43 protein-coding genes (1 of these 43 running past the window's edge) are annotated in these 57,671 nt (G+C 69.0%); 26 read left to right on the top strand and 17 right to left on the bottom strand.

Annotated features, from left to right (window positions below; genetic code table 11):
• The 3 genes in view from AC1DNF_RS03085 to AC1DNF_RS03075 are tightly spaced (each overlapping or abutting the next) and all read left to right on the top strand, a layout consistent with a single transcriptional unit that may run on beyond the window.
• A protein-coding gene (locus tag AC1DNF_RS03085; protein WP_478147075.1) for a hypothetical protein crosses the window boundary here: on the top strand, positions 1–116 show its 3' portion. 1,231 nt of this gene lie to the left of the window's left edge; the window shows 116 of its 1,347 coding nt (coding positions 1,232–1,347); its start codon lies off the left edge, out of view; the stop codon is at positions 114–116.
• The gene (locus AC1DNF_RS03080; RefSeq protein ID WP_478147074.1) at positions 113–1,330 is read left to right on the top strand and encodes a glycosyltransferase; all 1,218 of its coding nucleotides are present in this window, start codon (positions 113–115) and stop codon (positions 1,328–1,330) included. The genes AC1DNF_RS03085 and AC1DNF_RS03080 overlap by 4 nt, the downstream gene beginning before the upstream one ends.
• Complete coding sequence (locus tag AC1DNF_RS03075; protein WP_478147073.1) at positions 1,327–2,562, top strand: WcaI family glycosyltransferase; 1,236 nt, start codon at positions 1,327–1,329, stop codon at positions 2,560–2,562. The genes AC1DNF_RS03080 and AC1DNF_RS03075 overlap by 4 nt, the downstream gene beginning before the upstream one ends.
• A gap of 76 nt (positions 2,563–2,638) precedes the next feature.
• Here AC1DNF_RS03075 and AC1DNF_RS03070 read toward each other — a convergent pair whose 3' ends face one another.
• The 7 genes from AC1DNF_RS03070 to hemC form a co-directional block, all read right to left on the bottom strand.
• Positions 2,639–4,891, bottom strand: a complete 2,253-nt coding sequence (locus AC1DNF_RS03070; RefSeq protein ID WP_478147072.1) for a polysaccharide biosynthesis tyrosine autokinase — start codon at positions 4,889–4,891, stop codon at positions 2,639–2,641.
• Positions 4,891–5,328, bottom strand: coding sequence for a low molecular weight protein-tyrosine-phosphatase (locus AC1DNF_RS03065; RefSeq protein WP_478147241.1), 438 nt, complete (start codon positions 5,326–5,328; stop codon positions 4,891–4,893). The genes AC1DNF_RS03070 and AC1DNF_RS03065 overlap by 1 nt, the downstream gene beginning before the upstream one ends.
• 17 nt (positions 5,329–5,345) lie before the next feature.
• On the bottom strand, positions 5,346–6,512 hold the full coding sequence (locus AC1DNF_RS03060) for a polysaccharide biosynthesis/export family protein (protein WP_478147071.1): 1,167 nt from the start codon (positions 6,510–6,512) through the stop codon (positions 5,346–5,348).
• Positions 6,513–6,733: 221 nt separating this feature from the next.
• Positions 6,734–8,017, bottom strand: a complete 1,284-nt coding sequence (locus AC1DNF_RS03055) for a heme biosynthesis HemY N-terminal domain-containing protein (RefSeq protein ID WP_478147070.1) — start codon at positions 8,015–8,017, stop codon at positions 6,734–6,736.
• Positions 8,018–8,023: 6 nt separating this feature from the next.
• A complete protein-coding gene (locus AC1DNF_RS03050; protein ID WP_478147069.1) occupies positions 8,024–9,109 on the bottom strand; it encodes a uroporphyrinogen-III C-methyltransferase in 1,086 nt (361 codons plus the stop codon).
• Positions 9,106–9,876: a uroporphyrinogen-III synthase gene (locus AC1DNF_RS03045; RefSeq protein WP_478147068.1), complete on the bottom strand. Its 771-nt coding sequence runs from the start codon at positions 9,874–9,876 to the stop codon at positions 9,106–9,108. The genes AC1DNF_RS03050 and AC1DNF_RS03045 overlap by 4 nt, the downstream gene beginning before the upstream one ends.
• A gap of 1 nt (position 9,877) precedes the next feature.
• Positions 9,878–10,825, bottom strand: coding sequence for a hydroxymethylbilane synthase (gene hemC, locus AC1DNF_RS03040; protein WP_478147067.1), 948 nt, complete (start codon positions 10,823–10,825; stop codon positions 9,878–9,880).
• Between the two features lie 53 nt (positions 10,826–10,878).
• Here hemC and ppc point away from each other — a divergent pair, with 53 nt between their 5' ends.
• The 3 genes from ppc (at position 10,879) to AC1DNF_RS03025 (ending at position 22,319) form a co-directional block, all read left to right on the top strand.
• Positions 10,879–13,746: a phosphoenolpyruvate carboxylase gene (gene ppc / locus AC1DNF_RS03035; RefSeq protein ID WP_478147066.1), complete on the top strand. Its 2,868-nt coding sequence runs from the start codon at positions 10,879–10,881 to the stop codon at positions 13,744–13,746.
• Between the two features lie 177 nt (positions 13,747–13,923).
• Complete coding sequence (locus tag AC1DNF_RS03030) at positions 13,924–14,151, top strand: hypothetical protein (protein WP_478147065.1); 228 nt, start codon at positions 13,924–13,926, stop codon at positions 14,149–14,151.
• The gene (locus tag AC1DNF_RS03025; protein ID WP_478147064.1) at positions 14,148–22,319 is read left to right on the top strand and encodes a glycoside hydrolase family 94 protein; all 8,172 of its coding nucleotides are present in this window, start codon (positions 14,148–14,150) and stop codon (positions 22,317–22,319) included. The genes AC1DNF_RS03030 and AC1DNF_RS03025 overlap by 4 nt, the downstream gene beginning before the upstream one ends.
• Before the next feature lie 12 nt (positions 22,320–22,331).
• Here AC1DNF_RS03025 and AC1DNF_RS03020 read toward each other — a convergent pair whose 3' ends face one another.
• Genes AC1DNF_RS03020 through AC1DNF_RS03010 form a run of 3 tightly spaced genes read right to left on the bottom strand, consistent with a single transcriptional unit; the run spans position 22,332 to position 25,359 of the window.
• Positions 22,332–23,495 carry an AI-2E family transporter gene (locus tag AC1DNF_RS03020; RefSeq protein ID WP_478147063.1) on the bottom strand — a complete coding sequence of 388 codons (1,164 nt, stop codon included), beginning with the start codon at positions 23,493–23,495 and terminating at the stop codon, positions 22,332–22,334.
• Positions 23,492–24,274: a LytR/AlgR family response regulator transcription factor gene (locus AC1DNF_RS03015; RefSeq protein WP_478147062.1), complete on the bottom strand. Its 783-nt coding sequence runs from the start codon at positions 24,272–24,274 to the stop codon at positions 23,492–23,494. The genes AC1DNF_RS03020 and AC1DNF_RS03015 overlap by 4 nt, the downstream gene beginning before the upstream one ends.
• On the bottom strand, positions 24,271–25,359 hold the full coding sequence (locus AC1DNF_RS03010; RefSeq protein WP_478147061.1) for a sensor histidine kinase: 1,089 nt from the start codon (positions 25,357–25,359) through the stop codon (positions 24,271–24,273). Before AC1DNF_RS03010 ends, AC1DNF_RS03015 begins: the two co-directional genes overlap by 4 nt.
• Before the next feature lie 79 nt (positions 25,360–25,438).
• Here AC1DNF_RS03010 and argH point away from each other — a divergent pair, with 79 nt between their 5' ends.
• The 5 genes from argH to AC1DNF_RS02985 all read left to right on the top strand — a co-directional run bounded on the left by argH (position 25,439) and on the right by AC1DNF_RS02985 (position 31,678).
• The gene (argH, locus tag AC1DNF_RS03005; RefSeq protein WP_478147060.1) at positions 25,439–26,836 is read left to right on the top strand and encodes an argininosuccinate lyase; all 1,398 of its coding nucleotides are present in this window, start codon (positions 25,439–25,441) and stop codon (positions 26,834–26,836) included.
• Between the two features lie 125 nt (positions 26,837–26,961).
• Entirely contained in the window at positions 26,962–27,804 is an 843-nt protein-coding gene (locus AC1DNF_RS03000) for a glycosyltransferase family 2 protein (protein WP_478147059.1), read from the top strand.
• A 24-nt stretch (positions 27,805–27,828) separates the two neighbouring features.
• Positions 27,829–28,800 (top strand): UDP-glucuronic acid decarboxylase family protein, encoded by a 972-nt coding sequence (locus AC1DNF_RS02995; RefSeq protein ID WP_478147058.1) that lies wholly within the window; start codon positions 27,829–27,831, stop codon positions 28,798–28,800.
• Positions 28,801–28,806: 6 nt separating this feature from the next.
• Complete coding sequence (locus AC1DNF_RS02990; protein WP_478147057.1) at positions 28,807–30,180, top strand: UDP-glucose dehydrogenase family protein; 1,374 nt, start codon at positions 28,807–28,809, stop codon at positions 30,178–30,180.
• A 31-nt stretch (positions 30,181–30,211) separates the two neighbouring features.
• Positions 30,212–31,678, top strand: coding sequence for a rhomboid family intramembrane serine protease (locus AC1DNF_RS02985; protein WP_478147056.1), 1,467 nt, complete (start codon positions 30,212–30,214; stop codon positions 31,676–31,678).
• Between the two features lie 34 nt (positions 31,679–31,712).
• Here the strand turns inward: AC1DNF_RS02985 and AC1DNF_RS02980 are convergent, their stop codons facing one another.
• From AC1DNF_RS02980 to AC1DNF_RS02970, 3 genes are all read right to left on the bottom strand, one after another.
• Positions 31,713–31,838, bottom strand: a complete 126-nt coding sequence (locus AC1DNF_RS02980) for a hypothetical protein (protein ID WP_478147055.1) — start codon at positions 31,836–31,838, stop codon at positions 31,713–31,715.
• 138 nt (positions 31,839–31,976) lie between these two features.
• The gene (locus tag AC1DNF_RS02975) at positions 31,977–32,225 is read right to left on the bottom strand and encodes a hypothetical protein (RefSeq protein ID WP_478147054.1); all 249 of its coding nucleotides are present in this window, start codon (positions 32,223–32,225) and stop codon (positions 31,977–31,979) included.
• Between the two features lie 231 nt (positions 32,226–32,456).
• On the bottom strand, positions 32,457–33,755 hold the full coding sequence (locus AC1DNF_RS02970; protein ID WP_478147053.1) for a hypothetical protein: 1,299 nt from the start codon (positions 33,753–33,755) through the stop codon (positions 32,457–32,459).
• Positions 33,756–33,955: 200 nt separating this feature from the next.
• Here AC1DNF_RS02970 and AC1DNF_RS02965 point away from each other — a divergent pair, with 200 nt between their 5' ends.
• The 3 genes from AC1DNF_RS02965 (at position 33,956) to AC1DNF_RS02955 (ending at position 36,148) form a co-directional block, all read left to right on the top strand.
• Complete coding sequence (locus AC1DNF_RS02965; RefSeq protein ID WP_478147052.1) at positions 33,956–34,531, top strand: RNA polymerase sigma factor; 576 nt, start codon at positions 33,956–33,958, stop codon at positions 34,529–34,531.
• Positions 34,532–34,552: 21 nt separating this feature from the next.
• Positions 34,553–35,305: an anti-sigma factor gene (locus AC1DNF_RS02960; RefSeq protein WP_478147051.1), complete on the top strand. Its 753-nt coding sequence runs from the start codon at positions 34,553–34,555 to the stop codon at positions 35,303–35,305.
• Between the two features lie 96 nt (positions 35,306–35,401).
• Positions 35,402–36,148, top strand: a complete 747-nt coding sequence (locus AC1DNF_RS02955; protein ID WP_478147050.1) for an SGNH/GDSL hydrolase family protein — start codon at positions 35,402–35,404, stop codon at positions 36,146–36,148.
• A 16-nt stretch (positions 36,149–36,164) separates the two neighbouring features.
• On the opposite strand, the gene opgC is transcribed toward AC1DNF_RS02955, so the two are convergent.
• Positions 36,165–37,277: an OpgC domain-containing protein gene (opgC, locus tag AC1DNF_RS02950; RefSeq protein WP_478147049.1), complete on the bottom strand. Its 1,113-nt coding sequence runs from the start codon at positions 37,275–37,277 to the stop codon at positions 36,165–36,167.
• Between the two features lie 124 nt (positions 37,278–37,401).
• Here opgC and AC1DNF_RS02945 point away from each other — a divergent pair, with 124 nt between their 5' ends.
• From AC1DNF_RS02945 to AC1DNF_RS02930, 4 genes are all read left to right on the top strand, one after another.
• On the top strand, positions 37,402–43,416 hold the full coding sequence (locus tag AC1DNF_RS02945; RefSeq protein WP_478147048.1) for an alpha-2-macroglobulin family protein: 6,015 nt from the start codon (positions 37,402–37,404) through the stop codon (positions 43,414–43,416).
• 4 nt (positions 43,417–43,420) lie between these two features.
• A complete protein-coding gene (locus AC1DNF_RS02940; protein ID WP_478147047.1) occupies positions 43,421–44,260 on the top strand; it encodes a hypothetical protein in 840 nt (279 codons plus the stop codon).
• 22 nt (positions 44,261–44,282) lie between these two features.
• Positions 44,283–44,801, top strand: coding sequence for a DUF3592 domain-containing protein (locus tag AC1DNF_RS02935; protein WP_478147046.1), 519 nt, complete (start codon positions 44,283–44,285; stop codon positions 44,799–44,801).
• Positions 44,802–44,884: 83 nt separating this feature from the next.
• Complete coding sequence (locus tag AC1DNF_RS02930) at positions 44,885–45,289, top strand: PaaI family thioesterase (RefSeq protein WP_478147045.1); 405 nt, start codon at positions 44,885–44,887, stop codon at positions 45,287–45,289.
• A gap of 14 nt (positions 45,290–45,303) precedes the next feature.
• On the opposite strand, the gene AC1DNF_RS02925 is transcribed toward AC1DNF_RS02930, so the two are convergent.
• The 3 genes from AC1DNF_RS02925 to AC1DNF_RS02915 form a co-directional block, all read right to left on the bottom strand.
• A complete protein-coding gene (locus AC1DNF_RS02925) occupies positions 45,304–45,531 on the bottom strand; it encodes a hypothetical protein (RefSeq protein WP_478147044.1) in 228 nt (75 codons plus the stop codon).
• A 99-nt stretch (positions 45,532–45,630) separates the two neighbouring features.
• Positions 45,631–46,545 carry a polysaccharide deacetylase family protein gene (locus tag AC1DNF_RS02920; protein WP_478147043.1) on the bottom strand — a complete coding sequence of 305 codons (915 nt, stop codon included), beginning with the start codon at positions 46,543–46,545 and terminating at the stop codon, positions 45,631–45,633.
• Between the two features lie 36 nt (positions 46,546–46,581).
• Positions 46,582–47,178: a nucleoside 2-deoxyribosyltransferase gene (locus AC1DNF_RS02915; RefSeq protein ID WP_478147042.1), complete on the bottom strand. Its 597-nt coding sequence runs from the start codon at positions 47,176–47,178 to the stop codon at positions 46,582–46,584.
• 87 nt (positions 47,179–47,265) lie between these two features.
• Between AC1DNF_RS02915 and AC1DNF_RS02910 the strand changes: the two genes are divergently transcribed.
• The 8 genes from AC1DNF_RS02910 (at position 47,266) to AC1DNF_RS02875 (ending at position 57,432) form a co-directional block, all read left to right on the top strand.
• Positions 47,266–48,000: a GNAT family N-acetyltransferase gene (locus tag AC1DNF_RS02910; protein WP_478147041.1), complete on the top strand. Its 735-nt coding sequence runs from the start codon at positions 47,266–47,268 to the stop codon at positions 47,998–48,000.
• 150 nt (positions 48,001–48,150) lie between these two features.
• Positions 48,151–48,390 (top strand): hypothetical protein, encoded by a 240-nt coding sequence (locus tag AC1DNF_RS02905; RefSeq protein WP_478147040.1) that lies wholly within the window; start codon positions 48,151–48,153, stop codon positions 48,388–48,390.
• Between the two features lie 137 nt (positions 48,391–48,527).
• Positions 48,528–50,039, top strand: coding sequence for an efflux transporter outer membrane subunit (locus AC1DNF_RS02900; RefSeq protein ID WP_478147039.1), 1,512 nt, complete (start codon positions 48,528–48,530; stop codon positions 50,037–50,039).
• A gap of 16 nt (positions 50,040–50,055) precedes the next feature.
• The gene (locus tag AC1DNF_RS02895; protein WP_478147038.1) at positions 50,056–51,237 is read left to right on the top strand and encodes an efflux RND transporter periplasmic adaptor subunit; all 1,182 of its coding nucleotides are present in this window, start codon (positions 50,056–50,058) and stop codon (positions 51,235–51,237) included.
• On the top strand, positions 51,234–54,398 hold the full coding sequence (locus AC1DNF_RS02890; RefSeq protein ID WP_478147037.1) for an efflux RND transporter permease subunit: 3,165 nt from the start codon (positions 51,234–51,236) through the stop codon (positions 54,396–54,398). Before AC1DNF_RS02895 ends, AC1DNF_RS02890 begins: the two co-directional genes overlap by 4 nt.
• Entirely contained in the window at positions 54,395–55,081 is a 687-nt protein-coding gene (locus AC1DNF_RS02885) for a heavy metal response regulator transcription factor (protein WP_478147036.1), read from the top strand. The genes AC1DNF_RS02890 and AC1DNF_RS02885 overlap by 4 nt, the downstream gene beginning before the upstream one ends.
• On the top strand, positions 55,078–56,442 hold the full coding sequence (locus tag AC1DNF_RS02880) for a heavy metal sensor histidine kinase (RefSeq protein WP_478147035.1): 1,365 nt from the start codon (positions 55,078–55,080) through the stop codon (positions 56,440–56,442). Before AC1DNF_RS02885 ends, AC1DNF_RS02880 begins: the two co-directional genes overlap by 4 nt.
• An 84-nt stretch (positions 56,443–56,526) precedes the next feature.
• Positions 56,527–57,432 (top strand): ketopantoate reductase family protein, encoded by a 906-nt coding sequence (locus AC1DNF_RS02875; protein WP_478147034.1) that lies wholly within the window; start codon positions 56,527–56,529, stop codon positions 57,430–57,432.
• The last annotated feature ends 239 nt before the right edge of the window (positions 57,433–57,671 follow it).

The following is a 57,671-nucleotide window of genomic DNA, read 5'->3' as shown; positions in this document are numbered from 1 at the left end:
CCGCGGTCGGCCAACTCACCGCCCACGGCATGCTAGGTCTCATGCTGGCGTTCGGGTTGCTCGTCTTCAAGCATCCGAGGATCGACTTCTTCCCTTCGCGCAGTCCATCGGCGTGAAGATTCTTCACCTGATCTCCTCGGTCGATCCTCGAGACGGCGGCCCGATCGAGGGTGTGCTGCGGATCCACGAAGCGCTGGTCGCCCTCGGGCACCAGAGCGAACTGCTGTGCCTGGACGATCCTGCGTTGCAGTTCGTGAAGGACTGCCCCGCACCCGTGCACGCGGTGGGGCCCTGGGCCACCGGCTACCGCTACAGCGGCCGGCTCGTGGCGTGGCTGCGCGACCACGCCGGCGGCTACGACGCTGTCATCGTCAACGGCCTCTGGCAGCACCCCGGCTTCGCGGCGTGGCGCGCGCTCAGCCGGTCCGCGACGCCCTACTTCGTCTACACCCACGGCATGCTCGACCCGTGGTTCAAGCGGCGCTATCCCCTCAAGCACCTGAAGAAGTGGCTCTACTGGCACCTGGCCGAATACCGCGTGCTGCGCGATGCCGCCGGCGTCATCTTCACCTGCGAAGAAGAGCGCCTGCTGGCCCGCCAGACCTTCCGGAAGTACCGAGCGCGCGAGGTCGTCGGGTCCTACGGCACCTCCGCACCGCCGACGGATGCGGCGGGCTTGTCGGCATCGTTCCTCACGGCCTTTCCCGCGCTGAAGGACAAGCGCCTGCTGCTCTTCCTCGGCCGGTTGCACGAGAAGAAGGGCCCCGACCTCCTGATCGACGCCTTCGCCCGGGTACTGGGCGATGCGCCGGATCTGCACTTGGTCATGGCCGGTCCCGGTGACGAGAGCCTCGTCGCCCAGTTGAAGGCCCGCGCGACGCAGTCGGGCGTCTCCGAACGCATCACCTGGACAGGCATGCTGGCGGGCGACTTGAAGTGGGGCGCGTTCTACGCCGCCGACGCATTCTGCCTGCCTTCGCACCAGGAGAACTTCGGCATCGCCGTCGTCGAAGCGCTGGCGTGCGGCACGCCCGTACTGATCAGCGACAAGGTCAACATCTGGCGCGAGATCGAACACGATGGCGCCGGCCTGGTCGCGACCGACACGCTGGAAGGCACGGTCCAGACCTTGAGGCGCTGGCTGAGACTGCCGAGGCCGCAGGCCGATGCCATGCGGGCCGCCGCGCGGCGATGTTTCCAGCAGCGATTTCAGGTCGGCCAGGTCGCCGAAACCCTGGTCCAGATCATCAACGGCCACCCGCCGGAAAGCTCAGCCTCCAACCCGACCGGGGCCCCAGGCCCCTACCGGAAAGCCGTCCAGGATCAATGAAGCTGCTCGTCTACGGGATCAATTTCGCGCCGGAACTCACCGGCATCGGCAAGTACACGGGAGAGATGGTCGCCTGGCTCGCTGCCCAGGGACATGAGGTCCGCGTCGTGACGGCACCCCCCTATTACCCCGACTGGGCCGTCTGGCCCGGCTACAGCGCCACGCGCTACCGCCGCGAGACCTGGCAGGGCGCGACCGTGTACCGTGCGCCCCTGTGGGTGCCCCGCAAGGTGAACGGACTGCGGCGCCTCCTCCACCTCGGAAGCTTCGCGCTCACCAGCCTGCCCGCGCTGCTCGCGCAATGGAACTGGAAACCCGACATCGTGTGGGTGACGGAGCCGCCGCTGTTTTGCGCGCCGGCGGCACTGGCCTTCGCGCGGCTGCGATCGGCCAAGGCGTGGCTGCACATCCAGGACTACGAAGTGGATGCGGCCTTCGAGCTCGGCCTTCTCAAGGGCGCCAGGCTGCGCGCGCTCGTCGCCGCGGGCGAGCGTGCCTTGATGCGCCGCTTCGACCGCATCTCCACGATTTCGCTGCGCATGATGGAGCGCGCGACCCGCAAGGGAACCAAAGATGCGCGGCTGGTCTCGCTCCCCAACTGGGCCGACGTCTCGGCCATCCGGCCCTTGAAGGGGGACAGCCCTTTCCGCGCCGAGCTGGGGATCCGGTCCGACGCCGTCGTCGCGCTCTACTCCGGCAACATGGGCGCCAAGCAGGGCCTGGAACTGCTGTCGGAAGTCGCCGTCATGCTGCGGGACTACCCCGGTCTCGAATTCGTGTTCTGCGGGGGCGGGGCCGGCCGTGTCGAACTCATGAAGCGCTGCGAGAACCTGCCCAACGTTCGTTTCATGGATCTCCAGCCGGTCGATCGCCTGGGCGATCTGCTCGGTCTTGCGGACATCCATCTGCTGCCGCAACGCGCCGACGCCGCGGATCTGGTGATGCCATCGAAGCTCACCGGCATGCTAAGCAGCGGGAGGCCCGTCGTCGCCGGCGCGCGTCCTGAAACCGAACTCGGTCAGGTCGCGGCCCAGTGCGGGATCGCCGTGCCGCCAGACAATGCCAAGGACTTCGCCGAAGCCATCGTCTCGCTGGCCTCGCAACCCGAGCTCCGGCGCGAACTGGGCCGACGCGCCCGCGTGTTCGCCGAGCAGCGATTCGACCGCGATGCGGTGCTGGGCCAGTTCGAGCGCGACCTGCTGACCTGCGTCACCGACAGGCCGCCCCGCTGAGGCGGCCGCGCCATCCCCTCGGGGATGGCGAGTCGCGCGCGGCGAAAATGCAGTGAAGGGCCCGCAGGCCCTTCGATCACTGCTCTTCCGGCAGGATGCTTTCGTAGTTGTAGTTCGTATACCGATAGCGGCCGTACTTGTAGGCGGCGTACGCCCTGCGTCCGACGTCCATCGCATTCAGCAGCACGCCCGTGGCGGCCTTGCCGCCCATGGCAAGGCGACGCGTGCTTTCCTTGATCTCGCCCATGGTCGACTCGTCGGCGCGCGCCACCAGCAGCACCGTGCCCGCGTGGCCAGCCACCGTGCTCGTATCGGCAGCCACCAGCACCGGCGGCGTATCGATCACGACCAGGTCGTACTGCTCGGACAGGCGTTCGAGCGTGCTCTTGAAAGACTCCGACACCAGCAGTTCCGCAGGGTTCGGAGGAAGCTGCCCCGTGGCCAGGAAGTCCAGGTTCGGAACCACCTGGCGGTGGACCGTCTGCTGGATCGTCAAGCTCCCGGCGATCAGCTCGGACAGCCCGCCGTGGCGCTGCAGGCCGAAGTACTGGTGCGTATGGCCCCGACGCAGGTCGGCGTCGATCAGCAAGGTGCGCCGGCCGGCCGCCGCCATGAGCGCGGCGAAATTGGCAGTCACGAAGCTCTTGCCCACGCCGGGCGTGGGTCCTGTGATCATCACCCGGTTGTTCGCCGATTCCAGCATCGCGAACTGCATTGCGGTGCGCAGGCTGCGCAGGCTTTCCACGGCCGGGTCGTCCGGATTCTCGACGGCCAGCAAGCGGACACCCGTGGCGCCGCTCAACCTCCGCTTGGAAATCGAATCCTGCGCCGAGCTCAGAGGGATGGTCGAGAACACCGGCAGACCGACTTCCGCTTCGACCTCGTGCGGATCGCGGATGCGCTGCTCGACGAAGGAATTCCGGATGAACGCAACGACGATGCCGAGGAACAGTCCCAGTGCCAGCGAGGCGGCGAGGATCACGTTGCGGTTGGGCTTCACGGGGAACTGTGGCACCACCGCTTCGTCGAGCACGCGCACGTTGCCGACCTTGCCCTCCTTCACCAGGCGGACCTGCATCGCATTGTTCAGCAGCCCCTGGTACAGGTCGGTGTTCACCTTCACGTCGCGCTCCATGCGCACAGCCTCCTGCTGCAGCGCGGGCAGCGCCTTGATGCGCGCCTGGATGTCGCCTATCTCGTTCTTCAGGGCGGCGATCTGCGCATCGAGCGTCTGCACGGCGGGATGGGCGGCCGTGAAGCGGGCCTCCAGCTCTCGCCTACGCTGCTGCGCATCCAGCAGCTTGCTCTGCCGATCGACCGCCTGGCCCAGGATCAGCGTCGCTTCCTCGGTGAAGACCACGGTCCCCTTCTGGTTGCGATAACGGTTGTAGGCCTCCTCGGAAGCCTCCAGCTGCTTCTTGAACAGCGGCAGCTGGACATCGAGGAAAGCGAGCGTCTTCTGCGCTTCAGCCGCCTTGCGCTCGACGTTCTGCTTGACGTACTGATCGCCCACGGCATTCAGCACGCGCGTCAGACGGTACGGGTCCGTATCCTGCAGCGTCACGCTGATGATGCCGGACAGCTTGCCGCGCTCGGCCAGGTTGAGGCCAGCCTGCAGACCCAGGGTCGTGGACAGCTTCGAGAGCCGGCGCAGATTGAACTGGGCGCCGGGCTTGCCCGCGAGATCGCTCACCATCAGTTCGACCGGCCCGTTGGCGCTCTGCGTCTTCAGCAGCGTGCCCACGGATCCGGTGACCGGCTCCTTCAGGCCGGGGCCCTCGACGGTGTACTGGTTGCCGGCCATGGCCGTCACCGTGAAAAGCGCGCCTTCCATCGGCGTCGGCACATCGAAGCTCGACACCGCGATGCGTTCCAGGCCCGACACATACCCCTTGAAGCCCAGGAAACCGGGATCAGACAAGCCGGTCGCGTGCCGCGCCATCCAGCCGCCCACATAAGGCACATAGCGCGGCGTGGAGACGATGTAGAGCTTGGTCGCCTCCACCGCCTGGCCGGCGATCCTGCGCGAGCGAAGAATCTCGATTTCAGCGGCGGCCGGTGTCTTCACGTCGAACAGGCCACCCGCCTCGCTCAGGATGCCCTTCGAACTCGTGTCCGGGTCCTCGACCTGGACCACGAGATTGGATTCGTAGGTGGGTCGCTCCAGGAACGCATAGGTCGCGCCGATGACGAATACCACGGCGGCGATGAAGATGATCAGCCATTTGTTCGACAGCAGGACATCGATGTAATGCCCGAAGTCGAGATCCTCCTCCTCCGCGGCAGTCGTCGGAGTGGGATTGGTTTTTGGAGTGAGAGAGGAGTTCATCAACTGGATACTCTTGAAATACGTTTGACCCACTGCTGCGAACCGTCGTCGATCAGCGCAAGCGATTGCTGGAACACGCTGCGACCCGCGCGGTAAGGATCAGGCACGTCCTGATCGCTGAACTCGCAAAGGCGAAACACCTTGCCGGCCGCGAAGAGGTAGCGTTCGACGACCTCGCGGCGCTGTTCCCGGTCCATCACCAGGATCAGGTCGGCCTGCTGGCACATCTCGCGGCCGATCTGCCGCGCGCGATGGGCCGCCAGGCTGATGCCGCGCGCTTCCATCAACTCGCAGGCGATCGGATCTGCACCCTGGCCGACCAGCGCGTTGAGCCCGGCGGAGCTGACCTGCACGCCCGGCAGTGCCGCCGCCACCAGGCTTTCGGCCATGGGGCTGCGGCAGATATTGCCGATGCACACGATGAGGACGTTGCGGATAGCCACGGTGTGCTGGGCTAGGGCGTCGCGTTGGAAGAACCGAGGGCGCGATATGCCGTCCCCGTCGTGGCCGTGGGCAGGATCAGGTTCAGGACACGGTTCCACTGCACCAACGGCACGCCGTCGACATAGACCACGTCCTTGGCCCGCAGCGCGAAGCCGTCCGCCATCGCCAGCGCGGTGGGCGTGCGGGCATCCAGGTGGAAGATCGACTGGCCGCCCTTGTCCTCGTTGCGAATCACGTAGATCTGGCGCGGATTGGCGAAGTTCAGGTTGACGCCGCCGACCTCTGTCAGCGCGTCGTTCAGGCTGAGCCTGCCGTTGCGCATCATGACCCCCATCTGCTGCGTCACCTCGCCCAATACCGAGACCTTGCGCTCGTCGCGTCCGCGAACCAGGATCATGTCGCCCGACTTCAGGGGGATGCGCGAGGGGTCGATGCCCGCATCGGCCATCGCCACCAGATCGAGCTGGGTCGTCTTGCCATCGCGTGTGAGGCTGATGGCGGAGCGGTCGCCCGTCGGCTGCAGGCCGCCGGCACGATTGAGCGCCTCGGCCAGCGTCATGGGAACGTCCGTGAAGATCATCAGGCCGGGCTGCCGCACCTCGCCCTCGATGTAGGCGCGCTTGCTGCGGAATGCCTGGAGGCGAACGTTGAGCTGCGGATCCTTGAAGACCCGCGACAGCCTCTTCACCAGGACGTTCTCGAGCTCTTCCACGGTCATGCCGGTCGCCTTGAGCGTGCCCACGTAGGGGAAGCTCAGCTGGCCCGTGCTCGAAACGATGAAGCCGGGCGCCGGCGACACGCTGGAGGGATCGGCCACGGTGGTGGCGGGCGTGCCGCTGAACACGATCTCGGGGTGATCGTAGACCACGATGCCGATCACGTCGCCGGGCCCGATCCTGTAAGGCTCGGGCTCACCGATCAGTGCCTTCACTTCGGGGCTGACGCTGCTCTGCGCGATCGCGGCTCGCTGCGCCCGGATCAACTGCGGTGTGATCTCGGTGATGGCACCCGGTGGTGGCGGATCGATGTCGGCCGTGGAATAGCCGGCAGGCGAGACGGCGAGCGCCGCATCGCCGCCGGACGAACTGAAGCCCGGCGCCAAGGGAGCGCAGCCCTGCAGCAGCAGACCTGCCGCCGCAACCCAAGCGGTATGTATTAGATAACGTCTCAAAACCATCTCCGCGTCGTGACCCCAAAATGAATACTTTTGCAAACAGTTACGACTGTACCTCAGGTGCGGGCGCGACTCCAAGCCTTTCTTGGCGTAGGTCATCGGACAGACGAAATTAGCACCGGAATCGGCAAAAAGCCCTGACAAAACGGAGTAGGACAGGCCCTACAACCGGCCGAGCGTACTATCAGATCGATAGCAGGAAAGCCTTGCCGACCCTTGCTATTTCAGGGGTTTTCCGTCTGCGCGGCGCGCTTCCAGGCCGCCGAGGCCTGGTCCGCGTCGTCACGTGCTTCTGCGAGTTGAGCCAGCGCCTGCCAGGCGCGGCGATGCAGGTTCGCATCCTGCAGGCCCAGACCCGCATGTGTAAGCAACTGTTGCGCCTTGCCCCACAGCTGCCGCTTCATGCAGGCCATGCCGGCCAGATACTGCAGATTGGCATCGCGCGGGTTGTTTCGCTGTGCCGATTCGATGCGTGCCAGCCAGTCGGCGTCGACCGAATCGAGCCCCGCCTCCAGCGCGCGGACGAGTTTCACACGCAAGGATTCACCCAGGCTCTGAGGCTGCTCGACCATGCGCTCCCAGACCGGCAGCAGCCAGGCGCGCGCCAGCGCGAGATCGCCCCGCAGCGCCACCATGCGCTGGGCGGCATGGATCGCGACCTCGGGCATCTCACGCTCCCCCGCCTCGCACTCGCCCCAGGCCCGCAGCAATTGCGCCGGATCGTGCGCGCCGCTGAGCAATTCGGTGGCCAGCCCCCGCACGATGCTCTGCGCGGCCGCATCCGAGAAGGCGCGATGCTTGGCCAGAAGCCTGGCGGTCTCGAGCGCTTCGAGCGTGCGCCGGTCCTGGCGCGCCGCCTTCAACCGAAGGCGCAAGGCGAGCGTGCGCCGCTGCGCGCCTTGCGGAAGTTCTTCGAGCCGCGCCAGCGCCCCCGGCGGATCGCGGTCCTCGAGCGCCCAGCGCGCGGCGCGCAGTTGCACGCCCTCACGCGTCTCGGGACTGGCAAGCACGCCCCGCTCGGCGCTCTCATTGAGCGCCAGTTGCAGATGCGCATCGCGCGCGGGCCTGTCCTGAAGAGCCTGCGCGCTTTCCGCCGCGAGCAGGTGCGCGAGCACGCGCACCTGCTGAGCCTGGGGAACGCGCGCGTCGAGCGCGGCGAGCGTGCGCTCCTGCGCCAGCGCGGCCAGCGAGGCCTTGCGCGCACGCGAAAAGCGCCCGGCCAGCAATTGAACCAGCGCGTCGAGCAAGGCCGCATAGAGGGCGCGCTCCTTCTGCTGCATCCGCCATTGCCGCGCCTGCTTCGGCAGCGAGAACAGCGCGGACAGGCCGCGCAATGCGACGTACAGCAGCACGAACGCCGCCAGCAGCAGGAGCAGCACGAGATTCAGCGACAGGTCGACCCGCCAGGGTGGCCAGAAAACGGTGATCGTGCCCTGGTTGTTGCCGGCAAACAGCGCCACCGCGGCTGCGGTGCCGAACAGGGCGAGGAACCAGAGAACCGCGCGCATGGCCGACTAGCGCCCGGCGGCGGCCGTCGCAAGCGCGGCCAGCGTTTCGTCGATGCGCGGCGGCACGCTCGCCTTGACCTGTGCCTGCAGTTGCTGCACCAGCGTGGCGGCCATCTGGACGCGGCGCGAGGCCGGATCGAAATAGCGATTGAGCGCCGCCGAAACGCTGGCGATCTCGTTGCGCGCCGTGTCGACCTGCCGCGACAGCACCGCCAGGCGGGCATTGAGCAGCTTGAGCTTGAGGTTCTCGCGCAGGAAGAAGGTCTGGTCGGGCGACAGCAGCACGGCCTCGGGCCGCTCGATGCGCCCGACGCGCAACAGCGAACGCGCTTCGCCGCGCACCTGCAGCAGGAAGCGCTGCCACCAGGGCGCGTCGGCCGGCACGGGCTCGGCCTGCCAGGCGTTCGGCCCCGCGCCGCGCACGGCGACGGCGTTCAGCGGCGGCAGGTCATCCACGCTGCGCATCAGGTCGTCGAGCTTCTGCAGCGCCTCGTCGTTGTCCGCACTGACGCTGCTGCGAAGGCGGTCGGCGTCGCGTTGCATCGCGCGCTGCAGGGGCCCGAGGCGCGGCTGCGCGGCGCGCGCGATACGCAGATCGCCCGCCTTGAGCGCCGCCAGCAGCGGCTGCACGTTGCCGGTGACCTGCGCCTGCTGCAGCGCGAGCCGCACGGCCGACTCGATGTCGACCACCAGGTTCTCGTCGCGCGAGCGCGACAGGCTTTGCATCAGCTCTTCGAGTTGCGCGCGCTGGAGCGCGACTTCGCCGACGCGGGTTTCGGCCAGCGCGAGCCGGGCCGCCGTGTCGCGCACCACCTCCTGGGCCTGGCGCGCCAGCGTGCGGGCCTCCAGGGATTGCGCCAGCGCCTCGCTGCTCTGGCGCGCGAGCTGCTCCTGCATGCCGCTGACCTTCTGCCAGAGCGTGATGGAGAGCACCAATGCGATGAGCGCGATGACAGTCAGCAGGGCCAGCGCGGCCCTCAAGAGAAGCTTCGCTGCCGCCGCATGAGGTGCCGCCTGCTGCATCGGCGCGGGCACCGGCGCGCGCATCGAGGGTTCCTGCAGGTTATCGTTCAAGACGGAGGCGTCGCTCATTCGAAGGATTCTATAGACGCGACCAGCGCGGACGTCGAAGGCTGCGAGATGCGCACCGAGCCGAAACCCGCCTCGGTCGCGGCCCTGGCGATGCGCTCATGAGTGGCGATGGCGCGCGCCGGCTGCCAGCGGGTGTCCGGCATGGCCTGGCGCAGATTGCCGATCGCTTCCGAACTGCTGAACAACCAGATCGCACCGCCGGCCGCGCCTTCGGCCGCAAGCCGCCGCTCGGCATCGCCGAATGTCGGCGCGAGCCTGCGATAGGCCACCACGGTATCGAGGGCGCCTCCCGCGGCGGCGACTTCGCGCGCCAGCCAGTCCCGCCCGTTCGCGCGGCCCAGCGCATCGCCGCCCCGGACGATCAGCACGCGCTTGCCTTCGCTCACTTGCGGATGCACGCACTTCCAGAGCGCTTCGGAATCGAACAACCCGGGTGCCGTGGGCGGCGCATCGATCGACGAGGCGGGCACGCCAGCGTCCCGCAGTGCGTGCATGGTGCCCGGCCCCGTCGCCCAGAAGCGCGGGCGGAAGGAAGATCCGTGGGCCTGCGCCCCGCGAAAGAAATGCTCGACGGCCGCGGCGCTCACGAACATGAGCGCGTCATAGTCGTCCATGCGTTGCCGGATGGCATGAAGCGGGCCCTGAACGTCGAGCGGCTCGATCGCGATCAGCGGCAGCGCCACCGCATCGATGCCGGCCGCGCGCAGATCGTCGACCCACCGCGCCGCCTCGCGCGCCGGTCGGGTGACGATCGCCCTTCCACCCATCTCAATGGGCGCCGGCGGCGCGCAAGATCCTCGCGGCACCCTCGCCCAACTCCGCCGCCTGCGCCAGGTCGGCCACGTCGGCCACCGAATGCACCCGAACCAGCGGCGCCCGTCCCTCGGGATCGCCCCAGGCCGCGTCGATGCGCAGCCCGGCGCCGCCCTGCCAGCGGGCATGGGCCGCGAGCGGCATCGAGCAACTGCCGCCCATCGCGCGGCTCACCGCGCGCTCGGCCGCGGTCGCGAGCCAGTCGGACAGCTTCGACAAGGGCGCCAGCAGCTCGATCAGGTCGCCGCGGTCGGCGCGCACCTCGATGCCGAGCGCGCCCTGCCCCGCCGCGGGCAGCATGGTGTCGGGTTCGAAGGCCGTGCGGATGCGGCTTTCCAGCCCCAGCCGCTTGAGTCCGGCGGCCGCGAGCACGATCGCGTCGTATTGCCCTTCGTCGAGCTTGCGCAACCTCGTGTCGAGATTGCCTCGCAGGGGCTCGATGCGCAGGTCGGGCCGCAGCGCCCGCAGCAGCACCACGCGGCGCAGGCTGGAAGTGCCGACCACCGCACCCTGCGGCAAGGCATCGAGCGACGCGTGGTGCGGCGACACCAGCGCATCGCGCGGGTCTTCGCGCTCCAGCACACAGGCGAGCGCGAAGCCCTCGGGCAGGTCCATCGGCACGTCCTTGAGCGAATGCACAGCGATGTCCGCGCGTCCTTCCTCAAGCGCCAGCTCGAGTTCCTTGACGAACAGACCCTTGCCGCCGACCTTGCTGAGGGAGCGGTCGAGGATCTGATCGCCCCGCGTCGTCATGCCCAGCAGGCCGACCGTGTGGCCCTGTTCTTGCAGCAAGCGCCTGACGTGCTCGGCTTGCCACAGTGCCAGGCGGCTTTCGCGCGTAGCGATCACGATGTTGCTCAAGGCCGTTTTCCAATGATGAGGGGGAGCGCGGGATGCTAGCATGTTGCGCCGCAACAACGCAGCGCCCGAGCCCCCACGACGAGGAGATGATTCGAATGAAGAAGACCCCTTCTGCCGCCGCAGCACGTGCGGCCGCACCCGCCGCCGCCAAGCGCAGGCAGAGCGACGACCAGCCGCTGATCGCCGACATCCGCCTGCTGGGCCGCATCCTCGGCGACGTGATCCGCGAGCAGGAGGGCGAAGACACCTACGCGCTGGTCGAGAAGATCCGCACCCTCTCCGTGGCCTTCCGGCGCGATGCCGACCACGCCGCCGACCGCGCGTTGAAGAACCTCCTCAAGGGCCTGAGCGCGGCCGAGACGGTGCGCGTCATTCGCGCCTTCACCTACTTCAGCCACCTGGCCAACCTGGCCGAGGACCGCCACCAGATCCGGCGCCGCACCGAAGCCGATCGCTCCGGCGAAAGCGCCGAAGGCAGCCTGGAGACCGCGCTCGCGCGCATCCGCAAGGCGGGCGTCAAGCCCGAGGCCGTCGTCGAGTCGCTGGCGCACAGCTATGTGTCGCCGGTGCTCACGGCCCATCCGACCGAAGTGCAGCGCAAGAGCATCCTCGATGCCGAGCGCGCCATCGCGCAGCTCATCACCGCGCGCGACGAGATCCAGCTGCGCCAGCATGCCTTCGCGGGCGGCAAGGATGCGCTGACGCCGCTCGAATACGCCGAGAACGAAACCCAGATCCGCATGCGCGTCACGCAGCTCTGGCAGACGCGCCTGCTGCGCTTCTCCAAGCTCACCGTGGCCGACGAGGTCGAGAACGCGCTCAGCTACTACGAGGCCACCTTCCTGCGCGAGATCCCGCGCGTCTATGCCGATCTCGAAAAGGCGCTGGGCCAGGACGGCAGCCTGCCGGCCATCGCCCCCTTCCTGCGCATGGGCCAATGGATCGGCGGCGATCGCGACGGCAATCCGAACGTGACGGCCGACACGCTCGACTACGCGCTGCGCCGCCAGGCCGAACTGGTACTGCGCCATTACCTGACCGAGGTGCACTACCTCGGCGGCGAGCTGTCGCTGTCGGCCACGCTGGTCGACGTGAGCATCGAGATGCAGGCGCTCGCCGAGCATTCGCCCGACAAGAACGAGCACCGCGTGGACGAGCCCTACCGCCGCGCGCTGACCGGCATGTATGCGCGCCTGGCGGCCACCTTGCGCGCGCTCACCGGCGGCGAGGCCGCTCGCCACGCGGTCGCGCCTCAGAACCCTTACACCCATGCCGATGAATTCCTCGCCGACCTGCGCACCATCGAGGCCTCGCTCGCCGTCAAGCACGGCAAGGTCCTGGTCGCGCAACGCCTCGCGCCTCTGATCCGCGCGGTCGAAGTCTTCGGCTTCCACCTGGCGACGGTGGACCTGCGCCAGAGCTCGGACAAGCACGAGGCCGTCGTGGCCGAACTGCTCGCCACCGCGCGCATCGAGCCCGACTACGCCGCGCTGACGGAAGAGGCCAAGCAGATGCTGCTGCTCGAGCTGCTCGACGACGCCCGTCCGCTGCGGGTGCCCGACGCCGAGTACTCGCCGCTGGCGCAGAGCGAGCTCGCGATCTTCGCCGAGGCACGCCGGTCCCGCGCCCGCTACGGCGCGGCGGCCATCCGCCACTACATCATCAGCCACACCGAGACCGTCAGCGACCTGCTGGAGGCGCTGCTGCTGCAGAAGGAGGTCGGCCTGCTGCGCGGCACGCTCGAGGACAACGCCACCTGCGACCTGATCGTCGTGCCGCTCTTCGAAACCATCGAGGACCTGCGCAACGCCGCGCCGATCATGCGGGCTTTCTACGGCCTGCCCGGCATCCATGCGCTCATCCAGCGCTCGGGGGCCGAGCAGGACGTGATGCTCGGCTACAGCGACAGCAACAAGGACGGCGGCATCTTCACCAGCAACTGGGAGCTCTACCGCGCCGGGCTGGCGCTGGCCGCGCTGTTCGACGAACTCAACGGCGAGGCTGGCCTGCCGATCCGGCTGCGCATGTTCCATGGCCGTGGCGGCACCGTCGGCCGCGGCGGCGGCCCGAGCTACCAGGCGATCCTGGCGCAGCCGCCTGGCACCGTGCGCGGGCAGATCCGCCTCACCGAGCAGGGCGAAGTGATCGGTTCCAAGTACGCCAACCGCGAGATCGGCCGGCGCAATCTGGAGACGCTGGTGGCCGCCACCCTCGAAGCCACGCTTCTGCCCGCGGCCAAGGCGGCGCCGGCGGCCTTCGTCGCGGCGGCCGGCGAGCTTTCGTCGGCCAGCATGGCGGCCTACCGCGCGCTGGTCTACGAAACGCCCGGTTTCGGCGATTACTTCTTCAGCGCCACGCCCATCCGCGAGATCGCCGAACTCAACATCGGCTCGCGCCCCGCGTCGCGCAATCCGAGCCGCAGCATCGAGGACCTGCGCGCCGTCCCCTGGAGCTTCAGCTGGGGCCAGTGCCGCCTCACGCTGCCGGGCTGGTATGGCTTCGGCTCGGCGATCGAGCAATTCCTCGCCGCGCCCGGCAATCCCGCCGCCCGCAAGGAGCGCCAGGCCCTCCTGCAGCGCATGTACGCGCAGTGGCCCTTCTTCCGCACGCTGCTGTCCAACATGGACATGGTGCTGGCCAAGAGCGATCTGGCACTGGCGTCTCGCTATTCCGAACTGGTGGCCGATCGCAAGCTGCGCCAGAAGGTGTTCTCGATGATCGAAGCCGAATGGCACCGCACCTCGGACGCCCTGACACTGATCACCGGCGCGAAGCAGCGGCTGGAGGGCAATGCGGACATGCAGCGCTCGATACGGCATCGCTTTCCGTACATCGACCCCCTGCACCATCTGCAGGTCGAGCTGATGCGCCGCTACCGGGCGGGGCAGGCGGAGGATCGCCTGCAGCGCGGGATCCACATGTCGATCAACGGCGTGGCGGCGGGATTGCGAAATACCGGCTGACGGCCCGGAGGGACGCCCTGTCCCGCGCGGGGGCAACAAGCCGCGTGCGCGTTCTCCTACACGAACACCCGCCGGAGCAATACGAGGGCTACTCCGGATGAGGAGTACCCTGTCCAGCACGTTCACAGCTCTCGCAATCGCGCGGCGGCTTAAAAGGTCGTTCACTGGAATCTCGCCATGTCTTCCCCGCACACGCTTGCCTCGCCCCGAATCTCGCACATCGACTTCGTCAGCAGTGACTTCGATGCGCTCGCCTCCCACATGCGGCATTGCGCCCGCGCGCGGGGGCGATGGTTCGCGGTGCGCAGCAGGCTGCAACGCGCACGCTCGATGGCCGCCGGTCACATCGTGACGATGGCTTGCATCGCAGCGGTTCTCGCCATCGGCCTGTTCGCGCTCGCTTGAGCGCCGCGGCAGTCGTCGACCGGCTCGACGGGCTGAGCCAGTACGCGCGCGATCTTCTTCTCGGTCCGCACGAGCCCGTCGAAGATCCCATCCGCGCCGAGCTGTTCGGCGCCCAGCGCTTCGAGCAGCACGGCCACAGCCTGGCGCGGGCGCAGATCGTCCTGAACGAAGCCCATCGCGGCGAGGCGACCCCCTTCTTTCCGCGCGTCGACAAGAACCTGGACTCGCTGCGCAGTGCCTTCGACTACATCGCACTGATTTCCCGCAGCGGGCGCTACGTGACGCCCGCGGCCGAATGGCTGCTCGACAACTTCCATCTGGTCGAGGCGCAGCTGCAGCAGATCCGAGAGGGCGTACCGCGCAGCTACTACGCGCGCCTGCCCAAGCTCGCGACGCCGCCGCTGGCCGGCCTCCCGCGGGTGTACGGCATCGCCTGGGCCTACGTGGCCCATACCGACAGCGTGCTCAACAAGGCGCTGTTCACCGCCTTCCTCAATGCCTACCAGGACATCGACGAACTCACGCTCGGCGAGCTGTGGGCGCTGCCGACCACCCTGCGGGTGGTTCTGCTGGAGAACCTCCGGCGCGTCGCCGAGAGCATCGCCGAGAACAAGGTGGCGCGCGAGGTGGCGCACGCGGTCTGGGACGCGGCCGAAACGCTTTCCTCGCAGGAGCTCGACGTTCTCTATCGCGCACTGCAGAGCCGCGGCATGCAGGAAAGCTACCTGACCCAGCTCTGGCAGCGCATGCCGATCGAGCACGCGGACAGTGCGCCCGCCCTGATGAAATGGACCGAGCAGCATTGTCCCAACGGGCCGGCCCTCATCGGCGATGCGCAGTCGGCGCAAGCGGCTGCCAACCTGACGGTCGGGAACATCATCACCACCCTGCGCATGATCGGCCAGGTCGAATGGGCGGACTTGATCGAACCCGTCAGCCGCTCGCTGCGGGTGTTGCGCGAGCTGCCCAGCTTCAGCCGCGAAAGCGAGATCACACGGCAGCAGATCACGCACGCGATGGAGCAGCTGGCGCGCGTCACCCGCAAGCCGGAGCGTGAAGTCGCGCAGGCGGTGGTGCGCCTGGCCTTCGAGGCGCTCCACGACGGCGCCATCGACGAGGGTGAAGAGACGCGCTGGTCGCAGGCCGACCGAACGGCCGGCTACTACCTGTTCGGGCAAGGGCGCTCGAAGCTCATTGCCGAGCTGCTGCCGGCGCGCGGCGAAAGCGCGGCACGCGCATTGCGCCGCCGCGCCGCGCCGCGCGCCTGGCGCCCCCCGCTCTACGGGATCGCCATTCTGGCGGTCACGGCCCTTCTGCTGGCGCAGACGGTGCATGGCCTGCACCGCATCGAATGGCCCGATGGCGGCTGGGCCACCCTTGCCGCGCTCGTGCTGCTCGCGTGGCCACTGTCCGAAGCGGTCATCGCCCTGGTCAATCGTGTCGTGGCCGAGTCCGTGCGCGTCCAGCCCCTGCCCCGGCTGGATTTCGCGCTCGGCATCCCGCAAGGGCACCGCGCATTGGTCGTCGTGCCCACGCTGCTGAGTTCGGTCGAGGCCAACCTGCAGCTCGCCGGTCGGCTGGAACTGCACTGGCTTGCCAACCGCGAGGACCATGCACAGTTCGCGCTGTTGACGGACTGGGCGGACGCCAAGGCGGAATCCATGCCCGGCGACGCCGCCCTGCTCGACGACGCGCTGCGGCGCATCGCCACTCTCAATGACATCTACCCGGCCCCGGACGGCGCGCCGCCGCGCTTCGTGCTGCTGCACCGCCCCCGGACCTGGAGCGAGACCGAACAGCGCTGGATGGGCTGGGAACGCAAGCGCGGCAAGCTCGAGATGCTGCTGCGCCTGCTCGCCGCAGGCGACGGCAGCGGCTTCCTGCCGCTCGCGCCGGGCCTGCGTCTGGCCGAACGCATCCCCTATGTGATGACGCTCGACAGCGACACCGGCCTGCCGCCCGGGGTGCTGCGCGAACTGGTCGCCGTCGCGGCCCACCCGCTGAACGCGCCGAAGATCGACGACGCCAGTCGCCGCGTCGTGGCGGGCTTCGGCATCTTCCAGCCGCGCATCGTCACGCCCTTTCCATTGCCGCAGGAGCGATCCCTCTTCCACTGGATGTTCGCCGGCCAGTGCGGCCTCGACCCCTACAGCAGCGGCGCCTCCGACATCTACCAGGACGTGTTCGGCAGCGGCTCCTTCACCGGCAAGGGCCTGCTCAACGTGCGGGCGGTCCATGCCACGCTCGACCGCCGCCTGCCCGACGGCGCCGTGCTCAGCCACGATCTGCTCGAAGGCACCATGGCGTGCTGCGCGCTGGTGAACGACCAGGTCCTGCTGGAGGACCACCCCCACCATTCCGGCGTGGCCGCGTCGCGCGTGCACCGCTGGACGCGCGGCGACTGGCAACTGCTGCCGCTGATGCTGCGCGCGCGGCGCTTCGGCATCGACGCGCTCGGCCTCTGGAAGATGAGCGACAACCTGCGCCGCGCGATGGTGGCGCCGGCCTGCGCCGCGCTGCTCGTCCTGGTGGTGTTCACGGATGCGATTCCGCTGTCCTGGGCGCTCGCTGCCGTCGCGGCGGCGCTGATGCTCGGCCCGATGCTCGGCGCGCTGGCGGGCCTGGTGCCGACCCGGCGTTCGATCGAGCTGCGCCACTTCTTCGACGTCGGATCGACCGAGCTGCTGCGCGCCATGGCCGGCACGGCCTGGCAATTCGTGCAGCTCGCGGCGCAGGCGCGCCTGCAGCTCGACGCGACGGCGCGCGCGCTGTGGCGCCTGGCCGCGAGCCGGCGTCATCTGCTCGAATGGACCACCGCGGCCCAGGCGCAGGCCCAGGCCCGCTATGGGCTGTCGGCCTTCCTGCGCGGCGGCGCGCTCACGAGCGCGGCGTGCCTCGCGCTGGCCCTGGCCGCGCTGTTCTGGAGCCCGCATCCCTGGCTGGGCGCAGCCCTGTTCGTCCTCTGGGCGCTGGCGCCGGTGGCCGCCTGGTGGAGCAGCCGAGTGCCGGCGCAGGACAAGGACGCGCTTCACCCCGATCACCGCGCCTACCTCGAAACCCTGGCGCGCGATACCTGGCGCTTCTTCGAACACGCGGTCGGCCCGGACGACAACCACCTGCCGCCCGACAACCTGCAGCTCGAGCCCGAACCGACCATCGCGCACCGCACATCGCCGACCAACATCGGCATGTACCTGCTCGCGAGCTGCTGCGCGCGCGAGTTCGGCTGGATCGACACGCCGGCGCTCACCGCACGGCTGAGAGCGACACTCGACACCGTCGATCGCCTCGACAAGCACCAGGGGCATCTCTACAACTGGTACGACACCCGGTCGCTCGGGATGCTGCCGCCCGCCTACGTGTCGAGCGTCGACAGCGGCAACCTCGCGGGCCATCTGGTGGCCGTCGCGCAGGCCTGCCGCGGCTTCGTCGCCGATGACAGTCCGAGCGTCGACGCCGAGCTCGAAGCCCTGGCCCTGCGCTGCGAGGCCTTGTGCGCGGGCATGGACTTCCGCGGCCTCTACGACGCCAAGCGCCACCTCTTCCACATCGGGCTGCGCGTCGAGGACAACGCGCTCGATGCCAGCTACTACGACCTGCTGGCCTCCGAATCGCGCCTGCTGAGCTTCCTCGCGATCGCCAAGGGCGATGTGCCCCGGCGCCACTGGATGGCGCTCGGGCGGCCCTTCATGTCGGTGGGCGTGCGGCCGGGGCTCAAGTCATGGTCGGGTTCGATGTTCGAGTACCTCATGCCCACGCTCGTGATGGACGAGCCCGCCGGCGGCCTGGTCCAGGTCGCGAACCTCGCCGCCGTCGCGGAGCAGCAGGCCTTCGGCAACGCGCAGAACCTGCCGTGGGGCGTCTCCGAGTCGGCCTACTTCGCGCAGGACCACTCGCTGGCCTACCAGTACTCGCCCTTCGGCGTGCCCCGGCTCGCGCTGCGGCGCACGCCGCCGGCCGACCGCGTGGTCGCGCCCTACGCCAGCATGATGGCCGCGGTTCTGGCACCCGACGATGCCGTGATCAACCTGCGCCTGCTCGAATCCCTGGGCGCACGCGGCGACTTCGGCTTCTTCGACGCGGTCGATTTCACCGTCTCGCGCCAGGCCGCCGGCCAGGCCTTCACCGTGGTGCGCAACTTCATGGCGCACCACCAGGGCATGTCGCTGGTCGCGCTGTGCAACGCCGTTCGCGACGGCGCGCCGCGCCGCTGGTTCGGCAGCGCGCCGCTGGTGCAGGCCCACGAGTCGCTGCTGCACGAGCGCACGCCGCGGCAGATCATCGGCAGCGCCGATCCGCGCACACCGCCCGAGCCCGCGAACGGCGAAGCGCCGCCCATCTTCCAGCCGCGCGTGGTCGACCCGATGGGCTCCGGCTTCCAGCCGACGCACCTGCTGTCGAACGGCCGCTACACCGTGGCCCTGCGTGCCAACGGCGCCGGCGTGAGCCGCTGGCGCTCCTTCAACGTGAGCCGCTGGCGCGACGACCCGCTGCGCGACGGCTACGGCAGCTTCTTCTACGTGCGCGACACGCACAGCCGCGAACTCAGCTCGCTGACCGCCCTCCCCGCCCCCGGCGCGGGCTGGCACTACCGCGCGCGCTTCCTGGCCGATCAGGTGCAGTTCGATTCGGCGGGCCCCGGCCTGCAGGCGCGCGTCACCGTGCTCATCAGCCCCGAGGACGACACCGAGCTGCGCACGGTCGCGCTGCACAACACCGGCAGCGAGACACGCACCCTGGAACTCATCTCGTATTTCGAGCCGGTGCTCTCCAACCCCAAGGCCGACGAGGCGCATCCTGCCTTCGCCAACCTCTTCGTCGAGAGCCGCTGGGAGCCAGGCTGGCGCGCGCTGCTGATGTCGCGCAAGCCTCGGCTGCACGGCGACCCCGTGGTGGCCGCGGCGCACTTCGTGGCGTCGGTGGACGCCCAGGTGCTGGCCGTCGACTGCATGACCGACCGGCGCGCCTTCATCGGGCGCAACCGCACGCTCGCCACGCCGGCCCTCGATGCGCAACCGCTCGCGCCGGACGGCACACGCGTGAACGGACTCGATCCGATTGCCTGCCTGCGCGTGAGCCTTTCGATCGCCCCGGGCGCCACGGCACGCGTGACCTTCGCCACGGCGGCCGGCGACAGCGTCGAGGACCTGATGCCCGTCATCGACCGCTATCTGCAGCCGATGCACGTGGAGCGCGCGACGCGCATGGCCGCCACGCTGGCACAGGTGCGCCTGCGCGACCTGAGCATCGATCCGGCCAAGAACCTCGCGCTGCAGGACCTCAGCACCATCCTCACCTACACCACGCCCCGCGTGATGCGCGACCGCGGGCTCATCGACCTGCGGCAGATCTGGCGCTTCGGCATCTCCGGCGACAAGCCCATCGTGCTGGTCTACATCCACTCCCTCACCGGCAAGGGCCTGGTGGACACGCTGCTGCGCGCCCAGCCGTGGTGGGGCTTCGGCGGCGTGGCCTGCGACCTGGTGGTGCTCAACAGCGAGCCGCAGTCCTACCTGATGCCGGTGCAGCGCGAGATCGAGGCACTGCGCGCGCTCGTCGCGCACCAGACGCAGAACAGCTTTCCGCGCAACGATTCGGCCGGCTTCTACCTGCTGCGCGACCAGGATGTCGTGCCCTCGGAGAAGGCCGCGCTGTCGAGCCTGGCACGCGCCGTCTTCACCGCCGACGGGCGCACGCTCGAAGCACAGGTGGCCGGCCTGCGCGACGCCATGGGCGAACGGCCCGAGCAAGATGGCGGCTCCCGGGTTGCGCTGTCGGCGCTTCCGGCCGCGGGCCAGCTCGCGGACGCGGCGAGCCCGCCGCAGGGGGACTTCGATGCCGCCAGCGGCGAGTTCCGTTTCGAGGTCGACCCGAACCGCCGCACCGCCAAGCCCTGGGTCAACGTGATCGCCAACGCGTCCTTCGGCTTCCAGGTTTCGGAATGGGGCACGGGCTTCACCTGGGCGGCCAACAGCCGCATGCACCAGGTCACGCCGTGGTCCAACGACCCCGTGCAGGACCCGGCCTTCGAGCACTACCTGCTGCAGGACCTGGACTCGCGCGAGCTGCTGCCGCTCACGCCGGCGGGGCGCGCCGGCGGCGCGGCCAGGCACCGCGTGCGCCACGGCCAGGGCTACACGGTGTTCGAGTGCCTGCACCGCGGCGTGGTCCTGGAGACCACCTTCTTCGCCGATCGCGACGACCGGATGAAGCTGGTGCAAGTGAAGGTCCGCAACGAAGGCGTCGGCACGCGCCGGATGCGCGCGCTCGCCATGGTCGAATGGCAACTGGGCGCCGCGCGCGGGGAACGCCGCACGGTACACACCTGGAAACCCGAGGACCTGCCCGCCGTGTTCGGCCAGCAGCGCGAATCGAGCGCCGGCTTCGGCGGCAACACGGCCTTCGTGATGATCGCCGGCTTGCAGGGCGTCACCGACTGGACCTGCGACCGCGGCGAGTTCTTCGCCGGCCGCGGCGCGGTCGAAGTGCCCGACGACCTGCTTCAGCGGGCGGGCAGCGGCCTCGATGCCTGCGCCGCGGTGGCCGGGGAGTTCAGCCTCGCGGCCGGCGAGAGCGCGAGCTTCACCTTCATGCTGGGCCATGCGGACGACGCCGAGGCCGCCATGGGACTGGCCCGGCGATGGCAGCAGCGCGACGTGGCCGAGGCGCTGGCACAGGCCCGTGCCTTCTGGGACGAACTCCTCGGCCGCCTGCAGGTGCGCACGCCGGACCCGCTGTTCGACGCGATGGTCAACCGGTGGCTCATGTACCAGACGCTGGTGTGCCGGCTCTGGTCGAAGGCCGGCTTCTACCAGGCGGGCGGCGCCTTCGGATTCCGCGACCAGCTGCAGGACGCCATGGCCTTCGCGGTGACCGATCCGGCGCGCCTGCGCGAGCAGATCCTGGTCAATGCCGCGCGTCAGTTCCCGGAGGGCGACGTGCAGCACTGGTGGCACATGCCCGGCGGCGCCGGCGTGCGCACGCATTTCTCGGACGACCTGCTGTGGCTGCCCTACGCGGCGGCGCACTATGTCGAGGCGACGGCGGACCGCTCGGTGCTGGACGAGGCCGTGACCTTCATCGACGGGCCGCAGATCCCGCCCGGCGCGGAGGACGCCTACTACGCGCCGCAGAGCAGCGGCCGCAGCGCCAGCCTGTACGAGCATGGCGCGCGCGCCATCGATCACAGCCTGGCGAGCGGCGCGCACGGCCTGCCGCTGATGGGCACCGGCGACTGGAACGATGGCATGAACCGCGTGGGCAACGAAGGCCAGGGCGAATCGGTCTGGCTCGCATGGTTCCTCTGCAGCGTGGTCGAGCGCTACGCGCCCTTTGCCGAGGCGCGCGGCGAACACGAGCGGGCGCAGCGCTGGCAGGCGTCGCGCCGTGGCTGGATCGCCGCCCTGCACGACGCCGGGTGGGACGGCGCCTGGTTCCGCCGCGCCTTCTTCGACAACGGCGCGCCGCTGGGTTCGTCGACCAACGAGGAGTGCCGCATCGACCTGATCGCGCAGGCCTGGTCGGTCCTCTCGGGGGCATCGGACGAGGCCCACATCGGGCCCGCGCTGGCCTCGATGAAGCAGCAACTGCACGACGAGCCCGCCGGGCTCCTGCGACTGCTGACCCCGCCGCTGGCGCATTCGGCCAACAACCCCGGCTACATCCAGGCCTACCCGCCCGGCGTGCGCGAGAACGGCGGGCAGTATTCGCATGCCGCCGTGTGGGCGCTCATGGCGCAGGCGCTGCATGGCGACCACGAGGACGCCTGGCAGAGCTTCGAAGGGCTGAGTCCCGCGCATCGCGCGCGCCACCCCGAACGCGGCCCGGCCTACGAGCTCGAGCCCTATGTCATGGCGGGCGACGTCTACAGCGCGGCGCCCTATGTGGGACGCGGTGGATGGAGCTGGTATACGGGCTCCGCGGCCTGGCTGCATCGCGCGGCCGTCGAGACGCTGCTGGGCCTGTCCGTGCGCGGGGACCAGCTTTCGCTCACGCCCCGCGTGCCAGCGCACTGGCCGGGCTTCGAGATCACGCTGCGGCTGGCCGGGCGCGAATTCCGCTTGCGCCACGGCGAATTGGAGGGGGCCGAACCGACGCACCGTGTCGCCGTCGGCGAGTGGATCATCTGGCGCCAGTTGCCCGACGGGGCCGTGCTGCGCGTGGGCTGATCCGCAGAGGCCTCAATCGCCCAGCAGTTCGCCGATCGGCTGCAGATCCTCCACATGGTCGCAGACCGCCTTCGCGACCATCATGATCGGGATGCCCAGCAAGAGGCCCCAGATGCCCCAGAGCCAGCCCCAGAAGATGACGCCGACGAACACCGCCAGCGGGTTCATGCGGCTGGTCTTGCTGGTCAGGAAGGGCACCAGCAGATTGCCGACCAGCGTATGGATGACCAGCGAGGTGCCGCCCACCAGCAAGGTCATCTGGATGCTGTTGAACTGGAGGAAGGCCACCAGCCCGGCAGCCCCCATCACGATGACCGATCCGATGTACGGGATGAGATTGGTCACCGCCGCGATGATGCCCCACACCGCCGCGTTGTCCAGACCCATGGCCCAGAAGGCGAGCCCGGTGGCCACGCCCACCAGCGCGCTGCTGAGGATCTGCACCAGCAGGTAGCGCTCGATGTGCTGCGTGATGTCGTCGAGCACGTGCACGGTGATCTTCTTCTTCTGCAGGCTGGGGCCCGTGATCTTCACCAGCTTGCGGCGGAAGGTGTTGCCCGAGCCGAGCGCGAAGAAGGTCAGGAAGGCCACCAGCGTGAGCTGCCCCGCCGCGCCGATCAGACCCACCGTGCCGCTCCAGAGATAGTCGCGCACATTGAAGGAGGGCCGCTCGACAAGCACGCGCATGACGCCCTTGCGCGCCGCCACCTTGGCCGAGTTCTCCTCCGCGGCCTGCTCGAGTTGCGCGGCCGCCTTCTGCACCGTATCGAGCGTGCTGCTGTCGCTGCTGCGGTTGCTCACGCGCATGGCCAGCCGCAGCTTCTGCGCCGCCAGGGGCAGCGAATCGACCAGCTCTGAGGCGCTGCCGGCCAGCGAATAGCCGGTCCAGCCGAAGGCGCCACCGAGCCCGAGCAGGATCGCGGCCGCCGCGAACCAGCGGGAGATCCGCCATTTCTCGAGCCGGTCGACCAGGGGCGCGAGCGCATAGGTCAGCATCAGGCTCACCATCAGCGGAATGAACACCGCGGCGGCCCAGCGCAGCGCGAACACGCTGGCCAGCACCGCCAGCACCACCAGCGACGCGCTGCGCACGTCGACCGGCATGTGCAGCAGCAGGCGATCGGGTTCGGCCAGTTCCGCGGGCTCGGTCTTCTTCTGTTCGGTCTCCTCGCTCATGGCTGGTCCCTGATCGCTTCGCGCACCGCCGCGAGCTGGCGCCGCGACACCACCACCGGCTCCGGAATCCCCTCGAGGCGCAGCGCCCATCCTTCGGCATCCTCGCCGTCGTCGTATTTCTCCAGGGCGCGGATCGCCGCGCGCGCCACCAGCGCGTTGCGATGCACACGCACGAAGCGCGCCGGATAACGCTCCTCGAAGTCGGCCAGCGAGCCGTCGTAGATGTGGCTGCGCGACGCGGTGCGCACGGTCAGGTACTTGAGCTCGGACTTGAGATAAAGCACCTCGGCCAGCGGCACCCGCTCGGCCCGGCCGCGCTCCTGGATCAGCAACGCCTCCTGAGGCGCCTCGTCGGCCGGCTGGGCCCTGCGGTCCTTCAGGTAGCGCTCGGCCTTCTGCAGGGCCTGCTGCAGCCGCTCGGCGCGCACCGGCTTGGTCAGGTAGTCGACCGCCTCCAGCTCGAAGGCCGTCACCGCGTGCGTCTCATGGGCGGTGACGAACACCACCGCCGGAGCCCCGGTCCGGCTGCGCAGGCTGCGGGCGAGTTCGATGCCGTCCATGCCCGGCATGTGGATGTCCAGCAGGACCAGGTCGAAGCGCGTGTCGGCCAGGTGCCTGAGCGCGCCTTCGCCGTGCGCCGCCTCGGCCACGACCTCGGCCGCGGGCGATCGGCAGTCGGCCAGCAGCGTGCGCAGGCGCGAGCGCGCGAGCGACTCGTCATCGACGATCAGGGTGCGCAAGGGTGCGGTGGATGGAGTGGAGGAAGGATGGGCTGTCATGTTTCCGCGGGAATGGCAATGCGCACGCGATAGCTCTTCTGGTCCATGCCGGCGCTGAATTGCGCCTGCATGTCGTGCAGCAGGCGCAGCCTGTCGCGCACATTGGCCAGCGCGATGCCGTGGCCGCGCGGCAGGGGAGATTCCGCCCAGCGCAGCGGCGGCAGGCTGTTGACCACCTCGATCACCACCATGCTGCCGCGCCGTTCCGTGCGGATGCGCAGCTTGCCGCCTTCCGGGCTGGGCTCCACGCCGTGCTTGACCGCGTTCTCCACCAGCGGCTGCAGCAGGAGCGGCGGCAGGCGGGCGGCGCTGGCCTCGGCGTCGAGGTCCCAGCGGATCTTCAGCCGCTCGCCGAAGCGCACCTGCTCGATCGCGAGGTAGCGCTCGGCCAGCGCGATCTCGTCGGCCAGCGTCACCGATTCGCCCGGGTCCGCCAGCGCCTGGCGGAACAGCTCGCTCAGGTCTTCCAGCATCGCCTCGGCCTTGGCCGGCTCCTCGCGCACCAGGGCGATCGCGCTGTTGAGCGTGTTGAAGAGAAAGTGGGGCCGGATGCGCGACTGCAGCTCGAACAGCCGCGCCGTCGTGGCCGCCGGCGTCTGGCCCCGGGAGCGCAGCACCAGCGCGGCCATCACGAAGCCCGACACCAGGGCGCCGGCCAGGGCGCTGGCGAACCACGGCGCCGCGACCACCACGCCCGTCAGCCGCAACAGCGCGCATCCGTAGAGCGCCGAGACGGCGCCGAGCAAGGCCCCGGCCGCATACTGCCCCTGGAGCGGCAGCCGACCGAGCAGCTTCTTCAAGCCACAGGCCGACAACAGCCAGAGCAGCGTGGCGGGCAAGGCCCCGCCGGTGACCGTCGCTGCCAGCAGCAGCCAATCCGAGGGCGTCGACGCCAGGAACATGGTGGCGGCGGCCACCGCCACTTCCACGAAGACCACGGTGCGCAGCACCACGCCGATCTGGCAGGCATCGAAGGCGGCCGATCGCCCGCGCGCGGTCGATCCCGCCCGGCCCTGCGCGGGTTTCTTGGGGGACGTCGCGGACGGCGACGAAGGGGTGGCCGATAAAATCGACGGATTGCGCATCGCAGAGGCACCGGGTGACCGGCGCATTATTGCCTCCCGCGCCGCCAAAGCCTCCCCATCGGCCCTCCGAATGCCCCCCATGACCCAAAACCAACTCGACAAGAAATCCGAAGCCTGGTCCGCCCTGTTCTCCGAACCCATGAGCGATCTGGTGAAGCGCTACACCGCGAGCGTCTTCTTCGACAAGCGGCTGTGGCAGGCTGACATCGAGGGTTCGCTGGCGCATGCCGGCATGCTGGCGGCGCAAGGCATCATCGGCGCGCAGGACCACGCCGCGATCGAACGCGGGATGAAACAGATTCGCGAGGAGATCGAAGGCGGCACCTTCGAATGGAAGCTCGACCTCGAGGACGTGCACCTCAACATCGAGGCGCGCCTCACCCAGCTGGTGGGCGACGCCGGCAAGCGCCTGCACACCGGCCGCAGCCGCAACGACCAGGTGGCGACCGACGTGCGCCTGTGGCTGCGCGGCGAGATCGACCTGATCGGCGGCCTGCTGGTCGACCTGCAGAAGTCGCTGCTCGCGCTGGCGGAAAAGAACGTCGAGGTGATCCTGCCCGGCTTCACCCACCTGCAGGTGGCGCAGCCAGTGAGCTTCGGCCACCACATGCTGGCCTACGTCGAGATGTTCGCCCGCGACGCCGAGCGCATGGCCGACGTGCGCCGCCGCGTCAACCGCCTGCCGCTGGGCGCCGCGGCGCTCGCCGGCACCAGCTACCCGCTCGACCGCGAAGCCGTCGCCCGCGCCCTGGGCATGGACGAGGTGTGCCAGAACAGCCTGGACGCCGTCAGCGACCGCGACTTCGCCATCGAGTTCACGGCCGCCGCCTCGCTCGCCATGGTGCACATCAGCCGCCTGAGCGAGGAACTGGTGCTCTGGATGAGCCAGTCCTTCGGCTTCATCGACATCGCCGACCGCTTCTGCACCGGCAGTTCGATCATGCCGCAGAAGAAGAACCCGGACGTGCCCGAACTCGCGCGCGGCAAGACCGGCCGCGTGGTCGGCCACCTGATGGCGCTGATCACGCTCATGAAGGGCCAGCCGCTGGCCTACAACAAGGACAACCAGGAAGACAAGGAGCCGCTGTTCGACACCGTCGATACGCTCAAGGACACCCTGCGCATCTTCGCGGAGATGGTCGGCGGCATCACCGTCAAGCCCGAGGCGATGGAGGCCGCCGCCCTGCGCGGCTACGCCACCGCCACCGACCTGGCGGACTACCTGGTGAAGAAGGGCCTGCCCTTCCGCGACGCGCACGAAACCGTGGCCCACGCCGTGAAGGCGGCGATCTCGCACAAGGTCGACCTGTCGGAACTGCCGCTGGCCGTGCTGCAGAGCTTCAACCCGACGATCGAGAAGGACGTCTACGGCGTGCTGAGCCTGCGCGGCTCGCTCAACGCCCGAAACATCCTCGGCGGCACCGCCCCGGCGCAAGTCCGGTTGCAGATTGCGCGACATCGCACACGACTCGGCTGAAATATTCGGGTTTACCCTTCGGATTTGTTTTCAAATGTAAGAATGTAGTGCTAAAGTTTGTCATTCCTTGTGCACTGCAGCGACGGTAGTTCTACCGTCTGCAGACGCAAACCGCACCGAATGCCATGGACAAACCTAGCTGCGTCGTCGTCATCCTTACTTTCAATTCCGCTTCGATCATCCGGGAGACCGTGTCGCAAGCCCTGAAGGTGAGCCCGCACGTTTTCGCGGTCGACTCCCATTCATCGGACGGCACGCCCGCCATCCTCGAAGCGCTGGGCTGCACTGTCGTGCAGCGGCCGTTTTCCAACTACAGCGACCAACGCAACTGGGCCATCGCCCAGGTCGAGAAGTCCTACGACTGGCAACTGCACCTGGACGCCGACGAGGTGCTCGACGAGGAAGCGGTGGGCGAGATCAAGGCCCTGCTTTCCGGCACGCCGCGCTTCGATGCCTACCTGATCCGGCGGCGCGACTACTTCATGGGCAAGATGCTGCGTCACAGCGGCGTCAACCCCTGGCATCTGCGGCTCTTCAAGTCGGGCGTCGGGCGCTGCGAGGCCCGCCTGTACGACCAGCACTTCATCAGCCAGGCCGCCACGGGCCGCCTCAACGGCTTCATGCACGACAAGAACTCGGCCCTCCTCACCCAGTGGATCGCCAGCCACAACCGCTGGAGCGACGCCGAGGCGAAGGAAAAGCTGGGCCCGCGCGCGCTCGCCGACGATGTCCTGAAGCCGCGCCTCATGGGTGACGCCCGTGAACGCACGCGCTTCATCAAGGAGGTCTATTACAAGCTGCCGACCGGCGTGCGCTCGCTCAGCTACTTCGTCTATCGCTACATCTTCCGGCTTGGCTTTCTGGATGGAACCGCCGGCTTCTATTTCGCGTTTTTTCAGGCATTGTGGTTCCGCATGCTGGTCGACGCGAAGATGTACGAGCAGCGCAGCCAACAAAACCCGAACTGATTTTTTAACGGAGTGATCTCACGCATGCGGCAATACAACGCTTCCAAGCGGGTGCTCGTCACCGGCGGCGCCGGTTTCCTGGGCAGTCACCTGTGTGACCGCCTCATCGAGGCCGGCCACGACGTCCTGTGCGTCGACAACTTCTTCACCGGCACCAAGCGCAACATCGAGCACCTGCTCGACAACCCGCGCTTCGAGCTGATGCGGCATGACGTCACCTTTCCGCTCTATGTGGAAGTCGACGAGATCTACAACCTCGCCTGCCCGGCCTCGCCCATCCACTACCAGCACGACCCGGTGCAGACCACCAAGACCAGCGTGCACGGCGCCATCAACATGCTCGGCTTGGCCAAGCGGGTGCGCGCGAAGATCCTGCAGGCGTCCACCAGCGAGGTGTACGGCGACCCCGAGATCCACCCGCAGGTCGAGGCCTACTGGGGCCGCGTGAACCCGATCGGCATCCGCAGCTGCTACGACGAGGGCAAGCGCTGCGCCGAGACGCTCTTCTTCGACTATCACCGCCAGCACCAGCTGCGCATCAAGGTCGTGCGCATCTTCAACACCTACGGCCCGCGCATGCACATGAACGACGGACGCGTGGTGTCGAACTTCATCGTCCAGGCACTGCGGGGCGAGGACATCACCATCTACGGCGACGGCCAGCAGACGCGCAGCTTCTGCTATGCGGACGACCTGATCGAAGCCATGCTGCGCATGATGGGCACCGGCGATGAAGTCCCCGGACCGATCAACATCGGCAATCCGGGCGAGTTCTCGATGCTGGAGCTGGCCAACAAGGTGATCGAGCTCACGGGCTCGAAGAGCAAGCTGGTGCGCATGCCCCTGCCCGCCGACGATCCGAAACAACGCCGGCCCGACATCTCGCTGGCGCAGAAGGAACTCGGCGGCTGGGAGCCCAGGACCCAGCTCGAGGAGGGACTGAAGAAGACCATCGCGTACTTCGACAAGGCCCTGTCGGAATCCACGGCGGCCTGAAACACCATGAACATCTCCATCATCGGCACCGGCTACGTCGGTCTCGTCACGGGCGCCTGCCTCGCCGACATCGGCAACAACGTCTTCTGCCTCGACGTCGACCCGCGAAAGATCGCGATGCTCAACGAGGGCGGCATCCCGATCTACGAACCCGGACTGGGCGAGGTCGTCGAATCGAACGTCGCGGCGAAGCGGCTGTCCTTCTCGACCGACGTCCAGGCCTCCGTGGCGCACGGCGACATCCAGTTCATCGCCGTGGGCACGCCGCCCGACGAGGACGGCAGCGCCGACCTCCAGTACGTGCTGGCGGCAGCCCGCAACATCGGCCGCTACATGGAGAGCTTCAAGGTCGTGGTCGACAAGTCGACCGTGCCCGTGGGCACGGCCGAGCGCGTGAGCGCCGTGATCCAGGAAGAGCTCGACAAGCGCGGCCGCGGCGACCTGCGCTTCTCCGTCGTGAGCAATCCCGAGTTCCTCAAGGAAGGCGCGGCGGTCGAGGACTTCATGCGGCCCGACCGCATCGTCATCGGCTACACGGACGACGACAACGGCCGCCAGGCGCTGGCGGAGATGCGCAAGCTCTACGCGCCCTTCAACCGCAACCACGAGCGCACGCGCGTCATGGACGTGAAGTCCGCCGAGTTCGCCAAGTATGCGGCCAACGCGATGCTCGCCACCCGCATCAGCTTCATGAACGAGCTGGCCAATCTGGCCGATCGCGTCGGCGCCGACATCGAGGCGGTGCGCCAGGGCATCGGTTCCGACCCGCGCATCGGCTACAGCTTTCTCTATGCCGGCACCGGCTACGGCGGCAGCTGCTTTCCCAAGGACATCCAGGCGCTCACGCGGATCGCGCGCGACAACGGCCAGGCGCTGCGGGTGCTGGAGTCGGTGGAGGCGGTCAACGACGAGCAGAAGCGCGTCCTGACCAACAAGGTCCTTGCCCGCTTCGGCGAGGATCTGCGCGGCCGCACTTTCGCCTTGTGGGGACTGGCCTTCAAGCCGAACACCGACGACATGCGCGAGGCGCCCAGCCGCGTGGTGCTCGACGTGCTGCTGCGCGCCGGCGCGCGCGTGGTGGCGCACGACCCGATCGCGGTGGATGAAACCCGGCGCGTGCTCAAGCTCGATTTCGCCGACGCGCCCGCGCTGCTCGACAACATCAGCTTCTCGTCCGCCAAGGACCCGCTGGAGGCGCTCGGGAACGCCGACGCGCTGATCATCGTGACCGAGTGGAAGGCCTATCGCAGCCCCAACCTGGAACGGCTCAAGTCGCTGATGAAGGCACCGGTGATCTTCGACGGGCGCAACCTCTACGAGCCCGCCACCATGAAGGCGGCCGGCATCGCCTACCAGGGCATCGGGCGCAACAGCCTCTGAGCGGCGCACGCAGCGGCGGCGGCAAGGCATCTTGTTCTACGCGATTCCGCTCGAGAGCAGGCCGACACGGCGCAACCCGCCATGGATGACCGTGCTGCTCATCCTCGTGAACATGCTCGTGTTCTGGGGACCGCAGCGCTCGGAGGAACACGCGCAGCAGCGCGCCGCTCTCTTCTACGCGAAGAGCGGCCTGCCGAAGCTGGAACTGCCGCCCTTCGTCGCCTGGCTCGAGGAGACAAGGTCGCCGCGCGCGCCGGCCGCGAAAAGGCTCCTCGCCCGCGCCGACGTCGGCAGCCTCCTCGAAGCCATGCAGCACGAGACGGCCTTCATGCAGAAGCTGCGCGGCGACGCCGTCATCACGCCCGCCGACCCGCGCCATGCCGGATGGAAGAACGACCGCCGTCGGTACGAGGCCTTGCTGCCCGCGCCGTTCACCGAGCGCTGGGCGCAGGACCACAACCGGGGCGCGGCGTTCAAGCCCTGGACCTGGCTCACTTCGGCCTTCCTGCATGCCAGCAACGGGCATCTGCTGGGCAACATGCTCTTTCTCTTCCTGTTCGGCTTCTCGGTAGAGCTCGCGCTCGGCCGGGCGCTCTACCTGGGCTTCTACCTGCTCGGCGCCGTCGGCGCGTCCGCGCTGGCCGCATGGGCCTACGCCGGCAACGGCGGCTACGGGCTGGGCGCCTCGGGCGCCGTGTCGGCGCTGATGGCCATGTACGCGGTCATGTACCGGTTGCGCCGCATCCGCTTCTTCTACCAGCTCTTCTTCTACTTCAACTACGTCACCGCACCGGCACTGATCCTGCTGCCGGCCTGGATCGTCAACGAACTTCTGCAGCATTTCGTCGGCGGCCAGGGCATCGCGTACATGGCCCACCTGGGCGGCCTCCTGACGGGCGCGCTGCTGATGGCCGGCGCCATGCGATGGCGGCGGCTGGCCTTGCCGGAGGCGCCCGCGGCCCAGGAGCCCGATGCCTTCGCTCGACACGTGGCCGCGGCGCGGCGCCATGCCGCCGAAGCGGACTTCCAGGCCGCCTGCGCGCAATGGCGCGAGGCCGCGCGCCTGCGGCCGCACGACGCGCAGATTCTTCGCGCGTGGTTCAACACCGCGAGGCTCTGGCCGGCGGGCGAGGACTTCCATCGCGCGGCGCGCTGGATCTTCAGGCTGTCCCCGCAGGATGCGGCAACCCTCGAGTTGCAGCACGCGAGCTACAAGACCTACCTGGATGAGGCGAAGCCGGGCGCTCGGCTCAAGCCCGACGACATGGCCAGGCTGGCGAGGCGGTTCACGCGCGCCCGGCAGTTCAACGACGCGGAACGTCTGTGCCAGGCGCTCCTCAAGAGCGCACCCGAACATCCCGAATTGGCAGACACCTTGTCGCTCTGTGCGAACGGGTTGCTGCAGGCCGGACGGCGGGACCAGGCGCTCGGCTGGCTACCCGAGCTGCTGCGGCTGGCGCCGCACGACATGGTGACGCGCGCGCTGCAGAAGGCCTGAGCGCATGGCGCGCAGGGACGAGCGCCGGCGGTGCTCAGGCGGCAGCCTGGGTGCCCGGCACCAGATAGCCATTCCGATAGATGCCGATGATGAGTCCGTTAACCGCATCCGACGGCCGGGCGGTGACGAACTTGCCGGTGCCCGCCTGGTACACGACCATGGTGCAGGAAGAACTCCGGCTGAGCGTGCGGGCCACACCGGTCGCTTGAGAGGCTGTTGGATAAGTGTTCATACTTGCCCCAGAGGGCGGCAATGCCGTTGCCGCTGACGCAGCTGCTGCAGCGGGCGCGCATCGATTTCAGGAGTGGGCGACGGAAAGCAGCGTGTCGATCGCGAGAACCACATCCGCCTGCGCACCCCTGGGAGGCGCGTCCTCGGTGAGCAACTTGCGGATCAGGCCCAGGGTATTGAGGAGTTCGGCTTCCATCTCCGTCAACAAGGGAATGACCTCGAAGTCCGGATACTTGCCCCGCGCTCCCATCGGTCGTCCGGGCCCGGACAGGTCGACGCTGTAGCCTTCGCGGATGGCTTCGATTTGGGTCTTCATATGCTTGTGGAAGTAATGCGAAAGCCTCCTGGAAGACTGCCGCGGTTGAAAGAAGATTCGATGTAGTACATTGTGCCTAGTTGGCCTCGATGTAACAACAAAGTTCACTTTTTTCTCCGCTGCATTTGAGAAAAAAACCTCATCTTTCGGCACCGGCCTCCCACAGCCTGCCGCGGCGCCCTGGCCTGCATCCGCTTCGAACGGAAACGAATCTACTGTGAGTCTTCGACATCAAGCCTGCGGAATTTCCCGCAGAAGCCAGCGCACTTCAGACGTGTGCTCACTCTCGGGATAGCGCGATTCGAGCGTGCTGAGAATGGGCTGCGCCATGTCGCGGCGGTTGAGTCCCTGCACCAGCACGCGCACGGCAAGCTCGTAGGCCTGCGGAATCGCGGCGTGCCCGCGAAAACGCTTGTCGAAGTTGGACAGCAGCGCAAGCGAGGCCCGTGCATTGCCGCCCCGCCATTCGGCGCGGCTGAGCGCCATGGTGGCCAGCGGGTCGTCGAGCAGGAAAGCCGCGTCCTTCTCGCGACAATCGTTGTAGACCTTGAGCGCCTCCGACGAGAGATCGCGTTGCACCAGCAGGCCGATGAAGCGCCGCGCGTGCTCCAGCAGCGTGGCCTTCTTGTCCGGCGCCAACAGCAGCATGCGGTGGTAGCGGCGCTGCGCCGCGATGTCCTCGGGCTGCGTGCGCTGCGTCTCGTAGGCCAGCATGAGCGCGCCGGCGACATCGCCATCCGTCACCATCTGCGCGACCAGGGCATCGGTGTGCTGCTGCGCGATCTGCGCCGGCGTGCGGACGTCGACCTGGAGATCGTCCGCGCCGGCGCCGGGAAGGAGATCGATGCCCAGCTCATCGTGATTCTGGTACATCACGTAGCCCAGCAGGCTCGCCATGACCCAGCCGAAGTAGATCATCACGAAATTGATGGCCGGCAGCGCCAGCCAGCCGCTGAGCACCGGCAGCAGCATCACGGTGGCGATGCGCGCGCCCGTGTTCAGCAGGAACAGGAAGAAGCACAGCAGGAGATAGGGCCAGCCGACCGCGCGCATCGTCTGCAGCGCGGCCCCCGGGTTGAGCGACTGCCAGAAGCTGCCCGACTGCACCAGCACCATGGTGGTCGCCGGCAAGGTGAACGAGATGGCGAACAGCGCGATCTGGCCGAGCACCATGTTCAGGGCGCCCAGCAGGCCCGCCGCCACGCCCTGCACCACGACCAGCGCGAAGAGCTTCCAGGGCAGGCGGGTCCACTCGTCCTCGAGGGTGCGCGGAAAATCGCTGGCCCGCACGATGCCGCGCGAGCCGAGCGCCATGACCTTGAAGCCGTAGCGCGTGGCCGCGAGCATCACGCCGAGTTCGACCAGCAGCAAGCCCAGGGCCTGCGGCAGGAAGAACAACACGTGAATGAGCAGCGAGCACAGCGCGAGAAGCGCTGCGTAGCCGAGCGGCCGGGGCTGGAATGGAAAGGCAAAGAAAGTGTTCAGGCGGTGCCAGAACGGGCGAGGCTCAGAGGCTTGTGGCTCCTGCATGGGGGCTCCATCGCGATCGGAGCCTGAGTATAGGTTTCAGGATGTTGCAGAATCAGCCGGCCATGGGCGGATCAGACGTGAATTAGTGCCTCACATCGCACGATCCGAGCTCGCGCCGGCCCCGGATCGGCACGGCCTGAATCCGGCGGCCCTTGTCGGACGTACCTCTCCCATGTCGATCGATGGCCCACAATCAAAACATGAGCCCACCCAGTCCCGACGCCGAATTGATGGCGCTGATCGACCGCATCGGCCAGCGGGACCAGACCGCCCTTCGCCTGCTGTACGACCGCACGTCGCCCAAGCTCTTCGGCCTCGCGATGCGTGTCGTTCGACAGCGCGAGTGGGCCGAGGACGTGCTGCAGGAATCCTTCATGACCATCTGGCGCGCGGCGAGCGACTACCGCGCATCGCTGAGTCCGCCGATGGCCTGGCTGGGCCTGATCGTGCGCAGCCGTTCGCTCGACCTGCTGCGGCGCCGCACGGCCGACCGCGCCCAGCTGACGCAGGAGTTCGACGAACTGATGGCCGACACCTTCGAATCCGGCGCGGCCAACCCGATGGACACCGCCGACGCCAGCGAGCAGGCCTGGGCGCTGCACCAGTGCCTGGCCCAATTGGAGGGCAGGCAGCGCGAGGTCGTCAGCCTGGCCTATCTGCGCGACCTCAGTCACGGCGAACTGGCCGAGCAGCTCAAGCTGCCGCTGGGCACTGTCAAGACCTGGATCCGGCGCGGCCTCGAAAAGCTTCGCGCCTGCATGAAGCAGTTCGCATGAAACGTTTCGCATGAAGGCCGCATGAACCTGTCCGCCAACCCCCAACTGCTCGAACTGCTGGCCGCCAGCCATGCCCTGGGCACCCTGCGCGGCGGTGCGCGCCGGCGCTTCGAGGCGATGGCGCGCGAGCAGGCGCCGGTGCGGGCCGCGGCGCTGGTCTGGCAGAGCCGGCTCGCCAGCATGGCCGAGTTGCAGCCTTCGGTGGTGCCGGACCCCGCCGTGTGGACCCGCATCCGCAACCTCATCGACGCGGAGCAGGAGCAGCAGGCCATCGCACGCCAGCGCCAGGCGCCCCCCTCGGCACCGCCGGGCTCGGGCGGCTGGCTGCGCAGCCTCGCGCTCTGGCGCGGCGCCGCGGCGGCGGGCGCCCTGGCCACCGCGGCGGCCGTGGTGGTCGGCGTGAACCTCGGCGCGCAGTTGCGCAACGCCCCGGTGGTCCGGTACGTCGCCGTTCTGTCCGACGATCGCGCCGCCGCATCCATGCTCGTGACCTTCGACCCCAGGAACCGCCAGCTTGTGCTGCAGCGCGTGGGCAACTACCGCGAGGGCCAGGACAAGTCGCTTCAGCTCTGGGCCTTGCCGCCCGGCGGCGCGCCGCGATCGCTCGGCGTGCTGAGCGATGCGCCGGCCCTCAAGCTGGCCGCGTCGGAAGCGGACGTGCGCGCCGTGCCGACCCTGGCCGTCAGCCTCGAACCCAAGGGCGGCGTGCCCAGCGAGCGCGGGCCGACCGGACCGGTGCTCTTCAAGGGCCCGCTGATCGAGAAGACGCTCTGAGCCTTTTTTCAGCGAGCCGTTACCATTTGGCGTGGAAGTTGTCGGGAACACGACAACGCAACGAGGTCGAAAGACGTTCTGATCTTCATGGTGTCGATGAAAGCTGCTGCCCGCCTTGCCCTTCTTACGCTCACGCTGCTGACCGCCCTGGGGGCGCAAGCGCAATCCCGGCAAGACGGCTTCGAAGTCGCAGCCGCCCCCTCCTCCCCCGCCTACCTTGCCGCCCAGGCCCGCTGGAAGAGCGACCTGGCCGCCTTCGACAACGCCGACAGGCAGCATCTGCCCGGCGACGACGGCGTGCTCTTCGTCGGCAGTTCCACCATCCGGATGTGGACCCGCGTGGCGCAGGACTTCAACCAGCTGCCGGTGGTCATCAACCGCGGCTTCGGCGGCTCCACCATGGACGACTGCAGCCTGTTCGCGCGCGAGCTGGTGGTGCGCTACAGGCCCCGGCAGGTGCTGGTGTACGCCGGCGACAACGACCTGGCCGAAGGCCGCACGCCGCTGCAGGTGCTGGAGAGCTTCGCGCGCTTCGCCAACACCGTGCGCGCCGAACTGCCGAACGTGCGCATCAGCTACATCTCGGTCAAGCCCAGCCCCTCGCGCGAGAACCTCCTGCCGCAGATCCGCGAGACCAACAACATCATCGCGGCCTATCTCCGGCGCCTTCCCGACAGCGAATACATCGACGTCTTCACGCCCATGATGGGCGCCGACGGCCGGCCGCGCGCCGAACTCTTCCGCGCCGACCAGCTGCACATGAATGACGAAGGCTACCGGCTCTGGCAATCGATCATCGCGTCGCACCTGCCGGCGCCGGCGGTCCAGGCCGACGCGCGCTGAGCGGATCGAGAGCCGGTCAGGCCCGGCGCCGCGCTTCCAGCCACCGCGTGCCGCGCGCCACCGCGTAGAGGCCCGTGAACACAATCCCCAGCAGCAGCGCGTCGCCCCACCACGGCCGCGCCGTCTGGCTGTCGCCATAGAACGCCAGCACCAGCAGCACCGCCACCAGTTGCGCGCAAAAGACCGGCAGCGAAGCCCTGCCCATCGCCTCCAGCCCATGCAGCCGCGGTATGCGCCGCATCAACGCGGGGCCGAAGCGCACGGCCAGGATACCGAGCGCCACCAGGTTGACGAGGCGCAGCGGCCCGAGCTGCCACTTGTCGAACAGCAGATTGAGCTGCTCGTCGCCGCCGAAGGGCGCCTGCCCGTTGACGCCATGGTGGCGCCAGTAGAAGCCATAGAGCGCGGTGGCCCCGGCCAATGCCAGCAGCCATTTGGGAAAGCGCAAGGGCTGGGCGTCCGGCGCGTTGCGGCTCGCGCCCAGCCAAAGGCCCGCGAACCACAGGAACTGCCACGCGAAGGCATTGAACGCCCCCATCTCGCGGAACGGCACCGGCAGGTGCAGGTAGCGCACGGCCAGCTCGTAGAGCCATTCGCTCAGGCCGAACTGCGCCAATGCCCACAGCGTTGCGCTCGCCGCCATCACCACGCTCCAGCCATGGCGCATCGCGAAGGCCAGCACCCACGGGCTCATCAGCATGAAGAAGATGTACATCGGCAGGATGTCGAGCAGTGCCGGCTCGTACACCAGCAGCAGCGAGAAGATAAAGCCTTCGCGCGGACTCGACAGGTAGTAGGACAGGAGGTTCTTCACCGCCGGCTGGTCGATGTGCAAGCCCACCGCCGAGATGATGGTGAAGAGGAAGAGCAGCGTCGCGGCCTGGCTCATGTAGACCTTGAGCGCGCGGCGCCAGAATGCCCGGCGCATCGCATCGACGCCCTGGCCATGGCTGGTGCGGCTGTTGACCAGCCCGGCGACGAAAGCCGAGAGCAGGACGAAGCCTTCGGCCGCCGACACGAAGCCGAACGGCTGCCCCAACGGGTCGGTCAGGCGGGTGGGAAGGTGGGTGACGGTCATCAGCACGAGCATGAGCCCGCGCAAGGCGTCGATTTCCCAGTAGCGTTTCATCGGTCGGCGTGGTCTGTGGAGCGAGCGGTCAGCGCGAAGCACGCACGACGGGCCGCGAATTGTACGAAGCGCTCCCGCCGCTGACGGATGGAGGGCCAAAACTGGGCTACGCTCCACGCGCCGGATGGAGGAACACCGCTTGAGCCGATCGATACCCACAGCCTTGCTGGCCGCCAGCGCCGTCTTTCTCTCTGCGCAAGCCCACGCGCTGCAGATCACGAGCCTCACGCCCCAGGGCGAAGTCGCGCGCATCCGCCAGGTCGTCGCCAGATTCGACCAGGCCGCCGTCAACTTTGGCGATCCCAAGGCGCCCGCGCCGCTGGTCGTGAGCTGCGCCGGCGCGCAGGCCGGCAAGGGCACGGGCCGCTGGACCGGCGACAAGCAATGGGTCTTCGATTTCGAGAACGACCTGCCGCCCGGCGTGCGTTGCACGGTCACCCGTGTCGCGGCCTTCAGGTCGGCCACGGGTTCGGAACTGACGGGGCCCGAGCGCTACCAGTTCAACAGCGGCGGCCCCTTCATCCGCAACTGGCAGCCAGGCTACGGGAAGATCGACGAGCAGCAGATCTTCATGCTGGAACTCAACGGCCCGGCCACGCTGGAGAGCGTGCGGGAGAACGTCTGGTGCGCGGCCGACGGCATCGGCGAGCGCATTCCGGTGCGGCTGGTCGACGGCAAGCAGCGCGCCGACCTGCTCGAGGCCCTCGGTCGCGACAAGGAGGCCGAGAAGGCGCCGCTTCGCTTCGTCACCCTGCAATGCAATCGCACGCTGCCGCCCGCGGGGCGCGTGCAGCTGGTCTACGGCAAGGGCGTCGCCACGCCTTCCGGCGTGGTGAACAACGTCGAGCGGCGCCTCAAGTTCGAGGTGCGCGAGCCCTTTGCCGTGTCCTTCAGCTGCGAGCGCGAGAACGCGCGCGCCGGCTGCCTGCCGCTCAAGCCGATGGTGCTGCAGTTCAATGCGCCGGTGGCGCGCAAGCTGGCCGGGCAGATCACGCTGAAGGGCGGCGGCAAGACCTTCAAGCCGAAGTTCGAAGACGAGAACGAGGCGAAGGACGATGATGCCGTCGTCGAGTCCGTGAGCTTTCCGCCGCCCTTCGCCGAGGACAGCCCCTTCACGATCGAGCTGCCGCCCGCTTTTGTCGATGCCTCGGCGCGCGCCCTGGCCGCGCCCGGCAGCTATCCGCTCAAGGTCGCGACCGGTGCGATGCCGCCGCTGGCCAAGTTCGCCGCCTCGCCCTTCGGCGTGGTCGAGCGACTGGCCGAGCCGGGCGGCGTGGCCTTGATGCCGGTGACGGTGCGGCGCGTCGAGCCCGCGCTGCAGGTGCGGGCGCTCACGCCAGGCAAGGTCAGCGACATGAGCCCCACGACCGACGCCGAGATCATCGCGTGGTTCCGCAAGGTGCGCCGCTACGACAGCAACTACACCCTTCCCCGCGCCGAAGCCGCGCGCGACATGAAGGGCGAGCTGCCCAGGGTGATCGACAAGGACGACCGCGACAACATCCAGACGCGCATGGTCTCGCTGCTCGGCGGCCAGGGCGGCGTGAAGACATTGGACATGCCCAGGGCAGAAGCCGGCGACCCCCGCCCCTTCGAAGTCATCGGCATCCCGCTGACGCCGGGCTTCCACGTGCTGGAGATCGCCTCGCGCAAGCTCGGAGATGCCCTGCTCGACGAGCGCTACGGCGACGGCCGCACGATGTACGTGCGCACGACCGCGCTCGCCACCAATCTCGCCGTGCACTTCAAGCTCGGCCGCGAGAACGCGCTCGCCTGGGTCACCTCGCTCGACAAGGGCAAGGTCGTCGCCAACGCCGCGGTGCGCGTGTCGGATTGCCGCGGCAAGGAAATCGCCACGGGCACGACCGACGCGCGCGGCCTGGTGGAACTCGCCGGCGTCGCGCCCCGAGCGCCGAGCTGCGGCGCCGGCGAGGACGACGACAGCGGCGGCGCCTACTTCGTGAGCGCGCGCGCCAGGGACGACAGCGGCGTCGACGACCTCGCCTTCACCTGGAGCGACTGGCAGCGCGGCATCGAGCCCTGGCGCTTCAACGTGCCGACCAGCCTCGACCCCCAGCCCGACAGCATCGCCCACACCATCTTCGACCGCACGCTGCTGCGCGCCGGCGAGACGGTGTCGATGAAGCACCTGATCCGCACCCAGACCCGCAAGGGCTTCGGCCTGCCCGAGCGCCTGCCCGACACGCTGGTGGTCACGCACGTGGGCAGCGGCCAGCAGTTCACGCAGCCAGTCGCATGGCGCAAGACCGCCACCGGCGGCCTGAGCGCGCAGAACAGCTTCGCGATTCCGCCGGCGGCGAAACTCGGCGTCTACGAGGTCGACCTGCGCAGCGGAAAGGACGCCGGCGACGCCGCCGCCCATGGCGAGGAAGGCGGCCCGCGCAGCTACGGCAGCGGCCAGTTCCGCGTCGAGGAGTTCCGCCTGCCCGTGCTGGAAGGCCGCATCGCGCCCGCCGACAACAAGCCGCTGGTGGGCATCTCCACGCTCGCGACCAGCGTGCAGGTCAACTACGTGGCCGGCGGCGGCGCGGCCAACCTGCCGGTGCGCGTGTCGGCGATGGTGCGCGGCAAGAGCCTTTCCTTCGCCGACTTCGATGCCTTCAGTTTCTCCCCGCCCACCCGGGAGGGCACGGGCGCCGCGGACGCCGACGAGGCGCTCGCGGCATCGCAGGATGCGCGCGTGATCGCCGACAAGCTGCCGCTGACCCTCGACAGGAACGGCGCCGGCAAGCTCGGCATCGACAAGATCCCGGTGGCCAAGGCCAGCCCGCGCGAACTGCTGCTCGAAGCCACCTACGCCGATCCGAACGGCGAGGTCCAGACCCTGCGCAGCATGCAGACGCTGTGGCCGGCCGAGGTGATCGCCGGCGTCAAGACCGAAGGCTGGGTCTCGACCCGCCAGAAGCTCAGGTTCCAGGCCCTCGCGCTCGACCTCGCGGGCAAGCCGAAGGAAGGCGTCACGCTCAACGTGCGCGCCATCGCGCGCATCACCACCAGCAGCCGCAAGCGCATGGTGGGCGGCTTCTACACCTACGACAACAAGACCGAAGTCAAGGAGATCGGCACCGTGTGCAGCGGCAAGAGCGATGCGCGCGGCCTGCTCCTGTGCGAAGCCGAGCTCAAGGAAGCCGGCGAGGTCGAACTGATCGCCAGCGCCACCGACAAGGAAGGCCGCGACAGCCGCGCGGCGAGTTCGGTCTACGTGACCCGGCAGGGCGAGCTCTGGTTCGGCGGCGAGGACAACGACCGCATCGACGTGCTGCCCGAGAAGAAGAGCTGCCAGCCGGGCGAAGTCGCCCGCTTCCAGGTCCGCAGCCCCTTCCGTTTCTCGACCGCGCTGGTGTCGGTCGAGCGCGAAGGCGTGATCGAGACGCACGTCGTGCAGCTCGACGGCCAGGACCCGACGGTGAGCCTGCAGGTCAAGCCCGAGTGGGGGCCCAACGCCTACGTCAGCGTGCTCGCGCTGCGCGGGCGGCTGCGCGAAGTGCCGTGGTACAGCTTCTTCACCTGGGGCTTCAAGGCGCCGCGCGAATGGTGGACCGCCTTCTGGTACGAAGGCAAGGAATACGTCGCGCCGACCGCGCTGGTGGACCTCAGCAAGCCGGCCTACCGGCTCGGCCTGGCCGAGATCCGCGTCGGCACGCAGGCGCACCGCATCGACGTCAAGGTGGCGAGCGACAAGCCCAGCTACCCCGTGCGCGGCAAGGCGCAGATCACCATCTCGGCCCGGCTGCCCGACGGCAAGCCCGCCGCCGGCGCCGAGGTGGCGCTGGCGGCCGTCGACCAGGCGCTGCTGGAGCTGATGCCCAACGACAGCTGGAACCTGCTCGAGGCCATGCTTCAGCGGCGCAGCTGGGGTGTCGCCACCTCCACCGCGCAGATGGAAATCGTCGGCCGCCGGCACTACGGCCGCAAGGCCGTGCCCGCCGGCGGCGGCGGCGGCAAGGCCCAGACGCGCGAACTGCTCGACACCCTGCTGCTGTGGAACCCGGCCGTTGTCCTCGACGCCAACGGCCAGGCCAGCGTGACGGTGCCGCTCAACGACGCGCTGACCACCTTCCGGATCGTCGCCGTGGCCGACGCGGGCAGCGGCCTCTTCGGCACCGGCCAGACCTCCATCCAGGCCACGCAGGACCTGCAGATCATCAGCGGCCTGCCGCCGCTGGTGCGCGAGGACGACCAGTTCCGCGCCCAGATCACGCTGCGCAACACGACGCAGAAGCCCATGAAGGTCGAGGCCACGCCGCGCGCCACGCTGCTCACGCTGGCGCCGCAGACCGTCGACATCCCGGCGGGCGAAGCGCGCGAGCTGGCCTGGGCCGTCACCGCGCCCGCGCAGCTGGCGCAGACGCGCGCGGAAGCCATCCTCTGGGAGATCGAGGCCCGGGACACGCTCGCCGGCGCGCGCGACGCGCTGAAGGTGCGCCAGCGCATCATCCCGGCCGTCCCGCTCACGGTGCAGCAGGGCACGCTGGTCCAGCTCGACGGTCCCTTCACCATCGACGTCGGGCAGCCGGCCGACGCCCTGCCCGGCCGCGGCGGCCTCAAGCTCTCCCTGCAGCCGCGCCTGGCCGAAGGACTGGGCGCCGTGCGCGACTGGTTCGCCGCCTATCCCTACATCTGCCTGGAGCAGAAGACCAGCAAGTCCATCGGCCTGCGCGACGCCAAGGGCTGGCAGACGGTGGTGGCGCAGCTGCCCGGCTACCTCGACAGCGACGGCCTGGCCAGCTACTTCCCGCCGCGCGACGGCGAGGCCGACCGCGGCAGCGACACGCTCACCGCCTACATCCTCGCGGCCACGAACGAGGCGGCCGCGCTCGACCCGGCCTTCGCGCTGCCCGATGCGACGCGCGCGCCGATGGAGCAAGGGCTGATCGCCTTCGTCGAAGGCCGGATCCAGCGCGAGTTCTGGAGCCCGCGCAAGGACCTGGACGTGCGCAAGCTCGCCGCGCTGGAAGCGCTCTCGCGCTACGGCAAGGCCCAGGGCCGCATGACCGGCAGCATCACCATCGCGCCCAACCAGTGGCCGACCAGCGCCGTCATCGACTGGCTCAACATCCTCAAGCGCGTGCCCGACGTGCCGCAGCGCGACCAGCGCATGGACGAGGCCAGCCAGGTGCTGAAGGCGCGCCTGAGCTACCAGGGCACCCGGCTGGTCTTCGGCACCGAGCAGGACGACTACTGGTGGTGGCTGATGGTCAACGGCGACGTCAACACCGCGCGGCTGCTGCTCACGGTCATGGACGACCCGGCCTGGAAGGACGACCTGGGCAGGCTGGTCAACGGCTTCATCGCGCGGCAGCAGAATGGCGCCTGGCACACCACCACCGCCAACCTGTGGGGCGGGCTCGCGCTGGAGAAGTTCTCCAGGCAGTTCGAGAGCGCGCCGGTCGCCGGCATCACCGCCGCGAGCCTGGGCGCCGCCAGGGCGCAGGTCGACTGGAGCAAGGTCGAGCGCATCGGGAGCGGCGATGCGGGCGGCGCGCCAAACCAGGCCAGCGCCTTCGGCGCACCGGCGTCGCCAGGCAACCTGCGCAACAACAGCCTGTTCCTGCCGTGGACGGCGCCACCGCAGTCACAGGCGAAAGCGGCGCGCGACACGCTGCTCGTCACGCACAATGGCACGGGCAAGCCCTGGCTCACGCTACAGTCCATTGCCGCGGTGCAACTCAGGGCGCCCTTCGCCGCGGGCTACGCGATCAGGAAGACCATCACGCCGGTCGAGCAGGCGGTCAAGGGCATCTACACGCGCGGCGACGTGCTGCGCGTCAGCCTGGAGGTGAATGCGAGCGCGGACATGACCTGGGTCGCGATCACCGACCCGATCCCGGGCGGCGCGACGATCCTCGGAGGAGGCCTCGGCCGCGATTCGCAGATCGCGACGCAGGGCGAGAAGAAATCCGGCGGCGGCTGGGCGGCCTTCGAGGAACGCAGCTTCGAGGCCTTCCGCAGCTACTACGAATACCTGCCCAAGGGAGTGGTCAAGATGGAATACACCGTGCGCCTGAACAACGTGGGCGACTTCGCCCTGCCGCCGAGCCGGGTCGAGGCGCTCTATGCGCCGGAGATGTTCGGCGAGGCGCCGAACGAGCGGATGAGAGTGGAAGCGGCGAAATAGACGCATGCCGCCCTTCCTCGCCAGCGTCCGACAGCGGCCGCGATCCCCTGCTGCCCATCGGCTCGGATGCATCCTGCTGAGCGCATCCTTGCTCGCGGCCCTGTGCGGATGCGCGCTGGTGACGCGCGGGACGCAGCAACGCATCCGCGTCGATGCGGTTTCGCGCGAGGGCAAGGCCATGGAGGCCGTCGACTGCCGCCCCGGCAACGGCGGCGGGCCCGCCCCCGATTCGTCGGCGCCGGTCCGAAGCCTCACGGTCATGCGCTCGACCGACGATCTCCTGATCGACTGCGTCTCGCACGGGCAGGTGGTGGCGAGGGCGAAAGTCATCTCGCGGGCCGATCTGGCGGTGGCCAGCCTGATGGCCCCGGGCGGCATGATCAGCGTGACCATCGATCACCTGTCGGGCGCGGCCTACGACTATCCGGACTGGATCACGCTCGTGGCGGGGGAGGAAAGGACCTTCGACCGCAAGGACAGCGCGCAAGGGCCGCTCGCCGGAACCTTCTCGCGACTGCTCGACCCCGTCGCGGTCATCGGCATGCCGGCGGACGGTCCCTCGGTCTACTATCGGGCCAGCGCCGAACTGCCTCCTGCCGCGGCGCGCGGACCCGGCGCCCGGCGGACAGGCCGCGACACCTACAGCGTCGAAAAGCTGGCAGCCGCGATGAACTGCAACGCAAGACCTCGCGCGGTCCTGGTCGAGCAGGGTGGCGGCTTCGAGAGGCACAGAGTGCCGTGCAGCAGCGGCCCCGATCTGTTCATCCGCTGCGAATTCGGGCGCTGCCGGGCGCAGCCGGCAGGCGCGCAGGGCGATCGCATCAACAATGCGAACTTCCGTTGACCGCAACCTTCGATCGTCCCGAATGCCGATGACATCCGCAGACCCCGCCCCGCCGCCCGTTCGCCGCTACGACATCGCGGTGGGCGGCCTGGCGATCCTGCTGGCCGCCGCCTATTTCACCTTCGCGGCGCTCGGGGCCTACATGAACCAGTGGAAGGCCTACGCTTCCTTCACCCCCGTCCGGGCGACGATCGTCGAAGCATCGCTCGGCGCCAGCGGCGGCACCGGGTCCTCCCAGGGGGAATCCTTCTCCCCTCACATCGTCTACCGCTATACCGTGGACGGCAAGGCCTACGAGAGCGACCGCTACTTCTATGCCGGCGACGGATGGCGCGACGCGGCGCAAGCGCAGGCCGTCACAGCCCGCTTTCCGGTGGGAAGCCACGTCGAGGCCTACGTCGACGAGAGCGATCCGTCCCAGGCGGTGCTGGACCGGAGCAAGCCGGCGCTGGGCATCCTGCTGTTCCTGCTGCCTTTCACCGCGGTGGGTGTCGGCGCGCTGGCATATGGCTGGCGCGGCGGATGGATGCGCAGCCCATGAGCTGCCTCCCGCCGGGACGAAACGTACAACAATGTCCGCGTGCCGCGGGTTGATTCCGTCCCGCGCGTTCCAAGGAGACATCCATGCTGTCAGTCGAAGCCGTCCAGGAGATCCTGGACCCGCTCTTGCCAGGGCTTCTGGGCGTGCGCATCCTCAGCCTCGCGCCGGAGCGCGTGGTCGCCGAACTCACCGTGCGACCCGAGCTCTGCACCACGGGCGACACCCTGCACGGGGGGGCCACCATGGCATTCGCCGACACGCTCGGCGCGGTGGGCACCGTCATCAACATGCCGCCGGGCAAACGCACCACGACCACGGACTCCAGCACCAAGTTCATCGGCGGCGCGCGCGTGAACACGACCGTCGTGGGCGAGTGCCTCGCCCTTCACCGCGGGCGCACGACCATGGTCTGGCAGACCACCATCCGCACGGCGGAAGGCAAGCTGTGCGCCGTCGTCACGCAGACGCAGCTGGTGCTGGAGGCCTGAGCCCTCGGCGCGCCTCAATTGCGATCGGGATTGTTCGGCTGCCTGTCGTAGCGGTTGGGCACGCCGTCGCGGTCGCGATCACGCATGCGTTCGCGGTCACGGTCACGCTCATAGCTGGGCCTGGCGTCGCGGTCGTAGCTGGCCCGCGGCGGCCCGCGGCCGTCGTCATAGGGCACGCCGATGCAGCCGGCGAGGGTGGACACGGCCGCGAACGCGACGAGCAGGGCTGCGAGTTTCTTCATCCGGGTCTCCTTGATGTTCGATGAAGAAAAGCTTGCGCCCGCGCCGCGCCATGGCAAACGGCGCGCGGGCCTGTCCCCAAGTAGGCGCATGCCGCGTCCTCAGGCCCCCACGGCCGGAGCCAGCGACTCCATGTGGGCGCAGATCCCGCCGGGCGTGGCGAACCAGACTTCCCCGCGATCGCGCATCCGGGCGAGATGCGCGAGCGCCCTGCGCAGGTGCCGCAGCCGGTAGGGCTGGCCGACGATGTATGGATGCAGGGCGACGCCCATCACCAGCGCCTGCGCGCGCGACTGCGCGAGCATCTCGTCGGCGTTGTCGATGATCATGTCCGCAAAATCCTTCGCGTCCAGCTGGCGCGCGATGATCATCGGGATGTCGTTCAATTCCTGCGGATAGGGCACCGACCACAGGGCGCGGCCGCTGCGTGTTCGCATGCGGACGGGCTGGTCGTCGTGGCACCAGTTCAGCGTGTACCGGTAGCCGGCTTCGGCCAGCAGGTCGGGCGTCAGCCGGCTCTCGGAGATCCACGGCGAAAGCCAGCCGGTGGGCGTCACGCCGCTTTCCTGCAGGATGCGCGCGCGGCAGTCGGCGAGCAGGCTTGCCTCGGTCGGCTCGTCCATCTCGGACTGGCGCTCGGAATTCGTGTGACCGTGGCCGACGATCTCATCGCCCCGCTCGACGGAGGCCGCCACCAGTTCGGGGCAATGGTCGTAGATCGAGGAATTGAGCAGCGTGGCGGACGGCAACCCGAGGCTGTCGAACAACTCGAAGCAGCGCCATGCGCCGACGCGGTTGCCGTACTCGCGCCACGAATGATTCAGGACGTCCGGGTGCGAGGTCACCGGGCTGATGCCCGCGCCCAGGCCTTCGCCGAACGCGAAGTGCTCCAGATTGAAGCCCAGATACACCGCGAGGCGCGCACCGTTGGGCCAGGCATGGTCTTGCCTGCGCGTGATGGGCTGGTAGTCGAAACGGTCGTGAACGGGCAGGCGGCCGCGGTAGCGAGTGATCATGGTGGGCAGCCCGCGCAAGACACATGCCATGGCGGCTCAGGCCGGCGGCCGGCCGCGGCCCGCGCGAAGAATCTCCGCGAGGCGAGCCAGTGCCGCCTGCGCGGAAGGCGCGATCTCGGCCGAGCGCGACAGCATCAGGTTGAGCCGCTGGCCCAGCCCTTCCACCATGGCCCCGCTGCCGATCTCGCGCAGCACGCCGGCACCGTCCGCCTCGCAGGGAATGGCGGAAGAGACGCGCTGCGCATAGCTGGCCTCCGGCACGCCGTAGGCGACGACCGGCTTGCCCAGCGCGATCGCGAAACCGACCTCGAACACGGTGCCCGAGTCCGGCTCGTGGCCCCGGAAGCTCATGAGATTGGCGACGACGCCGTCGGCGCTGCGGATCAAGGCGATGTTGCCTTCGTAGATGCGCCGCGCCAGCTCGTCATCGCCGCCGCTGAAGCCGGCGGCGAGGCCGCCATCCGAGGGCGGCACGCCGACGAGGCCCAGGCCGTCGCAATGGGCCTTGAGCCGCGCGAAGATGGCCTCGCTCCCGCGGAAGAACACGTCGGGTCCGGCCAGGTAGACGCGAGGCAGCGGGCCGTGGGCCGACCCGGGCGGCGCGTGGGGATCAATGGGCGGGTCGGTCTGCATGTCTCTGGGGAGGCTCTCGACCGCCGATGCTACACGGCGCCCCTCGCGCGTCGGAGAATGGCGCTCCCGCTCGCTAGACTGCGCCTCATGTCAACCCCATCATCCGACGATTCCATGGCCTCGGCTTCGCGCGGCGCGCCGCACCCGCTGGACAACGTCATCTGGAGCGCGCTGGCAGGTCGCCACCAGGCGGCATTGGCGCTCGGCGGCGACCGCGCGCGACGCTTTCCGGCGGCCTTCGCTCCCTTCGCGGCCACGGTCGACGCTTCGGAGCAGAGCTTCCACGCGCTGGCGCGGCTGCTGGCCCCCGGCGAGCAAGCCGCGTTGTTCACGGTCGACGCGGCGACGCCCACCGCGGAATTCGAAGTCGTCCTGAGAAGGGATGCGGTGCAGATGGTTCAGCCGGCCTCGCTCGCAGCGGCCGAGAATCCCCGTCTGTCGCCGCTCGGCCCGGACGATGTTCCGGACATGCTGGCGCTGGTCGAGAAGACCGCGCCGGGACCGTTCAGCAGCCGCACGGCGGAGCTCGGCCCCTTTCTCGGCGTGCGGGTGGAAGGCCGCCTCGTCGCCATGGCCGGCGAGCGGATGCATCCCGAGGGCTATGCCGAGGTCAGCGGGGTCTGCACGCATCCGGACTTTCGCGGACAAGGCCTGGCGCGCGACCTGGTGACGGCCGTCTCGAACAACATCCGCGCGCGCGGCGAGATCCCCTTCCTGCATGCCTTCGCCGACAACCACTCCGCCATCGCGCTCTACAGGACACTGGCCTTCGAGCTGCGAACGGCCATGCGGCTGACTGTGCTGCGCGGCGCGCGCGCGTGATCTTCTTTGCGCGGAAGACGTCACCCGCGTCCCGGGCGAAGAATATGTTGAAGAAGGTGTCATCCAGGCTGCGAGAGCGAGCGTTGAGAGGCTGACCAGGACCGACCCGGCCCTGGGACTCTTCTCTCAACCCTGCTGCCTCTACCCGATATGAAACGCACCCTCCTCGCCCTCGTCGCCGCAAGCTTTGCATTCGCTGCCGGCTCGTCCTTCGCTCAAACGCAAGCCCCCGTCGAGGCCGCCAAGCCCGTGGAGCCCGCGATGCCGATGGTGGCCAAGGCCAAGGCCCACAAGCACAGCGTGAAGCACGCGACCCACAAGGTGGCGCACAAGGCCGGCAAGGCGCACCACGTTGCGGCCAAGAAGGCCGCGAAGTCGCCGGCAGCCTGAGCCCCGCCTGACTCGACCCAGCCCCCATCCGGGGGCTTTTTTTATGCGCCGCGGGTTGGGGCGCGGCGCATGGCGGCTGACAGCACTGTCATCCTCCCGACAGGCTGGCGTCCCGGCACGCGGCCTAGAGTGGACGCATGCATCGAATGCACCGTCCCGCCGTTCTGCCAAGAATCCTGGGGCTGGCCCTGGCCGCCTCGCTCGCCGCCTGCGCGGTCGGCCCTGACTACCAACGCCCCACGCCGCCCGAAGGCGCCGCGGACGCGGCCTTCAAGGAAGGCGGCAACTGGAAGACGGCCGCCCCCGCCAACGCGGATGCCTCTCAACCCTGGTGGAGCGCATTCGGCGATGCGCGGCTGGATGCGCTCGTCGAGGAAGCCAACCGCGCCAATCCGGATGTCCGGGTCGCCGAAGCCCAATACCGCGAGGCGCAGGCGCTGCTGCAGAACGCGCAGTCGGCCTGGTCTCCCACCGTGGGCGCGGATGCCTCGGTCCAGCGCGGCCGCAGCCGCAACGCCGGCGGCTCGACCACGCTCGGCAACTCGCACGCCTGGTCGCTGGACGCGAGCTGGGAACCCGACCTGTGGGGCCGCGTGCGCCGCGCGGTCGAAGGCGCCGGCGACAGCGCGCAGGCCAGCCAGGCCGACCTGGCCGCCGCGCGCCTGGCGGTCCAGGCCGCCGTCGTCAACGACTACATCCAGCTGCGCGTGGCGGATGCCCAGCAGAAGCTCTACGAACGCACGCTCCAGGCCTATGCCAAGTCGCTGCGGATCACGCAGAGCCAATACCGCGCCGGCATCGTCACGCGCGGCGACGTCGAACTCGCCAACACCACGCTGCAGGCGGCGCAGGCGCAGGCGATCGATACCGAGCTGACGCGCCGCCAGCTCGAACATGCGATCGCGGTGCTGCTCGGCAAGACGCCCTCCCGGTTCTCTCTGCCGCCGGATGCGCTGGCGCTCAAGCTGCCGCAGGTGCCCGTCGGATTGCCGTCGGAACTGCTCGAACGCCGGCCCGACATCGCCGCCGCCGAGCGGCGCGCCGCCGCCGCCAATGCCGGCATCGGCTTCGCGCAGGCGGCCTACTACCCGACGCTCTCCCTCACGGGCAGCGGCGGATTCAGCGGCGCCGGCCTCGGCAGCTGGCTGGCCGCGCCGGACAAGGTGTGGGCACTCGGCGCCGCGCTGGCCGGCACCCTGTTCGACGGCGGGGCGCGCAGCGCGCAGGTGGCGCAGGCCCGCGCGGCCTTCGACGCGGCGGCCGCCCAGTACCGCAAGACGGTGCTCGCGGGCTTCCAGGAAGTCGAGGACAACCTCGCCGCGCTCGAACTCCTGGACCGCGAGCGCGGCGCGCAGGACCTGGCCGTCGCCTCGGCGCGCCAGGCCGAGCGCGTCTCGCTCAGCCAGTACCGCGCGGGCACGACCACCTACCTGAGCGTGGTCACCGCCCAGGCGCTCGCATTGACCAATGAACGCACGGCCCTCTCGCTGCAGGGCCGGCAGTTCGCCGCCGGCGTGGCTCTCGTCAAGGCGGTGGGCGGCGGCTGGAAGGCCGACTCGCCGCAGGCCGGCGCAGGTGCCAGTCCCCAGGCATCCCTGGCATCCCCGGCATCCCCGGCATCCGAAGAGACGGCCTCGGCCGCGAAATGAAGCGAAGTTGAAGAACATGGCGTCCCCCGCATCCCCTCCTCGCCGGCGCTCGCGCGGGCCCATCGCCGTCGTCGTGCTGGTCGCGGCGGTGCTCATCGGCCTGGCCGCCTGGCATTGGCTCTGGAAGCCGCCCGCTCGCACCGCCGCCGCGCCGCCGGCGGTGCCCGTGAGCACCGCGCGCGTGGCCAGCGAAACCGTGCCGATCGCTCGCACCGGCGTGGGCACGGTCATGACCGTGGCCACGGTCACCGTGCGTTCGCGCATCGACGGCCAGCTCGACCGCGTCGACTTCCGCGAGGGGCAGGACGTCAAGGCCGGCCAGGTGCTGGCGCGCCTCGACCCGCGCACCTTCCAGGCGCAGCTGGAGCAGGCCCTCGCGCAGAAGGCCAAGGACGAATCCCAGCTCGCCAACGCGCGCGCCGACCTCAAGCGCTACGGCGACCTGATCAAGGAAGACGCGACCAGCCAGCAGACGCTGGACACGCAGCGGGCCCTGGTCAACCAGCTGCAGGCCGCGCTCAAGAGCGACGAGGCGCAGATCCACTTCGCGCAGGTCCAGCTCGACTTCACCACCATTGCCGCGCCGATCAGCGGACGCATCGGCGCGCGGCTGGTCGACCCCGGCAACATCGTGCACGCGGCCGACGCCAACGGCCTGCTCGTCATCAACCAGATCGACCCGATCGCGGTGCAGTTCACCCTGCCGGAAAACAGCTTCCAGGCCGTCAACCGCGCCTTGCGCGGCGCGCGCGAGCCCCTGCGGGTGCAGGCCATCGACCGCGACACCCGCGAGGTGCTGGCCACCGGCGAACTGGTGCTGCTCAACAACCAGATCGACACCGCCACCGGCACCATCGCGCTCAAGGCGCATTTCACGAACACCGAGCACAAGCTGTGGCCCGGCCAGTCGGTCGACGCGCGCGTGGTGCTCGGCGAACGCGCCGACGCGCTCACGGTGCCCGCGGCGGTGGTGCAGCGCAGCCAGCAGGGCTTCTTCGCCTACGTGGTCGGGGCGGACGACACGGTGCGCGTGCAGCCGATCGACGTGGCCGACACCACCGACGGCAAGGCCACCATCCTCAAGGGCCTGGCCGCCGGCGAGCGCGTGGTGGTGGACGGCCAGTACCGCCTCACGCCGGGGGCGCGCATTTCCGAGACCGGCAAGACGCCGGCCGCCGTCGCGGGAGCCAAGCCTTGAGCATTTCCACCGGTTTCATCCGACGCCCCATCGGCACCTCCCTGCTGGCGCTGGCGATCCTGCTGATCGGCCTGGCGTCCTGGCCGCTGCTGCCCGTGGCGCCGCTGCCGCAGGTCGACTTCCCGACCATCCAGGTCACGGGCCGGCTGCCGGGCGCGAGTCCGGAGACCATGGCCGCCAGCGTGGCGCAGCCGCTGGAGCGCCAGTTCTCGCTGATCGCCGGCCTGAGCCAGATGACCTCGAACAGCTCGCTCGGCCTGTCCCAGATCACGCTGCAATTCGACCTCGACCGCAACATCGACGCCGCCGCGCTGGACGTGCAGACCGCGATCAACGCGGCCGGCGGGCAGCTGCCCAACAACCTGCCCAGCCCACCGAGCTTCCGCAAGATCAACCCGGCCGATACCTCGGTGCTGATCCTGGGCGTGCAGTCCAAGGTGCTGCCGCTGACCGAGGTCAACGACTATGCCGACAACGTCCTGGCCCAGCAGATCTCGCGCATCGCCGGCGTCGGGCTGGTCAACATCTTCGGCGCCCAGAAGCCGGCGGTGCGCGTGCAGATCGACCCGGCCAAGATCAAGGCCGTCGGCCTGAGCCTGGAGGACGTGCGCGGCGTCATCGCCCAGACCACCGTCAGCGCGCCCACCGGCACGCTCGACGGCGACACCCAGGCGCTCAACGTCTACACTAACGACCAGCTGCTCAAGGCCGCGCCTTGGAACGACATGGTGCTGGCCTGGCGCAACGGCGCGCCGATCCGCGTGCGCGACGTCGGCGTCGCCGTCGACGGGCCGGAGAACGCCAAGATCGCGGCCTGGGCCTTCGCCGGCGCCGCGGTGGCCGAGGGCAACACCCTCGACAACGGCCGCACGATCCTGCTGGCCATCACCAAGCAGCCCGGCGCCAACGTGATCCAGACGGTCGACCGCATCCAGGCCGCGCTGCCGCGCCTGCGCGCCGCCATCCCGCCGAGCGTGACCGTCAACACCCTGATCGACCGCACCCAGACCATCCGCGCCTCGGTGAAGGACGTGGAGTTCACGCTGCTGCTGTCGATCGCGCTGGTGGTGGCGGTGATCTTCGTGTTCCTGCGCAACGTGACCGTGACGCTCATCCCGAGCGTCACCGTGCCGCTCGCGCTGCTGGGCACCGCCGCCGTGATGTACGTGGTGGGCTACAGCCTGGACAACCTCTCGCTCATGGCGCTGACCATCGCGGTCGGCTTCGTGGTGGACGACGCCATCGTGATGCTGGAGAACATCTACCGCCACATCGAGGACGGCATGGCGCCGATGGAAGCGGCGCTCAAGGGCGCCGGCGAAATCAGCTTCACCATCATCTCGATCTCGGTGTCGCTGGTGGCGGTGTTCATCCCGCTGCTGCTCATGGGCGGCATCGTCGGGCGCCTGTTCCGCGAGTTCGCGGTGACGGTGACGCTGACCATCGCCGTCTCGGTGCTGATCTCCCTCACGCTGACGCCGATGCTGTGCGCGAAATTCCTCAAGCCGCACGCCGAGGTCGAGAAGCACGGGCGCGCCTACCTGCTCCTGGAGCGCGGCTTCGACGCCATGCTCAACGGCTACAAGCGCGGCCTGCACGTGGTGCTGCGCCATCCCTTCATCACGCTGATGAGCTTCCTGCTCACGGTGGCGGCCACCGTGGCCCTCTTCATCGTGATCCCCAAGGGCTTCTTCCCGCAGCAGGACACGGGCTTCATCTTCGGCTCGGCCGACTCGGCGCAGGATTCGTCCTCCCAAGTGATGCACGATCGCATGCTCCAGCTGGCCGACATCATCCGCCAGGACCCCGACGTCGCCTCCTTCGGCATGCAGGCCGGCGCCAGCACCTTCAACTCGGGCAACTTCTTCATCGCCCTGAAACCCAAGGACGAGGGCCGAAAGTCCAACGCCGACGAGGTGATCGCCCGCCTGCGGCCGAAGCTGGCGCCGGTGCAGGGCATCACCCTCTTCATGCAGGCCGGGCAGGACGTCAATGTCGGCGGCCGCCTGTCGCGCACGCAGTACCAGTACACGCTCACCGATTCGGACCTGGGCGAACTCAACACCTGGGCGCCGCGCCTGCTCGACACCCTGCGCAAGCTGCCCGGCCTGACGGACGTCACCTCCGACCAGCAGAATGCCGCGCCCACGGCCATGGTCACCATCGACCGCCAGCGCGCGTCGAGCTACGGCATCACGCCCGCGATGGTCGACGCCACCATCTACGACGCCATCGGCCAGCGCCAGGTGGCGCAGTACTTCACCCAGCTCAACAGCTACAACGTGGTGCTGGAGGTCACGCCGCGACTGCAGCGCGACCCGGCCCTGTTCGACCACCTCTACCTGAGCTCGCCGATCAACGGCCAGCAGGTTCCGCTGTCGACCTTCGTCAAGCTCGACACCAGCAAGACCGGCTATCTCGCGATCGCGCACCAGGGCCAGTTCCCGGCCGTGACGCTGTCCTTCAACCTGCGCCCGGGCACCTCGCTGGGCGAGGCCGTGACCGCGATCGACAACGCGCAGGCGCGCATGGGCGTGCCCGCCACGCTCAGCGGCAGCTTCCAGGGCGCGGCGCAGGCCTTCGGCGATTCGCTGCGCACCCAGCCCTACCTGATCGCCGCCGCGCTGATCTCGGTCTACATCGTGCTGGGCCTTCTCTACGAGAGCTACATCCACCCGCTCACCATCCTCTCGACGCTGCCCTCGGCCGGCGTGGGCGCGCTGCTGATCCTCATGGCGGGCGGTTACGATCTGAGCGTGATCGCATTGATCGGCATCATTCTCCTGATCGGCATCGTCAAGAAGAACGGCATCATGATGGTGGACTTCGCCCTGCATGCCGAGCGCGACAGGGGCATGTCGCCGAGCGATGCGATCTTCGAGGCCTGCGTGCTGCGTTTCCGCCCCATCATGATGACCACGATGTGCGCCCTGCTGAGCGGCCTGCCGCTGATGCTGGGCCACGGCGCGGGCTCGGAGCTGCGGCGCCCGCTCGGCTATGCGATGGTCGGCGGCCTGGTGCTCTCGCAGATGCTCACGCTCTTCACCACGCCGATCATCTACCTCTACCTCGACCGCGCGCATCACTGGTACGTCAGGCGCAAGGCCGCGCGCCGGCTGCCGCTGCCGCCGCCGGAAACGCTGGGAGCCGCCGCCGAATGAAAGTGCTGATCGTCGAGGACGAGCGCAAGACGGCCGAGTACCTGTACCAGGGCCTGACCGAGCAGGGCTGCGCCGTGGACCTGGCCTTCGACGGCATCGACGGCCAGCACATGGCGTTGCACTTCGACTTCGACGTCATCGTCCTCGACGTGATGCTGCCCGGGCTGGACGGCTTCTCCATCCTGAAGTCGCTGCGCAGCGTGAAGAACACGCCGGTCATCATGCTGACCGCGCGCGACGGCGTCGAGGACCGGGTGCGCGGCCTGCAGGACGGCGCCGACGACTACCTGGTCAAGCCCTTCTCCTTCCTCGAACTGCTGGCGCGGCTGCAGGCGCTCACGCGCCGCGGGCGCAGCACGGAGTCGACGCTGCTGCGCGTGGGCGACCTGCGCGTCGACCTGATCAGCCGCAAGGCGACGCGCGGCAGCCAGCGCATCGACCTCACGGCCAAGGAGTTCGCGCTGCTGGCGGTGCTGGCGCGGCGCCAGGGCGAGATCCTCTCCAAGACCGTGATCGCCGAGCTGGTCTGGGACATGAACTTCGACAGCAACACCAACGTGGTCGAGGTGGCCATCAAGCGCCTGCGCGCCAAGATCGACGCGCCTTTCGAGCGCAGCCTGCTGCACACCATCCGCGGCATGGGCTATGTGCTGGAGGACCGCGGCGACGAGAGCGGGCCATGAGGAATTCGATCGCGGTCAGGCTGGCGCTGATGTTCGCCGCGGCGGCGATGCTGGTCTTCGCCCTCGTCGGCGGCGCGCTGCACCACGTGCTGGCCAAGGAGCTGGTGCGCCACCAGCAGGAGCAGATCGATGCGCGCCTGGAGGACATGTCGTACATGCTGGAGCACGGCCGGGCCGTGAACCTCGGCGAGCGCATCCGCGAGAAGCTCGACACCCTGGGCTCGGCCGATCCGCGCACCCGCTCCTGGATGTGGAGCGAAGACCCGGCCTTCCGCTACGGCGATGACATGCCCCGGCTCGCGCGGGGCGCGCAGGACGGGGTCGAGCTGCCCATCGGCGCGCCGCCCGGGCGCATGCGCATGCGCGTGCGCGCGCGCACCATCCCGGCCACCGAAACGCGCCCCGAGGTGCGCTTCATGGCGGGCGTCGACGCGGAGCCCTTCAGCAGCACCTTGCGCGCCTTCGAGACGGCCCTCGCGCTCCTGACCCTTGCCGGCACGACGGTGGCCGCCGTCCTGGGCTACTGGATCGCGCGCATCGGCCTCGCGCCGGTGCAGCGCCTGTCGGCCGACGCGCAGCGCATCGGCCCCGACAACCGCGCGCAGCGGCTGCAGCTGCCGGCCTTGCCGCTCGAACTGGCCGACCTGGGCGGGTCGTTCAACGCCGCGCTCGACCGCCTGGAGGCGGCCTACCGGCAGCTGGAAAGCTTCAACGACGACGTCGCGCACGAGTTGCGCACGCCGCTGGCCAACCTGATCGGCCAGACCCAGGTCGCGCTTGCGCGCCAGCGCAACGCGGCCGAGCTGGAGGCGGTCCTGCAGTCGAACCTCGAGGAGCTGGAGCGGCTGCGCGCCGTCGTCGCCGACATGCTGTTCCTCGCCCGCGCCGAGCAGGGCGTGCGGGCCCGCGGACTGGTGGCCTCCTCGATCGCGAGGGAGGTCGGCAAGACGGTGGAGTTCCTGGACCTGCTGCTCGACGAGGCCGGCATGACCGTGCAGGTCGAGGGCGATGCGGTGGCGCCGATCGAGACCTCGCTGTTCCGCCGCGCCCTCACCAACCTCCTGCAGAACGCGATCCAGCATTCGCGCCCGGGCGCCCGGGTGCTGGTGCGCATCGGCCAGCACGAGCGCTGCGCCGAGGTGAGCTTCTCCAATCCCAGCGCGCCGATCGCGCCCGAGCACCTGCCCCGGCTCTTCGATCGCTTCTACCGCGTCGACGCCTCGCGCCGCAACAGCGGCGAGAACCACGGGCTGGGCCTGTCGATCGTCAAGGCCGTGGCCGTGATGCACAACGGAACGGTCTTCGCGCGTTCGGACGACGGGGTGACCACGGTGGGGTTCAGCGTCGCCATCGAAGGCTGAGCCCCTCGTCGGGCGGCGGGCAGCCTCGGGTCGCGTGCGCCGGCCGCACTACCATGCGGGGCTGTTTGTCTTGCGGAGCGCAACATGAGGATCGCGGTGATGGGTGCGGGGGCGGTGGGCTGCTACTACGGGGGCATGCTGGCGCGCGCCGGCCACTCGGTCGTCCTGATCGGCAGGGCGCGGCACATCGAGGCCGTCCGCCGCTTCGGGCTCCGGCTGGACGTGCGCTCGGTCAAGAACCGCGTGCCGCTCGATGCCAGCACCGAGGCCGCCGCCGTCGAGGGCGCGCGGGTGGTGCTCTTCTGCGTCAAGTCCACCGACACGGAACAGGCGGCCCACGCGATGCGTCCGCACCTCGGCCCGGATGCCTTCGTGCTCACGCTGCAGAACGGCGTCGACAACGCCGAGCGGCTGCGCGCGCTGCTGCCGCAGGAGGTCGCCTCGGCGGTGGTCTACGTCGCGAGCGAAATGGCGGGGCCCGGCCACGTCGTGCACCACGGCCGGGGCGAACTGGTCATCGCGCGTTCCGCAAGCAGCGACGAGACGGCCCGCATGTTCGTCGATGCCGGCGTGCCGACCGAGATCGCAGACGACGTGCGGGGCGCCCTGTGGGCGAAGCTGGTCCTGAACTGCGCCTACAACGCCCTGTCGGCCATCCCGCAGCTGCCCTACGGCCGCCTCGCGCAGGCCGAGGGCGTGGCGGACGTGATACAGGACGTGGTGCGCGAATGCCTCGCCGTCGCGAAGGCCAGCGGCGTGGCGATACCCGGCGACATCTGGGAAGCGGTCCATGGCATCGCGCAGACCATGCCCACCCAGCTCTCGTCGACGGCGCAGGACCTGGCGCGCGGCCGGCGCACCGAGATCGACCATCTCAACGGCCACGTGATGCGCGTGGGCGAGGCATTGGGCATTCCCACGCCGGTCAATCGCGTGCTGCACACGCTGGTCAAGCTGATGGAGAGCTCGGCCGGCGGGCCCGCCGCCTAGTCTGAAGTTCCACGCCCCTTCAGACGAGATTCCCTTGTGATTCAAGCACTTGCCTGAATTTGCGGGGCTGRTTTCTGTCTACGGCGTGATGGCCTGCGCGAGCGCGAGGGCGCGCTGATGCAGAGGCTGCGCGGTGGTGACGATGTCGAAGGTCGGCGCATCGGGCGCGCTGTCGGGCGTGCGGCAGGTGTTGCGCACGACGGTGGCGAGCTCCTGCATCGGTGGCGAGCTCCTGCATC

It is taken from the genome of Variovorax sp. 01T432 (assembly GCF_056398605.1).
Note: the sequence above shows the minus strand (reverse complement) of the source record. Positions and strands in the feature narration are given on the sequence as shown.

Bases quoted from the DNA above. Each gene is read 5' to 3' on its own strand.
- AC1DNF_RS02990 (WP_478147057.1), top strand. From the start codon at position 28,807: ATGAACATCTCCATCATCGGCACCGGCTACGTCGGTCTCGTCACGGGC.
- AC1DNF_RS03015 (WP_478147062.1), bottom strand. From the start codon at position 24,274: ATGACAGCCCATCCTTCCTCCACTCCATCCACCGCACCCTTGCGCACC.
- argH (WP_478147060.1), top strand. From the start codon at position 25,439: ATGACCCAAAACCAACTCGACAAGAAATCCGAAGCCTGGTCCGCCCTG.
- AC1DNF_RS02920 (WP_478147043.1), bottom strand. From the start codon at position 46,545: ATGATCACTCGCTACCGCGGCCGCCTGCCCGTTCACGACCGTTTCGAC.
- AC1DNF_RS02980 (WP_478147055.1), bottom strand. From the start codon at position 31,838: ATGGTCGTGTACCAGGCGGGCACCGGCAAGTTCGTCACCGCCCGGCCG.
- AC1DNF_RS02945 (WP_478147048.1), top strand. From the start codon at position 37,402: ATGGAGGAACACCGCTTGAGCCGATCGATACCCACAGCCTTGCTGGCC.
- AC1DNF_RS02965 (WP_478147052.1), top strand. From the start codon at position 33,956: ATGAGCCCACCCAGTCCCGACGCCGAATTGATGGCGCTGATCGACCGC.
- AC1DNF_RS02935 (WP_478147046.1), top strand. From the start codon at position 44,283: ATGCCGATGACATCCGCAGACCCCGCCCCGCCGCCCGTTCGCCGCTAC.
- ppc (WP_478147066.1), top strand. From the start codon at position 10,879: ATGAAGAAGACCCCTTCTGCCGCCGCAGCACGTGCGGCCGCACCCGCC.
- AC1DNF_RS03070 (WP_478147072.1), bottom strand. From the start codon at position 4,891: ATGAACTCCTCTCTCACTCCAAAAACCAATCCCACTCCGACGACTGCC.
- AC1DNF_RS02940 (WP_478147047.1), top strand. From the start codon at position 43,421: ATGCCGCCCTTCCTCGCCAGCGTCCGACAGCGGCCGCGATCCCCTGCT.
- AC1DNF_RS02955 (WP_478147050.1), top strand. From the start codon at position 35,402: ATGAAAGCTGCTGCCCGCCTTGCCCTTCTTACGCTCACGCTGCTGACC.
- AC1DNF_RS02995 (WP_478147058.1), top strand. From the start codon at position 27,829: ATGCGGCAATACAACGCTTCCAAGCGGGTGCTCGTCACCGGCGGCGCC.
- AC1DNF_RS02925 (WP_478147044.1), bottom strand. From the start codon at position 45,531: ATGAAGAAACTCGCAGCCCTGCTCGTCGCGTTCGCGGCCGTGTCCACC.
- hemC (WP_478147067.1), bottom strand. From the start codon at position 10,825: ATGCTAGCATCCCGCGCTCCCCCTCATCATTGGAAAACGGCCTTGAGC.
- AC1DNF_RS03010 (WP_478147061.1), bottom strand. From the start codon at position 25,359: ATGCGCAATCCGTCGATTTTATCGGCCACCCCTTCGTCGCCGTCCGCG.
- AC1DNF_RS02960 (WP_478147051.1), top strand. From the start codon at position 34,553: ATGAACCTGTCCGCCAACCCCCAACTGCTCGAACTGCTGGCCGCCAGC.
- AC1DNF_RS03075 (WP_478147073.1), top strand. From the start codon at position 1,327: ATGAAGCTGCTCGTCTACGGGATCAATTTCGCGCCGGAACTCACCGGC.
- AC1DNF_RS02975 (WP_478147054.1), bottom strand. From the start codon at position 32,225: ATGAAGACCCAAATCGAAGCCATCCGCGAAGGCTACAGCGTCGACCTG.
- AC1DNF_RS03020 (WP_478147063.1), bottom strand. From the start codon at position 23,495: ATGAGCGAGGAGACCGAACAGAAGAAGACCGAGCCCGCGGAACTGGCC.
- AC1DNF_RS02915 (WP_478147042.1), bottom strand. From the start codon at position 47,178: ATGCAGACCGACCCGCCCATTGATCCCCACGCGCCGCCCGGGTCGGCC.
- opgC (WP_478147049.1), bottom strand. From the start codon at position 37,277: ATGAAACGCTACTGGGAAATCGACGCCTTGCGCGGGCTCATGCTCGTG.
- AC1DNF_RS03050 (WP_478147069.1), bottom strand. From the start codon at position 9,109: ATGAGCGACGCCTCCGTCTTGAACGATAACCTGCAGGAACCCTCGATG.
- AC1DNF_RS03060 (WP_478147071.1), bottom strand. From the start codon at position 6,512: ATGGTTTTGAGACGTTATCTAATACATACCGCTTGGGTTGCGGCGGCA.
- AC1DNF_RS03045 (WP_478147068.1), bottom strand. From the start codon at position 9,876: ATGGGTGGAAGGGCGATCGTCACCCGACCGGCGCGCGAGGCGGCGCGG.
- AC1DNF_RS03000 (WP_478147059.1), top strand. From the start codon at position 26,962: ATGGACAAACCTAGCTGCGTCGTCGTCATCCTTACTTTCAATTCCGCT.
- AC1DNF_RS02900 (WP_478147039.1), top strand. From the start codon at position 48,528: ATGCATCGAATGCACCGTCCCGCCGTTCTGCCAAGAATCCTGGGGCTG.
- AC1DNF_RS02895 (WP_478147038.1), top strand. From the start codon at position 50,056: ATGGCGTCCCCCGCATCCCCTCCTCGCCGGCGCTCGCGCGGGCCCATC.
- AC1DNF_RS02910 (WP_478147041.1), top strand. From the start codon at position 47,266: ATGTCAACCCCATCATCCGACGATTCCATGGCCTCGGCTTCGCGCGGC.
- AC1DNF_RS03055 (WP_478147070.1), bottom strand. From the start codon at position 8,017: ATGCGCGCGGTTCTCTGGTTCCTCGCCCTGTTCGGCACCGCAGCCGCG.
- AC1DNF_RS02880 (WP_478147035.1), top strand. From the start codon at position 55,078: ATGAGGAATTCGATCGCGGTCAGGCTGGCGCTGATGTTCGCCGCGGCG.
- AC1DNF_RS03030 (WP_478147065.1), top strand. From the start codon at position 13,924: ATGTCTTCCCCGCACACGCTTGCCTCGCCCCGAATCTCGCACATCGAC.
- AC1DNF_RS02885 (WP_478147036.1), top strand. From the start codon at position 54,395: ATGAAAGTGCTGATCGTCGAGGACGAGCGCAAGACGGCCGAGTACCTG.
- AC1DNF_RS02930 (WP_478147045.1), top strand. From the start codon at position 44,885: ATGCTGTCAGTCGAAGCCGTCCAGGAGATCCTGGACCCGCTCTTGCCA.
- AC1DNF_RS02970 (WP_478147053.1), bottom strand. From the start codon at position 33,755: ATGCAGGAGCCACAAGCCTCTGAGCCTCGCCCGTTCTGGCACCGCCTG.
- AC1DNF_RS02875 (WP_478147034.1), top strand. From the start codon at position 56,527: ATGAGGATCGCGGTGATGGGTGCGGGGGCGGTGGGCTGCTACTACGGG.
- AC1DNF_RS02905 (WP_478147040.1), top strand. From the start codon at position 48,151: ATGAAACGCACCCTCCTCGCCCTCGTCGCCGCAAGCTTTGCATTCGCT.